This is a genomic window from Chryseobacterium herbae (assembly GCF_025154075.1).
GTDB lineage: Bacteria > Bacteroidota > Bacteroidia > Flavobacteriales > Weeksellaceae > Chryseobacterium > Chryseobacterium herbae.
On the sequence record NZ_JAOAMU010000002.1, the window covers coordinates 57,201 to 114,871 of the forward strand.

Here is a 57,671-nt window from a genome sequence, read left to right on the forward strand (position 1 = left end):
GTTTATAGCCGCTATTTTAATGTCAACAAAACTGAAAATATTGTTGATATCTGGGCACTTTATTTTAAAGCCATTGCTGAAGAAAATAAAGCTTTGGCCAATGTATACTTCGCGAAAGTATTTGTTAAGTGCCCTGAAAAACGTTTTGTTACATGGCAGTATTTCTATTCAAAAATATCGGAAAAGGAAGTGTTGAAATATGCTGGAAATGCTTCTGACAGGGCGGCAGTTCTGTTACTTTACGGAATCTATAATCCCGAGAGAAATCTTGAAAATCTCAAAAAGATTTATGCGGAAGACAAAAAAAACGAAGGTCTTGGGTTTCTGCTTTTAAGAGAGATGAGTAAGCTGGAAGACTGGATATTTACGCCGTATTATACACTATTTGATCCTTCCACAAGAGAATTGAGTTATTGGAATGGTGATGTTTCGGAAAGCAAGTCGGTACAACAGGTATTGGAGAGATCGGAAACGGACAGAGAATATGCACAAAAAGTCCTTGATTTCATTAAGACAGTTGATTTTTCAAAAGTGAAAACCCCTGAAGTATGGACGGTGGCAAAAGCGGAATTACTGTTGATGACGAGAAATTATTCCGGGAGTATAAATGAAATAGCCAAGCTAAAAAAAATACTGCCGTCAGAAAGCCCAATACATAATGATCTTGACAAGCTGAAAGTCCTTAATATCTTTGCTGCACAGGAATATGGAAATGCGGTGATCCCTGAAATGACGAAAGGGATTATCCTAAAAAACAAAACAGATAAGCAATTTATTTTTGCTTTGGGCAGAGAATTGGAATATCTGGGAAACACAGATGATGCAGCACTTTTATATGTTTCTCTCGAAGGTTCAAGTCGCGATTGGAGTAGTGTTTTCTATAAATCTGTTAAAAACAGAAACAAAACCTACGGAGATTTCTTCTCAGATTATTTCGATTACTTTGATGCGGTTTATACGCCGGCACAATTGAAAAGTTTTATCAATAAAGCTCAGAATTTAAGTACAACCGGGGATTCTTTTTACAGGAATTACCATCAGTTGAAACCTGCTCAGATCAATATGCTGTACGATCTTCTGGGAACCAAATATATAAGAGAAAATGAACTGCAGTCGGCGCTGGATATTTTCAGTCAGTTGGGTGAAGGTTATTTTGATGCGCAATACAATTTATGGCAGCGGGAAGGTAAAGAATACGATACTTGGGCAGGCAAGGTTTTTTACAGGAATCCTTTCTATCACCTGAAATATACCCCGGATTTTATGGAAGAAAAGGAGAAAATCAAATTGAGTAAAATTACCATTACGCAAAAACTGATCGAGTATATCAGAAGAGCAGATGATCCAAAGGAGAAAGACCAGGATTATTATTACTTTTTGGTGGCCAACTGCTATTACAATATGACCCAGTACGGCAATGCATGGATGATGAAGCGGTATGCGCTGAGTTCTTCCGGAAACTTTTCTATCCGTGATGATAATGAAGAATTCAATGCTGTAAATAAAGCTAAATTCTACTACGGAAAAGCATTGGCGAATGCCAAAACCCAGAAATTCAAAGCACTCTGTCTGAGAATGCAGGGGAGATGTGAAAATTACAGACTGGATTATGAGCAGGATAAAAATGTAGACTATTTAGTTCAGTCTGACAACTATGAAGAAGCCAGACTACAGAAAAACAGGTATTATAAAGACCTGGAACATCATTATAAAGATGAATATTCTGATCTCATGAGTGGATGTGATTTCTTTACCTCGTATTTTAAGGCAAGACGTTAAAACAAAATCAGGCCGCTTCGAAGAAGCGGCCTGATAAAAAACACAAATGATGAAAAAAAATAAAAATATTTTTAAACTTCAAAAATGAAGTTTTAATTATTGATTTGAGAATGTTCCGTTTGAACCTCTACCGGCTTTAAAAGAAACAAGCTTGCTTCCGTCTAAAGCAGAGTATACTGTGATTTCACTATCCTCAGTGAATCCTTTAATATCCGAAGTGAAAATCCTTCCGTCTATGACACTGAATCCATAAAGCGTATTATATGGCCCGCCATCTACTGCCGTAAGCAATGGTGTAGTAGGTACTGTAGAACTAGTCATGCTCATCGTGTACACTTTGTTGCCAGAGCTGAAATAAAATTTACCGTTATCGATCTGAAGATTTGTTGCATTAGGAATTCCCGTTAATGTTTTAGTTTCTGCAGGAATTAAGGCTCCGGTATTTGAAATCTTGTAGATGTAAGAATTCGTTGCTGTTCCTGCAATTGCATAAACATTAGAATTAAAAGAAATCGTTCTGTTGATATCTCCGTTTGGAACCGTGATCTCAGACTGAATTGAGTTGCTGGTTGTATTTACGTAAGTGATTTTATTTCCGTAACCTCCGGAAGCATTCTGAACAAAAACATTACCTCCCGCTTCCACGATCTTCTCTACCGGTTCCGTGAAATTGATTTTCTTTACGAATGAAAAATCAGACGCTTTGTAAACCGTTACATATTTGTTAGTATTGAAATCATGGTTGGTTACATACAGATTTCCGTTAGCAACAGTCATGCTTCTCGGCTGAAGAATCTGATTTGTAATTTCACCTACTTTTTTAAAGTTTTTACGGTTTACCACCACAATTTTGTTAGAATTATTCATCACAAGAAATGCATTGTCACCATTAAATGCAATCATCTGAAGAACATCCCCCAAAATCTCATTGTTGTTATTAACCGAATAAATATTATCCTGCTTAAAAGAAAGATTCTTTGTAACGAAAGTTACACTTGCATTTTTATCATTAAATTTCCCTTCATTAGAAATAAAATATCCGTTTTCATAAGTAATTGCAGGAATTATTACGTCATCATAATCATCATTGCTACAAGAAATATTAAACAGTAATGCAAAAGCAAAAATCAGAGTTAACAGTCTAGTTATTTTCATATATATAAAATTTTAATTTTAAAAATTTATTGAAGCATACACACTATAATTTCTTTTCGGAAGAGGGTAGAAAGATACCGTTCTATAATAGGTGTTCGTTACATTATTTACTTTAAATCCTAAAGTGTATTTTTTCAACACTGTTGCAGAAATACCTGTATTCAAAACAAAATAAGGATCAATAGCTTCAGTCCTTTTTTCATCGCTTGTTGTATAAGTGAGGCCATTAACAAGGCCCTGTGCAAATATTCTCAGGAAACGGTAACCATAATCGATATGAGCATTTCCCCTGTGCATAGGAACATAAGGTTGCTGTTTCTGAGTTTCCTTATTGATAGATTTACTGTAATAATATCCGGCACCCAGATTCAGAGCATGATTTCCCCATTTTTTGTCAAAGTTTAATTGACTTTCAAGACCGTAAAATTCCGCTTTGTTGATGTTAAATGCTTTCCAGTAAGAGGCCGTGGCAGGCATCCAAACGATAAGATCCACAACATCCATATAATACGGAGTAACCCTAAGTTTAAAGCCTCCAACACTGAATTCCTGAGTAAGATCCACCTGAATGGATGTCTCAGGTTTTAGATCACGGTTTCCTCCCGGTTCATAATAAATATCATTAAATGAAGGATATCTGAAGTTCTTTGATACATTAAAACTAGCATTATACCAATCGGTAGCCTTCCATTTTCCGGAAAGGGAAAAGAGAAGCGGAGAATTGATATCTTCTACGAAATCTTTTTTAATTCCACCTTCAAAACGCAGGTCTTTTGTAGCAAAATACCTCAGTAAACCTGAAAATGAACCTACATTCCTGCTTACATTACCGATTCCAGACAAATATCCCTCTCCTTTATTGACCTGGAACTCGGCGATTACATTAACGTTCAGCTTCGGAACAATGAAGTAGTTAAAATCATCCTTAAAAATGTAATTTTTTCCTGTTCCACCACTGGATTTTTGAGCCTTAATATTACCATAATACTCGAAATTTTCCTCCGTATAGGCAGCTTTTAAACTGTTTGAAAGTTTTAAAGTATTAATATCCCATGAGATAAGGCTTCTGGTGCTCTGTGTTCTGTATTTAGTCTTTGTTTCGGTTTCTTCATAAATGGGAAAATGCTGCGAAGAGTCGTAAAACTGACTTTGCCAGGAAATTTTCTGATTGGGAGCGACTTTATAAGAAATTCCCACATTAAATGTCGTATTATAATAATTCCCGTTGAGGTTCGTATAGCGAAGATCGCTCACCTTATAATCATTTTTGCTTACCGAATAATTCCCCGAAGCTTTAAAACTAAATTTTTCATTACTGTAGGATCCTTTGACGAAATTATTAGAAGTATCGAAAGAGGCCACTTCAGAAAATAAATTGGCATGAAATCCTTTGTTAAAGTCAAGTTCATTATTCAGGTGGATACTTCCCCCGATAGCACCACTACCGTAGATGACGCTGCCTCCTCCGGGTTTTATGCCAATCTGGTCATATCCGAATAAGGCCGTATTGTTAATATCTGCTTGTCCTAAAAAATTAGAATTGATGTTGATTCCATTCCAGACAAGAGCAGTCTGCTGTGCAGTTGTTCCCCTGAATGATGGTGAAGAGACACCTCCACGTCCGTTCTCTTTAATAAAAACCGGAGACTGGAATCTTAGCAGTTCAGAAAGATTAGAAGAGTTTTTTTCAGCATCCTGAGGAGTAATACTGTTTACATGATGAAAAAGTTTTACCTTACTCATCTGGCTGTCGAAAATATAAATAGTGTCAACGGCTTTCTCCTGTCCGAAAAGAAAGCTGCCATAAGACGAACAAAGCAGTAATAAAGATCTTTTTATATCCATACTATTTTACTTTTCCTCCGAAAGCAATGTGTTTTTTAGTTAGTATTTTGGCAGGTCTCCTGACTTTCGCTTTCTGCACCTTCCCGTATGAACAGTGGTTTTTTGCAGAAAATCTTATTGCGATTTACAGTTGCGGGGACAGCTTGGGAGTTCCACCCAATTCCCTATTATTTCCAATACGCTGGAAACCAAAATTTTTGCAAAGATAACTTTTTAAATCTATTGCACAAAAAGGCAGAAAAGTGAATGGTGAATCGTCAATTTTGCTTCGCAAGTGAATCGTTAATGATCAACCATACATAAATAGACAGCATTAAAATTCACTATTGACTTGCGAAGCAAAATTCACCATTGACAAAAATCTTCATTCACTTTTGTAGAACAGAAGTCTTTGTTCTTGTCTCTTTCTCCTCTACAAAAACGTAGAGTCAAAATAAAACGGCAATAAATCCTTAATCGAATGCACCTTCACTACTTCATCATTCATGCTTGAAAAATAAAGATCGATGTTTTCATTTTGTTTTGTTTCGTATTCTATTAAACTTTGTCGGCAAGCTCCGCAAGGTGGAATCGGAGGATTTTTCTCATGAAATTCCTTAGGACCACCTACCACGAAGATCTTCTTCACTTTCATATTTGGAAAGTTGGCGGCTACCCAAAAAAGGGTTGTTCTTTCTGCGCACAATCCCGATGGATAGGCTGCATTTTCCTGATTGTTTCCGGAATAAATTTCACCGTTTTCCAGTAAAACGGAACATCCTACCAGGAAGTTGGAATAAGGGGCGTAGGCATTTTCACGGGCCTGAATGGCTCTTTTAAAAAGAGTTTTTTCTATATCGTTCAGTTCACTGCTATTTTTAAAGTGCTCGTAACTGATCTGTATGTCTTTTTTCATATATTAGTCAGACTAAAAAGGGGGGCTAAATTTACTTCTTTTTCATCAGATGGACAATATTTTTTTTATCCATCATTAAATCGAAATTCAAAAAAATAAAATGCTATATACACCAATACAATTCAGAAATATAGAGCTAAAAAACAGATGGGTGATGTCTCCCATGTGTATGTACTCATGCGAAAATGGTCTAGCCAATGACTTCCATTTTGTGCACTACGGAAGCAGATCTCAGGGCGGAACAGGATTAATTATGGTTGAAGCCACTGGAATAGAGCCGCGAGGAAGAATTACCAATCACTGTATGGGAATCTGGAATGATCAGCAGGCAGAAGAACTTGGAAAAATCGTTGATTTTGTTCATTCTCGGTCAGAAAGTAAGATAGGAATCCAGCTGGCCCATGCCGGAAGAAAAGGATCCACCTGGAATAATCTGCAGATTCCGCTTGAAGAAGGTTGGGAAACCGTTGCGCCTAGTGCTATTCCATATCATCCTTCCGAAAGAATTCCACACGTTCTTAGCGTTGAAGAAATCAAAGAGCAGGTTACAAATTTTAAAGAAGCAGCTAAAAGAGCTGTAAAAGCAGGTTTTGACCTCATAGAAATTCACGGAGCACATGGCTATCTGATTCACCAGTTTCTATCGCCGCTTTCCAATATCAGAACCGATGAATATGGGGGGAGTTTTGAAAACAGGATCCGCTTTCTTTTGGAAATCGTAGATGCTGTGAATGAAGAACTCAACGATAATGTTGCTCTTTTTGTACGTATTTCCGGCACTGAATATGCTGAAAACGGATGGAATATTAATGACAGTGTTGAGCTGTCCAAAATTTTAAAAGAACATTCCGTAGACCTTATAGATGTTTCAAGTGGAGGAAATATTCACGGAGCGAAAATATCTGTATTCAACGGCTATCAGGTTCCTTTTTCATCCCAGGTCAGAAATGGAGCCGGAGTGAAAACCGGAGCTGTAGGATTAATCACCAAAGTGGAACAGGCTGAAGAGATTCTTCAGAAAGGAGAGGCAGATCTGATCTTTGTGGCAAGAGAGATTCTGAGAAATCCTTACATTGCTGTGCAGGGATCATTTGAGATGAAAGAAGACTGTTTCTTTCCGTATCAGTACACCAGAGCGAAAATTTCATCATAACAGTTCGGATGGAAATTGAAGACTTTATGCTGACATGCCCCAGCAAGAAATTTCTGGGAATAGAATGTTTGGGATGCGGTGCTCAGAGAGCTATCGTGCTCGTGTTTGAAGGGAGATTTTCAGAAGCTTTTCATCTGTATCCGGCTGTTTATACATTGCTCTTGTTTTTGTTTACATTAGGCCTGAGTTTTGTAGATAAAAAAAGAAAGTACGGAAATATTCTGATGACCATGGTCGTTATCAATCTGGTCATTATGATCGTATCGTATTATTATAAACACTTTTACCTGAACGCTCATTAATAAATGAAAGATCAGAATGAGACAATATTTTTTTATAAGCAATTAACGGCATTGAAAAAAAAGTCGTAGAATTACTACAAAATATAAATATCTTACATAAAAACTTTTTAAATTAGAGCTTGAGCTCTATCTTTGTTAGACTAACTTTATGAATAGTATAATCGTATATGATTAAAATATAAGAATATGGCAGGAAATTCAAGAGGAATCTTAAAATTCAATGGAGGTGAAGGACAAAAGTTGTTAAAGCTTAATTACAGTGTATCAAGATCTACTGATGTTTCAGGACGTGTAGCGTCTGATCCGTCAAATGCTTTGATCAAAGTAACGGTAGAAGCAACTGAAAAATCTGATATTCTGGAAAGCTTACTGAATGGTAAATACAAGCCTACAAGCGGTGAAATTACGTTAAATAAATCTCATGAAGAAGGAACTCTGATTGCCCTGAAGTGGGAAAACGGATACGTAATTCAGCATGAAATGGATTTTGATGCGATCGACACCAATAGTATGCTGGTAAGCTTTGTAATAAGTGCAGAAACTATTTCATACGGAAATTCACTTTATGAAGGATTCTGGCCATTAAGCTAGATCCCGAGTAGTAAAAAATATAAAGAGACTGTCCCTCAAGACGGTCTTTTTTTACCTGTTGTGAACGCTATTTTCTGGCTAGGAATCTTTGTTTATTTTCAAAAATTCCCGATTGGATGAATAATATACACATTTTAACACAAATCACTTTATAAAATATGTCTACTACACCAGAACAACCAAAGGGTGCAGCTTTTCGCCCGGCACAAAATGCAGATGGGGTATCCGAGAATCATCATACCGGCATCAACCGTCTGGTAAAGCTTTCCTTAGTCATAGAGGGGAAAATCATCAAATTTTATAAGCATTTTAAACTTAAGCAGAGTACCCAGCGTCACCACGAATTCACGCTGACTCTGGCTCATGATACTCTGGGAGACCGCCAGACCCATTCACTGGAAGATGCCAATAAATTTCTGGGGAAACGTCTTACGGCAGTTATTTCCTATAAAGATATAGACAACAGTCCGGAACGAACTTTTGTGGGAATCATCACCGGAGTGGCATTCAGCCAGGAAAAAATGAGTCTTGGAAACATTGTGCTTACCGGATGCAGCCCTACCATTCTGTTAGACGGAGCTTCTCACATCCAGAGTTTTGGTGGAAACCAGTCCGTTAATATGGGCATTATTGCAGAAGAAGTAATCAAACAGGGGATCGATAGAGGCCGTTTTGATATCAGAATCGACGCCAATAATTTTTCCCAGATCATCTACAGCAGTCAATACGACGAAACCCATTACAACTATCTGGCAAGAATGGCTGAAGCATATGGTGAACAGTTCTTTTATGATGGTGAAGTCCTGCATTTCGGGAAACTTCCACCTCAGAATAAACCTATTACGCTGACCTATGGAAGCAATGCCAATGATATCAAGGTTGAACTGAAAGCTATACACACGAAACCCCAGTATTACGGGTACAACAGCAACAAACATGAAAAACTTACTTCAGGCTCTACGCCTATCCAGCATGTAAGTGATATTGCAAAAACGGCTTACGATCACAATAACAGCATTTACAAAACACCTGCGCTTCAGATAGCGCCTATCAAAGCATCTACTCATCTTGACGTGGAATATTCACAGAAAAGTGCTTCAGGAAGTGAGGCGGTGAACGTTTTTTCTATTTCAGGGAATACTACGGTTCCATTCCTTCATCCGGGATGTGTGGCCGATGTTCAGATGCGTAAACAGGATTCCAATGAGACCTCCTATTTTACAAGAATTATGATCACGGAAACTGAACATGAAATTGATACCATAGGACATTACAAAGGTAGTTTTGCAGGAATAGCAGCGGATACAGGATTTCTTCCAAGACCGGAATATAAAATTCCTAAAGCTGAACCACAGACTGCCATGGTAATATCCAATACAGATCCGGAAGGACAGGGAAGAATACAGGTGCAATTTGACTGGCAGACCAGCGATACCACACATTTTATCAGAATGATGAGCCCTGATGCAGGAGGAACAGATCAGATCTCGCAGAACAGGGGCTATGTAGCCATTCCCGAAGTGGGAGATCAGGTGATGGTGAATTTTGTTCACAGCCATCCCGACAGACCTTTCGTCATGGGAGGAATGTTCCATGGTGGGATTGCTTTAGGAGGTGGAGTTAATAATCATTTGAAATCTATCCAGACCCGAAGCGGAATCAGAATTCTGATGAATGACGAAGAAGGAAGTGTAAAGATCATGGATCCCAGCGGAAACATCTATATTATGGATGGCGCAGGAAATATCAGCATGAAAGCTCCTAAAAACTTTACTTTGAATGCCGGAGATAATATCAATATCACCGCAGGAAAAGAAATTTCGATCAGTGCGGGAGAAGGCATCAACAGTTCAGCTAATAACAGCATTATTTCCACTGCCGGAAAAGATATCGTTCAGACTGCTACAGGTGATATCCGTGAATCTTCGGATACCAGAACAGAAATGGTAGAAAAAGAATTCAAAAGACAGTCTGAGACATCCAATGAAATAGCCGGAGAAATATCCATGTTCAGCGAACTGGAAAACATGACGATGCAAAGCGGCAAGATTGTAGAATTCAACAGTGCTGAAAAATCAAAACTTTTCTGATATGGCGATCATCAAAACAGCTAAAAATATACAGATCAAGGTGAATGACACTTACCATCTGAATGTAGGCAAAAAGGTTGAAAAAATTGCTAAAAAGATCAATGCAGAAGCTCGAACCGGGAACCTCGTTTTGGCAAGCAATAAAAAAATAATGTCTCAGGGGAATAAGTAAATTCAAAACCGCTTGTTAAACAGATAAAAAATAATCAATGTCAAATATAGTTTTTTCAGATTATTCGCCAACGCCACCACCAAAAGGACAAATAGATATCCGGATAGGGATTTTTTTTGATGGTACACAAAACAACAGAAGCAACACGCAGGCTGGTGGAAATGAACCGGGACGTAAACCTACTGTGGAACAGAAAGCAGCTTATGAAAAATATTCTAATAAAGAAGATGATAGTTATACCAATGACCTGTCTAATGTAGCAAGAAAAGAATACTGGTACAAAGAGGATAAAAGTAAATATATATCAAAAATCTACATTGAAGGGATTGGTACCGAGGATTCTTTGGGTGATAAAGATAAAAAACTGGATCATAAAGGAGTGGCTTATGGTTCCGGTTCTACAGGTGTAAGAGCTAAAGTGGAAAAAGGCTGTAGAGAAGCGCTCAGGGTAATTAAAAGTCTGATGGGGAATTTTGAAATAAGAAACATCATATTTGATGTTTACGGATTTAGCAGAGGTGCTGCAGCAGCAAGACATTTTGTTTATGAAGTCACTCAGACTAAGCCGAAAAACGGGTTGCTGGGTAGCCTTTTGGATACAGATAAAATAAAGTACGAATCCATTAAGACAAGATTTTTAGGGGTATACGACACCGTTTCTTCATACGATCCTGATGCCAGCGAAACGACAACCAGCCCGGATTTTACAAACGATGTAAGAGAACTGCATTTAAATACGCTTAAAGCACAAAAAATAGTTCACCTCGCAGCATCTGATGAGCATAGAGAAAATTTTATGCTTACAAGGGTGCAGCTTGGCGGAGGGACAGATTATTTCCTGCCTGGGGTGCATTCCGATGTTGGAGGCTGCTATACCCATAATATGTCAGAAGACAAACAAATCATGGATTTTGATAATACGGTTGGAGATGGATTGAGTGATGATGATTATAACACTATTTTAAATAATGATTTGAATAATCTGATTGAGCAGGGGTGGTTTAAGCGCGGCGAGGTGTCAGGCCCAAATTCCTGGCATGAAACCTATATTAAACGGGCTAAGATTAGTAACAGGTATAGTTTTATTCCTCTGCATATTATGAGTGAAATGACCAATAAAAGCTATAAGGATACCATTGATATAGATAATGTAAGGAAAGCCTATAAAATTCCTAACGGAACAGAGGATAAATATTACCCTCTTGATCTGACCAAAGTTAAAAAGAGACTGGACGCTTATATGGAAGGATCAGCACCTTATATGGCTTATCATACCAATAGACAAATTGATGAGCTGCGAAAACAATTAGCAGCAAAAAAAATAACGACAGAAGCTTTTAATATTATTGTAGGAGATCATAATCTATTAATTGATTTAAGGAACAGATACCTGCATTGGAATTCAAAATTTGGTGATATTGGTTATAAACCTAATTTTACACTTGATAAAGCCAATTTACAGGTAAAAAGATCACGTAGAATGGCTCCCAATTCATGAAAAAATTAATTAAGCATATCATTTTAAGGCTTGTTATCCTGCTTATTCCCTATCTCGCATTCTATTTTATGTATGCAGAAAGTGGTTTTAAGGGACAGACCTATGATTTGGATGAAATTCCGCTGTATTTATTTTTTATGCTGTCGGTATATGTTTTTCTGGAAGCTTTTTTTTGGCTGTATAAGAAAGATAAGACTAAACTTTTAGCCAATCTGTGCATACTGTTATTCATGGCTTTGCTGTATTTTATACTGCCCCATAGAATGTATTTTAAATAATAAATCAAAAAGAAAAGAAATGAACATGAAAACCGGTTTAATTTATTTTGTAATTTTTATAAGTTCATTAATCTCATGCCAAAATAAAATGGAAAAATACGAATGGCTTCCCACAGAAAGCTCACCCCTCCTGTATCCTATGAATATATATCAAGGTTATCTGTTTCTTGAAGATGGCAGCAAGGTATATGTTCCCTGTTCGGGAGTTTCGCATACCGGTTGGGGATATAGCGGATCTACACATACCCAGGGAGATGATATGAAAGCTCTGCCTGTAAAATTGGAAGTTACATGGGCATCTTTTTTAGAAAATAAATTCTATAAAGGAAGCTGGGAATTGCCTGTAGACAAAATAAAAAAACTGTTTAAAGAAGGAACGGTAAATTCTAAGACTAATGAAAAAGAAAGCTATTCCTCAGTTGTAGTCGGACTGGCTCCCGGTGGCGTTGCCGTAGTCTGGTTATATGGTAATGACCAACAGATAGAAATAGGAAGATACCAGGCTAAAGAAACTCAGGTTGCTATGGAAGACTATGTTCCGGGAAATCCTACGATTACACAGAAAGAGTATTTTGATATGAGTAAATCTGTTCCCGAAGCCTATGAAAATATGAAGAATAAAGGGATTCAGTTTGGAATTTGGGATACTTACCGGAAAAAATATAACTGGAAAACAACAATAGAAATTCCCAATCACACGCTCAAAAATGTGAATATGGAAATGTATAACGGAGAAGAGGAAACTTTGTTTAATGAAACTCTCAAAGAAAATCCGTTTAAACAAAGAGCAGTTCCGCGTTTGTTATCCTATGTATTCGAAGACAAAAATGGAGAACAAAACGTTTTTGAAGTAAGATATTTTGATGAAGGTGAGATCTTTGCGTTATTCAAAGAATTAGATGAAAATAAGCCTGTAGAAATTATACTTCGCATGACCGAAGATCTAAAAAACAGAAGATTGGTATTAAAACAGGAGAATAAAGAATTTCCGATACAAAAAATTGACACTGATAATATGTGGAAATTGAAAAAATGAGACTGTAATATATAGTTTCATGTTTATTTTTTGCCGACATATAAATAGAATAAATGAATAAACATTTAGTAATAAGAGTAGCAATTCTGATTGTAGGATTTATCCTGATCTATGTATATGACCACTGGGATTCATGGTTCAATCCTGTCCAATCAATAGGTGGAAACAGCGGGATGTCTATTCCTATGGATCTGGTTTTAAATGTCTGCTGGATTGTTTTATGGTGTTTATTACTTTTAATAGAGATTATAGCGGGCTTTTTTACCAAAAATAACAAAAACAGAAGTACAAATTTAATATTGATGGCATCGGGTATCGCGCTGCTGATCATTTATATACTGAGTATTAAGTAAGAAATACTGACAGAGAACAGGGATGCCGGATCATTTTATGCAGAAATTTAATATACATACCGTCCAGACAGGGGAGAGCCTGAAAAGTATAGCTTCACTGTACCATTTAGATGCAGATGCTTTAAAGTTATTTCACAATAACCACTGCGATGTCAAGGATATGATTCTGATTGAGCTTACAGGTCAGAAGAAACTTTTTCTTCCAAGAACAGCGGTGACGGATAAAAATAAACTGGTACCGTTCGGAAGAGGAAACAGTCTTGCTTTTCAACCTGACAATTCATTCTACAGATATGGAGTTTCAATCAATATTGAAAGCAACGACCATAATAATGAACTGAAATATGAAACTTCAGTACGCTGGCTGAAAACCGAGAACAGGCTGCATTTTTTTGAAATAGACAGAACGTCCAATCTTTTTCTGAACGAAGAAGAAGTAAATGAAATAGCCGATCTTCTGGCGTATAAAACATCTAAAGTTTTGTATCCCTTACAGATCAGTGTAGATGAGCAAGGGAAATTTAATACGGTGGAAAATCTTTCAGTGTTTAAAGAAAGATGGGCGGCGGTAAAAGAGGAGGTTTACAAAGAATTTGAAGGCGAAACAGTAGGTGAGTACTGCCTTAAGATCGAAAAAGTAATCTCTGAACCCGAGGTAATAAGTCTTTATCTGAAAAATGATTATTTCATCAGAACATTGTTTTTCGGGGTTTATCAGAGTTTCGGACAGGATTATGAAACAGAGATAGCGGAAAGTTTCCCTGTGGTAGATAATCCGGTAGAACCAAAATATGAAATAAAACTGGAAATTGATCCGCTGAAAGGAGAATCCGGCCTGGTTAATATAGAAGGCGAAGGGAAATTAAATGATGAAAGAAGTACTTATGATTTCATAAACAAAGCCCCCTTTTCAATGATCATTGAAGATCATCCGGAAATGAATCATGAAGGAAATTTCAGGATCGTATATTATCTGAACGGGCAAAATTTACTTGTAAAATCAATGTATTTAGAATGTGATATACAACTTGAGAAGAAAAAGAAAATAGCAGTAGCCATTGCGATGCTGACTGAATAATTGAAAAAAAACTAACAAAATGAAAATTAAACCAAATCATAAATTATCCATACTTGTTTTTATATTAAGCTTTAGCCTGTATTTTGGACAAAAAGTGGAATTTAATGTCCCGAAAGATATCGAGACTCTACAGAATTCCATTTTGGATTTTAAAAATGATTTCACACAGGACGAAGTGAAAGCTGCTGCTGCATCGGATACTGATTTCTCTACGACCGTTGATCTTTATCATTTGAAATATGAAGGCGACCAAAAAAATCCTTATCTGACCCTCGCCCTGAAAAATGGCGCTAAATCTAAACAGTTTATCCAGCAGGCGGTATGGAATGTCAGTATGAAAAAGGTCTCCACAAAAAGCACGAAAGTGACTGTTTTTCTTGAAAAAGTAATTCCGGACAGCTGGTCGAAGAAAGAGGTAGATACAAAATTGACCAAATCTACGGGTAAAGTGGAAAAAGAGATCAAAGAATTTCTTTTAACCTACAAACGCCCGGAACTTTCAAATGATGATGAATCACTAACTGACAGTACAGCCACTACCTATACTACCGCTGCCATGACAACGGATATGATCGCAGAAAATCCGAAGCAGAAAAAAGTTTCAAAAAAACTGCAGAGTCTGTTTGGGAAGAAGCAGTTTATTGCGCTACCGGCTACGTCTGATACCTTTACAAAACTTTTACAGGTACAGCCCACTCAACCGGAATGCAAAGACTGCAAAGGTGGAAAATACTCCAACTGGGATTTCGATGATTTTAATATGATCTACGCCAATATGAGCACCGGTCTGGAATATTATGCCATTCAGTATTACGGGGAAGATATGGTGTCAGGATTACCTCATGGGCTGGTATTTAACGACAGCTCACCATCAGAATGCAAGCAGAAATTTGCAAGATATAACGCACAGCTTTATCAGACCGTAGGAGATACGGAAGAAAATGAATCAAAAGCATTAACGGTGGTCACTTTTAAGATGAACTCCTCCTTCGTTCGTCTTGAATTCGGGAATGAATATTTAACCCGGCTAGTAATTTCAAATAAAGAATTTTAACCATGGCAGAAAAACATATTGTAGTACAGGGTGCTATGTGCAAATGCCAGTTCGGACAGCTTCCGGACAAACTCAAAGTGCTCTCACACGAAAAAGAATACGCGAATGATAAAAACGCTTCCAAAAAACTTATCGTCACCACGAAAGAAATAGGAGCGGCCACATTCGAGAAAAATACATTCGGGAACTGCATCAAAATGGGAGTTCCGCCACCGCCATGCAAAATCATGGTCACCGAATGGAAAGATTTCTATGAAAAAGTACAGCTTACTAACGGCGGCTATATTATCGTAGAAACCAGCAAAGCCATCTGTGCTATTGCCGGAACACCGTGTATCGAGATCATAGACCACGGACAGAGAACGGAAGGCAGTCCGCAGAATTTTAAAAATGCGGATAAGGATGTACAGCAGCAGATCAATCCATTGGTGGATTCAGAAGAAATGTATAATGAACAGCCTACCTACGGCGGGCAGGATGGTGTAATCTAAACGACAGAGAAATGGCTAAAGGTGTAAAAAAAATACAGATTACAAAAGGACTTTACTATCCCGATATGTCGGTGAAAGGCCAGAGAGTAACGCTAAAACCTGATCAGTGGGTTTATTTTGGCGTTGAAGAATGGCTGCCCGGAACTACTGCCGAAGATAAAAAGAAAGAAATTATCTGGATGAGGCAGACCAACAACCGGAAAATCATCATCAATCAGGCTCCCTCAAAAGGAGGCTATAAATTTCTGATCTCCAAACAGTTTTGCGGAAGCTATCATTATTATATTGAAGCAAGTCTGTCCGGAAAAAGAGACCCTAAAAATCCTGTAGGACTCTATGTAAAGGGCTGGTGTGATCCTAAAATTGTTACCAGCAAATGGACGACCCAAAGAGGAAGTAAAACCAGCATCAAAAACCAGAATAAGAGTAATTTCATTTCTTACGGACATGTGGTTTATCTTAATCTGATGACGGAAGGTCTTAACGGAAATACCGTAACGATAGAGCTCTGGAATCAGCAGACCGCAAAAAAAGACAAGCTGGTTCATGTCTATAATAATGTTCTGGTCATAGACGGAGAGATCAATGTAAAAATAGAAAATACCTACTCATGGATGGCTCATGTAGATAACATTCAGAATGTAGAAGAGTTTTATATCAAAGTAAAAGATACCGCTTCCAAACAGTACATTAAAGATAATCTGGGTGATGATCTTCACGCCATTTATCTGAATGTAAAAAATAAAGTGGTCACTACCAATGCCAATGTCAGTAAGAATCAGACCCCTACGAAAGTATACAAGCCGGATGTAAATTCCGTACGTCAGGAACCTTGCCGCTTTGAAATGATCAAAATCACCGAAAGCGAAGTGAAAGATGGAAAAGCCAGCAATACGACGGTAACTGTTTTTGATAATGGTAAAGGAATAAAAAAAATACAGTCTGCGGCCCTTCAGGAGCGTATCGAAAGGACAATCTATTATAAATTTGATTCTACGGTAATCGATAAAGATGGAGTAGCCATCCTCAATAATGTACTCAAGTTTCTTCTGGAACACAGAGATTCAACGATGAATCTGAGCGGTTATGCCTGCGTGATCGGAAAACAGAATTACAATAAAGGACTGTCCCAAAGAAGAGCCGATGTGGTTAAGAAATTTTTTGCAGACGGCGGCCTTGATCCAAGCAGAATCATTTCCGTTGGGAAAGGAGAAATAGATCCTACGGACGATAAAATGGGTAAGGATAATATCCGGTTCAAAAATGAAAAAGATTATGAGAGTAACCGAAGAGTAGATATTTCTTTTGTATTCAATGCTCACGATGCCCAGACCATTAATTATGAAGTCGTAGCTCCGACGGAGTCAACGAAAAAAGACCTCACGATCGACATTTCCGGATTTGATACCAATGAATGCTACCACGGAAGTAAAAACAAGCATAAAAAGCAGATCCTGATGATCGACGTAGGTCAGGCAGTAGATAAAGGAGATACCAAACAGACTTTTGCCCCACCTTCTTTTAATTATAAAGTCTACTCGAATATGTCAAGGTTCAATGCTGCTCCCATACAGTATATCTGGCCTATAGCAACCAATCCGAATCAGTTCCATATGAACATTCACAGTTGCAGATATTTCAGTAATGATAAAAGAACAACGGTTTTAATTAAAGCTTATCCGGATATTAAATGGGAACTCGCTCTGGAATTCCAGGTGAATGTTTCCAATTATAAAGCTGCCAATATGCCGCCGGGGAACATCTACGCCAAGCATCAGGAAAAATCCAGACAGGCAGGGTACAAAAGAATGCAGCTGAATAAAGACGGAAAAGTTCCGATCAATGTAGGCGTAGGACTGTCTGCAGAATGGGATGCCGGCCGGGAAAAAAGAAGCTTTACCAACGAGTTTGCAGATAAAATAGAGGTGGTCGCCAGAATGATCGCTACTGCTGTAGATATCGTTCAGAATGCCATCAATTATGCTCAGAGTGCTGCAAAAGAAACCGCTATTCCCGTTGGTTTTAATCTCAGATATCCCAAATTTACCGTTGTAGGAAAGTGGTATCTGGAGAGAGTCAATGAGAGAGCTGCATTGAGCGTTATCGGAGAAGTAGGTTTTGGTTTTAAACCTTTGATAGGTGCAGAAGTCGTTATTGATATCATAGGCGCCGCCATTGCGGTAGCTTCTTACGGAGCAACAGGAAACCCTGCTGCTGCGAAACTTATCAATAAATTCAGAGGCGGACTGGAAAAACTGGGCGCTTCGGTTACCTTTACCGCTACATTTTATGGTGAACTGGAAATCATGGTGGATGCCTTGAAAATTGACAGTATTAACGGGATCAATATGCAGGGTAAAACCACGATCGGAGGGAAAATGGGAGCTACCATAGAACTCAGTATCAGTATTGAAGTGGGAACTGTAAAAGGAACCAAAGCAAAACCTATTGCTACTTTTAAAGCGGCCGCCAAAGCAGATTCCTATTTTGGAGGTGATATTGTGATAGATTCTGATACGAAAGGATTATTTATCCAGCCTGTTCTGAAATTTTCAGGAGTTGTTCTTTCTGTAGAGATAGAAGGTGAAGTAGGCTGGTGGAAAAGTAATTTCAAAGTAGAAGAAAAGGTGATGAAAGAAGAAACTTACTATATGGATAAAAAATATTTAACTTAAATTCAGGTATGCATAATTTTAAAAAACCATTATATTCCGTTTATCCCAGAATGTATTGTTCGGGAACTATTTACGTAAATGATGTTCCTGTGATAGACTGGTACGGAGATGAGACCAAAGAAGGCGGATTCGGAGGAGATACCATGATCAATCAGGCACTGCTTCAGAGCGGGAAATATCAGGTCGTTGGAAAAATGTATCCGCGTTTGGGGAAAAATGTTTTGGATGAAGATGACACCCTGTCGGTAGATTTCTTTTGTGCAGATTTTGATAACTGGAAAGCATCCCGTGCTGAATTTCATCCTAAAATGGAATCTCCATGGGACGGACTGACAGAGAATGTCCAGCACCCGACTTTTAATGTGACCAGTGAAATAGAAGTGGAACTTCCTTTTGTATTGGACGGTTGGCAGCATTCGGTAGATTTTAAAGATGTGAAGAAAGAAGACCTCTTCAGTGATGTTTTCAAATATTATAAACAGATACGTGCAGTTTTAGTTGAGCACAATGCCGGAAAATATCTGGAAATGTCTCAGGACAAGATGCAGCTTCAGGAGCAGGCTTTATATTATACCGAAGACCGGAAAAAAAGATTTTTAGACAGTGCCGGCCAGTTGTTTGGTCAGAATTTAGCGGTGGAAGAGCTTAATGAGGCTGATTTGCACCTTGAAATTATGGGCTATGGTAAATTGGTAAGACTCATGAGAAAAGACGGGTCTCAGCCGCTCCAGTTCAAAAGCCCCGACCTTGAAAAGCAGGGAAATGTTGAAATGGAAATTAAGCTTCACATGAGAACGAAGGAAAAAGGATTTAGTATTATTTAAAATATCGGGTTAATGACTTTTTTTGGAGGTTTTGTAGCGGTAATTGTTCTGTTTTCCATATTCTTAGGATACGGGATTTTTTCAAAAATTTCGGGTAAAAAACAGGATTCCGGAAAAACAGGAGGTTTTCTTGAGAAGGCCTTTCTTTTGTTTTTTGTTTCGTTAATAATGGTTTCCATGAATGCTTTGACGTTCATTTTATCCTACTCATTTTTTTGGGAGAAAGCCTACAGAACTTTCGATGAACCTCAATATACAGCAACCGTGATCGGATATAAGAAAGAAATCACAAAAGGGAAAAACTTTTCCAACTCTTCCTACAGCGACAGAGTTATCTTTTTTCCGAGAGTAGAGTATACCGGTGCCAATGGCGAAAAAATTGTAAAAACACTCGATATCACCAGTAATGATCCGCCGGCTCTGGGAGAAAAAGTGAAAATTACAGATGCCGGGAATCAAGACAGCACCAATGCTGTAGAACTGGATTGGATCATGCTGGCCGCTGGAGGTGTCTTTACAGGAGTTGCTGCATTTTTTGCAACACTGCTTGCTACTTACGGGACATCTTCTGTTATGAAAAAAAGACTAAGATGGTCTTTGAGAGCAGGGCTGGTACTCATTTTGATCAACGTATTATGTATCGTATTTATCTATTTAAAACAGTAAAATAGTTTCTCTGCAAAGAACTTGTAAGCGACATTAATAAATCAAAATATAAACTATTATGAAAAAAGGAAAATTCCTGATATTAATTTTCGTGGTATTGATTAATATCTGCTGCGGAAATAAATCATTTGATCTTTCATCCGTCTCTTTGGGCGAGGAGGCAACGAAGTATGATTTTGAAAATAAAGATGTATTTCTGAAAGATAAAAGCAGCAAACCGGATGTCATTCAATATTATGCGGATGAAAATAAAGGTTTGACGTATGGAGGAATTCCTTTAGACATCACAATGGGGACAAGAATTACCGTATACAAAGGAAAAGTAGGGGCAATCGACACCAATGCCGCTGAAAAAAACTCTCTGGAATTTGTTGAGAAAATTGCAGGAAAACATGGAAAACCTACCGCTACCGTGACTGATAAGGCAACTGTAGATGCTAAAATAGTAAAGCAGATTTTTGAAAAGCTTAAGAAAGTCGCACCGGATAAAGTATCCTGGAATCAGGGTGAGAAAAACTCATTTACCTATCCTACATCTTTCTTCTGGGACGATGGGAAAAACTATTCCATCCTGAGTCTTTCTATTGAAGACGATGGAAGAATCAGAAATAAGTATGTGACCGTAACCAAAGATGCCTACAGAAACGATGCGGTTTTCGGATTAAAATATCCAACTCCACAAGGATCTCCGTGGTATCAGTACATGAAATAAGAGAAACACTGTTTTTAAGTAAAAAAAAGCCGGTTCAATGTTTTTGAACCGGCTATATTATTTTAGTCAACAGATTATTTCACAATAAACTTCAAAGTAGACTGATCAAGTTTTAAAATATAAACTCCCTGCTCAAGATTTTTGATCTTAATAGAATTTCCATTTTTAAAAGGACTGTTAATCGTCTGAAGTGTTTTCCCCTGAAGATTATAGATCTCTGCTTTTTTGATATTCTGAGTATCTCCTTTTACAAAGATTTCCTGTCCTGAGATCGGGTTAGGGTAGACCTGAAGCACCTGAACGGCAGTTTCGTCAGCGGCTATTTTCTGAGCCTGTTTTGCAGTTCCCGAATAGCACGTCCATTTAAGATCATCAATCGCTACTCTGTTGCTGGATGAGCTGTTCACAAGGCTTACCGTTACATTTCCTGAAATATTGATATTATTGATGGTAGTCGTCGTTGCAGTAGTGCTGTAAGGTACAGTTCCTACTGTTGTTCCGTTTACTTTCACATCAAAAGTTCCATCGCTTCCTGAAAATTTAAGCTGCGTAGTTACCGTCAGTGATCCGATACCATTGGCTGAACTTCCTGAAGTTAAAGATCCTGATCTTACCGTAATCGCTTTGCTGTTAATAGTCTGGTCTGTTCTGGCATCCGTTGCAGTCCATGAAATACCGCTTCCAGTCCATGTTCTTGTTGTATAAGAAGCATTCGCAGCCGGAATTGTTTCAAACGTTTCGTTCACGCAACCTGTTCCTGGGTTTGGTGTTCCCGGATCTGTAGGTCCAGGATTCGAAGAACCCCAGATTTGATTCACATAATTCGGATTGTCGATGAAAGGGTTTCTGTTCCCCTGATAAGTGTAAGAAGCATTATTTCTTCCAATTTCAGCTGCCGAAACAGGATCCTGATTGTGCCATGCCAGAAGAACATTCAGCTCCCAGGTCTGTAGTCCTGGAAATGTTGAATTACCTAACATATTGCCGGAAGAAAAAGTAGAAAGTTTGCTCTGATAACGGGTTACAAAATAGAAGATCATTCTGGCTACATCCCCTTTGAACTCGTCGATCGGTTCAAATACCGTTCCTGCATATCCTGAAGAAGAAGAGCTTCCCAATTTGGATCCGTTTTTAGAAGTAAATGTTGCCGAACCTACCTTTCCGAAAGGATAGTTGCTTCTCATTCCATTCACCTTTCCGTCTGTAGCTCTGATAAAGTGAATATCCGAAACCATCGGCGAAGATTCATTGAATAAACTTTGAGGAACAATATGCTCTCTGTTGTAGCAGTTTCCTTCTACAGAATACGTTCCACACTGATTGGTTCCCGGAGTATATTTGTAAGGATCGGCTCCTGAAGGTTTTTCTGAATAAATATCCATGATGGAACCGTCATTTTCGTAGTTTTTGTCAATGTCAGTTGTTTTATAGCCTGTCCAAAGCCCACCATATCCTTTGTCCTGATGTCCGCTTGTAATGATAGAACTTAACGCCGTTTTCAGCGCGGCACCGCTTAATCCATTGGCTGAATTGTAATACCCTGCAGGAGCCTGAGCATTGGCAAACCCAGCTATTACAGTACATAAGATCAATTTTTTCATATCAATAAAATTTCTGTAAGAATACTATATTTTCACGAAAAAGAAATTACATAATTGTTAATTTTAAAATGTACCGCATGCAGTTTGTGAAGCTCCGAATTAACTTCAAATGATTGTAGACTCATTTCAATGGCAGACGATTTCTCCAGAGGGGAATTTAACCGACCTATGAAGATGGAGCGTTAAGAAAATTAAAACTTAATCCGTTAAAAAATTTCCACTGTCTGAGTGCGGGATAAAATATTGAAATGGAACTGTAATATTTAATCCGCACGAGTTTTGGAAATTTTAGGATTAATTTTTAATTTTTAGCGGAAGATTTCAGTCTTGAATTTTTCGTTCTTTTGTTTCAAGACAAAAGGACAGGTAAAAGAAATTCCTGAAAGTTTAATGTCTAAAAAAATATTTGAAGCTTTCAATTCTTTTGAACGAAAAAAATCCGGCACAGAAAAACTGCACCGGATGATATATAAAATTGATTTAAAATAAATCTTACTTTCTCTGAGGAGGATAATTTTTCATGATCTCAGCCATAATCTCAGGAATCTGTCTCTGTTTGGATTTTGGAGAATCCACGGAAATTCCGCTTCCGATTCCCTGCCAAACCAGTTTGTTCGTTTTAGAATCGATCAGATCAACGATTATTGCGCCTTCATTATAGTTGCTGGTCCATGTTCTGCTCATACCAACGCCCCATCCGAAAGAACCGCCCCATCCCCACATTCCGTAAGGAGAGCTGTTGTTGGTGATGTCCGTTACTTTTTTATGATTTGCTTTTACATTAACGATCAGATCAGGATTCTCGCCGGACTGAAGTCCTTTGGTTTGAAGCTGTCTCGATAACTCGTTTAAAACTCTGTCTTTATCAATATCATTCAGTTTCAGATCGTCAATTCTGATCTTATAGGTTTTATAAGTCGTAAAATTGGCCGTTTCCGCATAATCTGAACGTACCTGGAAAGGACTGCACGATGTAAGGCCTAATGCAGCCGTGGCTAACAAAATAAAAATATATTTTTTCATTTTATTTATTTTTTTTATCGTTTTTAATGAATGTATCCGTCTTTTTATCGTACCCGTAAGGACAGTGTCTGCAGCCGCTTTTACAGCAATATCCCCTTTTCAGATGGAATTTTTCCGTAAAAACCTTGTACCCCTGTTCATTGTAGTAGAAGTCTTCACCTTCTTTGATGTCATAATGGGCCATAAGTTAAATCTCTAAGTCAAAAAACTTTATATTTGTGAGTATGATAATTATATGCCAAAAGCCATTAAAAAAATTAAAAATTAACGGCATTGCTCTCTTTCCCTTTATCTTCATTAGGAAACCCGAAGATAAGGAAAATAATGTACTTATCAATCACGAAAAAATCCATCTGAGACAGCAGCTGGAAATGCTTATTATTTTCTTTTACATTGTTTATGTTATCGAATATTACTACTGGTTTTTCAAACTCAAAGACGGTTTCCTGGCCTATAAAAGGATCTCATTTGAACGGGAAGCCTACGCCAATGAACATGATCTGGATTATCTGAAAAAAAGGAAGTTCTGGAATTTCAGGAAGTATTTGTAATAAATGTATAATGTATAATGTATAATGTATAATGTATAATGTATAATGTATAATGTATAATGGTTACCTTAAAATTCAATAGGGGTGGGCTTTAGCCCGCCTTCAAAAAATAACCCGTCTTCTGCGGCTTTAGCCAAAACATAAAAATTAAAACACAAATTGCACAAATATTATTACGAATGATCACAAATGCATTTAGTATCATCATCTGTGAAAATCTGCGTCCTCCGTGGTTAAAAAAATAATCAACCTTAAATTTTTCTCTATTTTCTATCGTAATAAATCAAAATAATTCACGCAATTTATATAAATCCACAGAAACACAAATCTTTTACTAATTTTGCAGATAATAGTTAAACCGCTAAAATGCTATTAAAAGCCCCGGCAGAACCCATTCCCATTCAGGAAATACCTATTCAAAACAATATAAAACTCTTTATCAAAAGAGAAGACCTCGTTCATCCCCAAATCTCAGGAAACAAATACTGGAAACTCTTTTACAATATCAACAACTATCTGGAGAAAAATCCGGAAACCCCCTATCTGATTACATTTGGCGGGGCCTACTCCAATCATATTGCCGCAGTATCTGCAGCAGGAAGCTTGTCGGGTATTCAGACATTGGGAATCATCAGAGGTGAAGAACTCGAACATAAATGGCGTGATAATCCTACACTTCTTTTTGCGAAAAGAAACGGAATGAATCTGAAATTTGTCACCCGTGAGGAATACCGCCACAAAGAAAAATTAACCGAATTTTTACAAAACGAATTCCCGGATGCCCTGATCATTCCTGAAGGAGGCACCAATGAAGAGGCTGTAGCAGGCGTAAAAATGATGCTGAATGACCAAACAAAAGATTTTGATTATCTTTGCACCGCAGTCGGAACCGGAGGAACGGTTGCTGGAATTGCGAAATTTTGTGAAGAAAATCAGAAAGTTATAGGATTTAAGGTCGTTGACGATACTTCACTGGAGAATAAAATCTTAGAATTAACTTCAGGACGGAATTTTAATCTAATAGATTCATGTTTTGGAGGTTATGGTAAAATAAAAGATGAAAACATCCGTTTTATCAATGATTTTAAAGAGAAATACGGGATCCCTTTGGAACCGGTATATACGGGAAAAATGATGCAGAAAGTTTTCGAACTGATAGATGAAGGATATTTTCCTGAGAACAGCAGGGTTTTGTGCTTTCATACCGGCGGATTGCAGGGTATTGAAGGAGCCAACTTGCTTTTGGAAAAACAGAATAGAAATTTAATTATATAAGTAAAAATTGAAAAACATGAAAAGACTTTTCTTACTCATAAGCCTTTTAGTTTTATCAAAATTCTCAGCTCAGGCTTGGGCTACTGAAGACCAGTACATTCAGAAATTCGCTAAATATGCGGTAGAGGAGATGGAAAAATACAAAATTCCTGCTTCTATCACATTGGCCCAGGGACTCTTGGAGACCGGAGGAGGGCAAAGCAGACTGGCTCAGGAAGGCAAAAATCACTTCGGAATAAAATGTAAAGAAGACTGGACCGGAAAAACCATGAAGCATACGGATGACGCTCCCAATGAATGTTTCCGTGTCTATGACGATCCAAGACAGTCGTACGAAGATCACTCGGTATTTTTATCCACAAGAAAATATTACGCGAATCTTTTCAATCTTGATATGAAAGATTACAAAGCGTGGGCACACGGTCTTAAAAAAGCGGGTTACGCAACCAATCCCCGTTACGCTTCCATCCTCATCACCAAAATCGAAAAATACAGATTGTATGAGTTTGATGATACAAGTTCAAGAGAAGTTCTCTATGCCGTTCTTAAAATGTATCCGGATCTGAAAGATGACCGCACATTTATGGCTCAGCTGGAACCTGCAAAAATGGTCACCAAAAAAGCTAAAGATCAGGTTACCGTAGAAGTTCCTTACAAGCAGACCTCTTACGCGCAGCAACAGAAAAGAGTGGAGCGGATCAAAACAAAAGCTGAAATTCTTAATTCAATTCTTATCAAAACACATCCGAACGAAGGTTTAAGATATATCGTCATTCCTGAAGATACCAACGTTAAATTTATTGCAGATAAATTCAGAGTGAGCGAAAGCAGACTGATCAAATGGAATGAATTGGATAGTGATGTATTAAAGAAAAATGATATCGTTTTCCTTGAATCTAAAAATTCTGCCGGAAATACAGCCATCTACAAAGCCGAATCCGGTGAAGATATGCACGATATCGCTCAGAAATTCGGAATCAAATTGAATAAATTATACGCAAAAAACAGAATGGATGAAGGACAAAAACCGTCTGCAGGCCAGCTGATTTATTTGATTGATAAAAAACCCAGAAACTAATTTTTTGTTGTTTAATTTATGGCTGCCAGTTCTGAGTTAACGGTCAAACCATAAACGCTCAACGTTCAACTAAAATATGAAATACCAAAGAAGTTCGGCTTTATTTGATGAAGCCTACAAATACATTCCAGGAGGAGTTAATTCTCCGGTTCGAGCATTCAAATCAGTAGGAGGAGTTCCTGTATTCATGAAATCGGCAAAAGGAGCCTATCTTACCGATGCAGATGACAATACCTATATCGACTATATCAATTCATGGGGACCGGCTATTTTAGGCCACACCCATCCCGAAGTACTGGAAGAGCTGAAATTACAGGCTGAAAAAGGCTTTTCTTTCGGAGCACCTACAGAACTGGAAACAGAAATTGCAAAATTCATCGTAGAAAATGTCCCGAATATTGACCAGATCAGAATGGTTTCTTCAGGTACAGAAGCATGTATGAGTGCTGTAAGACTGGCCAGAGGTTTTACAAAAAGAGATAAGATCGTTAAATTTGAAGGCTGTTATCATGGTCACTCAGATTCATTCCTGATCAAGGCAGGAAGCGGTGCAGCAACTTTCGGAAACCCGAATTCTCCTGGAGTAACAGAAGGAACAGCCAAAGACACTCTTTTAGCCCGTTATAACGATTTCGAGCAGGTAGAAGATCTGTTTCGTCACAATCAGGGACAAATAGCAGCCGTGATCATTGAGCCGGTTGCTGGAAATATGGGCTGTGTACTTCCTGAAAACAATTTCCTTCAAAACTTAAGAAAAATCTGCGATGAAAACGGAGCTTTATTGATTTTTGATGAGGTGATGACCGGTTTCAGACTGGCTTTCGGAGGGGCACAGGAATTATATAACGTGAAAGCTGACCTTGTTACTTACGGAAAAGTGATCGGTGGAGGACTTCCGGTAGGAGCATTTGCAGGAAGAAACGAAATCATGGATCATCTGGCGCCTAAAGGAGGGGTTTATCAGGCCGGAACCTTAAGTGGAAATCCATTGGCTATGAGAGCAGGATTAAAAACATTACAGCTCATCAAAAATGATCCGGAATTTTTTAACAGAATCAATAAAACCGCAGAAACACTGGATTTTGGAATAGGAAAAATTCTGAATGAAAAAGGAATTGCCCACAAAATCAACAGAAAGGGATCAATGATGTCTGTATTTTTTCATATCAACAGCGTTTCCAATTTTGATGAAGCAGCGGCTTCCAACCATTCGCTGTTCAATAATTTCTTTCACCAGATGCTTCAGAATGGAGTATATCTTCCGCCAAGTGGATATGAAACCTATTTCATAAGTGATGCCATCAAGGATAGAGAAATCGATAGGACGCTTGAAGCAGTAAGAAAATTTGAATATTCTTAAGATTTAAACAGATCAATTATAATGGAACCGGGTTTTAAAATCCGGTTCTTTTTTTATTATAAGATTGATATTTGAATAGTTTTTGAAACATGAAGATGAATGAAGGAGGTAAGAAAAGTTAAGAAAAAATCAAATGACTTTTTTTACTGATTCTACTTAAAACGAAGCTCAAACTTAATATTCTTAAAAACTGAATGAATCTTAATGGTTTAACATTTTCAGCACAAAACAAATTAAGTCATCCAATAAATCATACAGATATTGTAATAAACCATACACCTTCATCCTGCCCGTTCTTTCTATTTTTGTAATAAATAGATTGGAAATGAAGACCTCTGACAATACGATATCCCGTAAAGATTTTATAAGAAATTCAGCGCTGGCCGCAGCCGGACTTAGCTTAATGCCCAATATCATGGTAGCATCTCCTTTTTTTGGAGAACATACTGTTTCGGCAAAAGGAAAATTAAGCCTTAAGAATGTCCGTCTGGAAACCGGTTTTGAGTATGAAGAAGGAGAAGTTATTGCTACCAAAACCGATCTGTTTTGTATTGAAATTGAAAACGGGAAAATCAAAAGTATAGCCCCAAATCAACCGAATGCAAAAGCCACTGATGCCAAAGGAATGCTTATGCTTCCTGCATTTAAAGATATGCATATTCATTTGGATAAAACGTTTTACGGCGATAAATGGCAGGCGGTCAGAAAAAGAACGGGTGGTGTAAAAGGAATGATTACGCTTGAGCAGAAAATGCTTCCCGAAATGCTGAAAAACTCAACATTCAAAGCAGAAAAAATGATTGAACTGTTGCAGTCAAAAGGAACATCTTTTGCGAGAAGTCATGTCAATATTGAACCCACCTCAAAACTGGACTCATTAAAAAACCTTCAGAAGGCTTTAGAAAATAAAAAGAAAGGTTTCGGAGCCGAACTGGTTGCTTTTCCACAACATGGCGTTTTTTATACAGATTCGGTGCCTTATCTGAAAGAGGCAGCTCAGATGGACATTGATTTTATCGGTGGAGTAGACCCGTTTAACATTGACGGAAATATTGAAAAAACAGCTGATTTTTCGGTTCAGCTGGCTTTAGATCACAAAAAAGGAATTGATATTCACCTTCATGAAACCGGCGAATCAGGGTTGAATACCGTGGAATATCTCATCAAAAAAGTCAATGAAAATCCTTCACTGAAAGGAAAAACATACCTGAGTCATTGTTTTATTTTAGCCAAATTAGACAAAACGAAACAGGAAGAAATGGCTGAAAAGCTATCGGAAGCTCAGATCGGAATTGTTTCTACCATCCCGTTTGGAAACCTCATCATGCCGATTCCTGTGCTGTATAAGCATAATGTAACGGTTTTGACCGGGAATGACAGCATTGTAGATCACTGGAATACTTTCGGGACAGGAAGTGTGCTTCAGAAAGCAAATCAGATGGCGCAATTGTATGGATATTCCACAGAGTTTTTATTATCCAGAAGTCTGAAACTGGCAACGGCGAATGTTCTTCCATTGGATGACAAAGGAAACCAACAATGGCCAAAAGCCGGAGATCAGGCAGATTTTGTGCTGATGAATGCAAGCTGCTCGGCAGAAGCGGTATCAAGAATTTCAAATGTGGAATCACTAGTTCATCAGGGAAATGTGGTTTATTAAAAACAAGAGGATGAAAGTTGTACTCCTACTTTTGAAAATCAAAGATTTTCAAAGAACTTAAGTGATCTTCTTTTCCCAATATTTTCAACTTAAAATAACTTAAGTGTTTAAAAACTTTTGTGGCTAAGAAATAATTTTGTGCAGATTGATCAGATCTTTTTCTGAAAATATTGAACCATTAAGATTCATTCAGTTTTTAAGAATATTAAGTTTGAGCTCCGCTGTGAAGTAGAATCACTTAAAAAATCATTTGATTTTTTCTTAACTAACCTTATCTCCTTTATTCATCTTAATGTTTCAAAATTACTCCTATGATCAGTGCGTTTTATTGTTAAAAGCAATCAATCTTGTTTAAAAATGAAAATATCTCCATCCGTTCAGATTTCTCGCATAAATTTTACTAATTTTAAGAGAAAATCAGATCAAGTGGGTCATCATACAGATCATTTTCCAATCTTAGGCATTCAGGAGTTCAGCGAAAACCAGCTTCAGGGCTGTCATCTGCTGTTTAATGAATTGCATGGCGAACGTTCCATTGATGAACCCCATAAACATGATTTTTTTATCATCAACCTTTTTGAACACGGAAAAGGCAGTCACACCATTGATTTCACGGAATATGAAGTGGGAAACAGCCAGATTCATCTTGTTTTTCCGGATCAGGTTCATCAATGGGTGATTGAAAAGGAAACGGTAGGTTATCAGTTGATGATCAGCAGAGACTGGTTTGAAAGTTTTCTGCCTTCGCTGAGGTTTTCAGCTTCGTATTATCAGAGTCATCCCGTTATTAATCTTTCCAAAGAAACTTTTGGGACTTTCCTGTATGAATTTCAGGCCATTCAGAAAGAGGTGGGTGAGGAGCATGTATTTTGGGAAGTCATCCAGAAGCGGAGTGAGCTGATTGGGTTGCTGGTCAGTAAATCAGTGGAGGGCACTTTCAAAGATTTTGAAATGTATCATTCCAATCCTATTATTTCTAAATTTTTACAGCTTATCGATGAGCATTTCAGAACAGAAAGATCGGTGTCTTTCTATGCGGAGAAGCTTAATATTTCTGCGAATTATTTAAATATTGTCTGTAAAAAAAATCTGAATGCTTCGGCTTCTTCTCTTGTTCAGGACAGGATTCTGCTGGAGGCAAAACGACTTTTAAAAGTCTCCGAAATGTCTGTAAAGGATATTGTTTATGATCTTGGGTTCTATGATCATGCGAGTTTTTCCAAATTTTTCAAAGCACAGACGGGGATGACACCTTCCCAGTTTAAATAATAATCCATACAAAACAAAGCATAATTGATACACCGGCTCTGAGACAAAGCCGGCGTAACTTTGTCCTGTTAAAAGATAAGTTATGCAGTTTCCGTATCAATTGGTTGCAAAAGGAACATATTCGCTCAAAAATGTCCGTCTGGAAATGGGATTTGAATATGATGAAGGAGAAGTGATCAGGACAAAAACTGATCTTTTCAGTATTGACATAGAAGGTGGAAAGATCAAAGCTGTAAAGCCGAATAATCCAGCTTCTGATGCGTTGGATGCCAAAGGTTTTCTGATGCTTCCTGCCTTTAAGGATATGCACATCCATCTGGATAAGACATTATATGGACTTCCGTGGCAGGCACTTTCGCCCAAACGGAGAACAGTAAAGGACATGATCGCTTATGAGCAGGAAATCATCCCTGAACTTTTAAAAACCTCCGTGGAAAGGGCAGAGCAGCTGATCAGTTTGTTACAGCATTACGGAACTCATTTTGCGAGAACACACTTTAATATTGATCCTACCTCAGGTTTAAAATCTTTGGAGAATCTGGAAAAATCTTTGGAACATAAAAAAGATTCTTTCAAAGGTGAACTTGTGGCTTTTCCGCAGCATGGCTTGTATTATACAGATACGGCTCCTTTGCTGAAAGAAGCAGCCCAACTGAAAAGTGTAGGTTTTATCGGAGGTCTTGATCCATTAAGTATCGACGGTCATATTGAAAAGGTGCTTGATTTTACGATACAGCTGGCTTTAGACCATCAAAAAGGAATAGATATTCATCTTCATGAAGCAGGAGAATCTGGGATGAAAACAATCAATTATCTGATTGATAAAACGATTGAGAATCCGCAGTTGCAGGGAAAAACATTTGTAAGTCATGCTTTTGCTTTGGGACATCTTTCTCCAAAAGAAACGGAAAAGATCGCAGAAAGACTGGCAGAAGGAAAAGTGGGAATTGCCTCTTCTATCCCCTTCAGAGGAACGGTAATGCCTATTCCTGTCCTGAAAAAGTATGGAGTGAATGTTCTGATTGGAAATGATAATGTCCAGGATTACTGGAGTACCTTCGGTTCAGGAAATATGCTTCAGAAAGCGAATCTGATTGCCGAGCTTTACGGATATGCAACTGAATTTGAACTGTCCAGAACGCTTCAGTTTGCCACTCAAAGTATTCTTCCGCTGGATGACAAAGGAAAGCAGCAATGGCCAAAGCCGGGGGACGAAGCCTCTATTGTGCTGGCCGATGCTTCATGTTCTGCAGAAGCAGTTTCCAGAATATCCAAAACTGAAGCCTTCATGAACGAAGGGAATCTTTTCTGGAGACCTTAATTGAAATATATATTTTTTAATATACTTGTTTTTTGTGAATAAAGCCATTGGATTTTCTGATGGCTTTTTCGATGTCTTGTAAGAATGATTATTTTTTTTGCAGATGAGAATTAAGAATCACGTGCGAAACATCAGAAGAGATAAAAGACCTATATAAAGATGTCGATTGGAGAAGCTAATTAATCAAAAGCCATCAGAAAAAATTCCTGATGGCTTTTAAAATTTGATATGAAGAAACTAGTTACTTATTGTAATCCCGCTAAAAGATTTACTCCGTCTACTGTAGTCCATGCTCCAGGAGTTAGAGATACTTTGGTAACGGTAGCAGCATTGGTGAACGTTTTAGCACCATTTGGAGTGAATGCATATCCCCAAACTCCTGCGTTGTCAGAGGCTAAGTAAGTAAGAGGTGCTACAACTACTTTCCCTGTATTTACCTGGCTTGTTTCTGTAGCTGCATCTTGAATCAGTACAGCATACCCTTTTTGAGTTCCGATATTTTTATAACCGCTGATATAAACGTTTGAGAAAATTCCTGTTCCGTGTTTTTTGAACTGGATAGCAGAAATTTCAGGAGAGTTTGCAGATTCCGGGTTAGTATTCGTGTCTCTGATTAAAGTAATGTTGGATACTTTTGGTGCTACGTTATCAGCATTACCGGAAGCTTCGATTTCCATTCCGAAGTTACCTGTTCCTGTCTGGAAAGCATACCAGTTGGTATTGTTCTGTCCGCTCCATGCATCCTGCCAGTCGAAAGAGTCATCGAAGTTACCGTAAGAAACAATATTTTTAGCACTTACAGTTCCACCGAAGAATTCGTATCCGTCGTCAGTTCCTTTGTAGGTTACAAGGTTCTCTAAAGTAGTTCCTGCTCCTACAGCGTAGAATGTCATAGAGTTGGTTTCAGAAGTACCGTCACCAATCTTTTTACCTGCATATTCCACTCTTACAAACTTCATGGTTCCTGAGTTTGAATTGGCATCAGTTCCTCCGTAGTACACGTTATTTCCGTCTTCAGAAAGAGCCTGTGCATTTCCGTTCACAGCTTTGATAGGAGCGCTTCCGTAGATGGTAATTCCACCCCAGTCTCCAGGAGTTTTAGTAGAAGTTGTGAATACAATTGGCTCAGCAGCTGTACCTACAGCGTTGATCTTCCCGTCCTGAAGAATCACTAAACCACTTGTTTTAGAAGTTACTACATTGAAAGTAGCTCCTGCTTCAATAGTGATGGTAGCGTTATTTGTAATTTTTACGATTCCGTCTAATGTATAACTTCCTTTTTTGATAAGGATATCTTTTGAAATAGTTCCTGATAATGTTCCGCTTCCGCTTAATACACTTTCAGTAGTTCCAGGAGTAGTAACTGTAGTACCGTCTCCTAAGCCATCATTTACCTCGATAGTACATGAATTTAAGGCTAATGTTAACACGGCTGTTAACGATAATAATGATAAAACTCTTCTTTTCATTTTTATACTTTATTTTTATTTTTTATTAATTTATTTTAGAATGTGTAGCCAACAGTGAAGTTGAATGTGATACCTCTGTAATAGTTGACCAATGTATTATTTCCTTCCTCTATATTAAGCGGGAGATAATTTTTGTCACCCAATAAGATTTTATATTTGCTGTCTAAGATATTCTGCACTCCCAGTTTTACATTCCAGTTTTTGGATAGTTGCCCCTGGTATACAAAATCGATCTGGCTAAATGGCTTTTCGTAGTAGTTATCTGTACCTGCACCTCCTGTTGCATATATTTTGCTTCCTGATACGTTATACACAAGAGAGAAAGTATGGGCTAAGTTGTTACGGTTTTTAAGCTCATACTTTAAATCAGCATTGATGGTATAAGGAGCAGCTCCCTGAAGACCTCTTTTACGTAATGTTTCCCCAGTTGTTTTGAACCACTCAGGCTCTTCCATTTTCAGTTGATCTGCACTTCTTTCAACATCAGAGTACATGATGGTTGCATTAGCTCCCAAAGTGAAATTATGAAGAGATTCTGATATTCTGCTTAAACTGAAAATCCCTTCCAATTCTACCCCAAATAAATCAGCTTTCTTAGCATTGAAGAATGTGATCGTAGAACCTGTCGCATTTCCTGAAGCTACTAATGAGCGTTCAATGGCGTTGTCGATTCTTTTAGCGAATAGGTTAACAGCAAACATTTCCTTGTTGGTAGGGAAATATTCCCATTTCAAATCGAAATTGTAGTTTTCACTGTTTTTAATTTCAGGGTTACCTACAATGTTTACGTTATCCGGGTTAATATAAGTAATTGGCATAGTCTCGATCAGGATAGGACGTGTAACCGTTTTGCTGAAAGAGAATCTTAAATTATTTTTACTATTAATTGCTTTTTTAATGGATAATGAAGGCAGGAAGAAATCTTTATTTTTTTCTAAATTTTGCTTGTTATCGTCACTTTGTTTTGAATAACGGATCAAAGTCATATCATTTTCATACCTCGCTCCCAATAAGATATCCCAAGAATCGTTGGGCTTAAGGTTGATATTAGCATAACCTCCATTAATGATCTGATAAAAACTGGAATAGAACTGAGAAGTATCAGAACCCTCCTGATAAAATAAGCTTCCATCATTTATCGATGCATTAAAGACATCCTGCGGACTGTCAATATTAACTACATGAGCTTGGTTTGACGATCCTGAAGTACGCCCGAAGATAAATCGGTAAGAAGTTTTTCTGAAATCAGAGAAACCGTTGTAACCCACAGCAATCTGAATAGGATAGTCTTTTTTATCTCCTTTTTCACCCAGTGATAACTGATATTCTGCGAACGCTGAACCGTAGAATCTTGAATCTACATCCAGGTACTGACGAATAAGGTTATTTCCTCCATAACGCATCTGGACATATCCGTCAGGAAGCATTTGATTCGTTACAGGATCAATACGGTTAGCTTCTATAATCTTTCTGTCAGGCTGCTGATAATTATTCATTACATAACTCGCTCCGGCCTTTACCTGATGTCTGTCCGCAATTTTCTGAGAAGCTGTTAGCTGCAAGTCTAAAAATCTTGAAACATCTAACTGATTGGTTCTGAAAAATCCGCTGTCTTTGTTACGAACCTGGCCATCTTTATATCCGAAGTTATCTTCTATGATATTATTTGTATTCTGTAAATAAATAGCATTTAAGTTAACATTTGTTCCCTTATTCTTATAACCTAACCCTAATAAAACGGAAGATTCTGTTTCATAAGTATATTGTTTACGGTTAAGAAAATTCATATTATCAATGAATGACTCTTTACCAAGCGATCTGAACTGATTGTTGTCTCCATTCTTATATTCAAACTTACTCCCTTGGTTTAAAGAGAATAAAACACCTAGGTTCCCTGATCCCATTTTCACTTTCTGTGCAGTAGTAAATCCAATACTTGTATTAGGCATTGATTTTACATTGTCTACATTCCAGGAGTCTTTGAATGAATTTGTCGATTCGCTTGCTGTAAATCTATAGTTGCTTGGTCTTGAGTTTCTGATCTCATCCGGAAGTCTTCTGTCTTTAGAGTTTAATCCTAAATATCCATTCATTCCGTCTGCCCCTTCAGCTATTTTGAAATTGTTTCTGAATGTACTCAAAGTATTCACACCCACACTGAACTCCACTTTTGTAAAAGGCTTATCAATCGTAAGCGTTTCGATATCAAAAGTAGCTCCTGCAAAATCTCCGTAAAGGTTGGAGTTGAAGGTTTTGTAGATATTTAGTTTTCCTACCACATCCGTTGGGAACTGCTTCAGCGCAATGATCTTCTGGAATGGGTTGTTGGAAGGAGATCCAAGACCGTTGATCAATAAATAATTGTATCGTTCTTCAAGACCTCTTACGAAAAGTCCTCTTCCTTCTACCGTAGTGATTCCCGTTACTTTCGTAAGTCCCTGTTCTACGTTAGAGATTCCTTTTCTGGATATCTCTTCAGCACTTACAGCCTGTTTTTGAATGACCGCTTTTTTTTGTTCTCCTAATACCGCAGTTTCAGTTTTCTTGTTACTGCTTCCCTGGATTACTACGCCATCAATTTTTTTCTCCTTTATAATCGTGTCCTGCTTCGTTTCCTGAGCGTAAAACATTGATCCGGATAAAAATACGACTGCAATGCTAAGTTTATTAATTTTCATTATTTTACTTACTTTATTTACTAGATTCTTTCGGTGCAAAGGAATAAAAGATTAATGGGGTAAATGGTTTAGGGTGTTTTAATTTTTTTTTAACTAAACATTAATAAAAGGGAGTTATTGTTAACTTTATGTGAACGATAATAGATTTGTTCATCTGTGCTTTAAAATTTATTAACTTTGACTCTGTAAAAATTTAAAATGAACCAAAAGAAAATACTCTTAATAGACGACGAACTGGATATTTTAGAGATTCTGTCTTACAACCTGGAAAAAGAAGGTTACGATATCTATACAGCCACAAACGGTAACGAAGGTATAGATAAAGCCAAGGAGATCATCCCGGACCTTATCCTATTAGATGTTATGATGCCCGAAAAAGACGGTATCGAGACATGTCAGGAACTTCGCAAAGTAAAAGAACTGCAGAAAACACTGATCGTTTTCCTTTCGGCAAGAAGCGAAGAGTTCTCACAGCTTGCAGGATTTCAGGCCGGAGCCAATGATTATATTGTAAAACTGATCAAACCGAAAATTCTGATCTCTAAAGTAAACGCTTTACTACAGTTGACTTCTCAGGTGTCTGATAATGCGAAACTGATCGAAATCGGTGATCTGATTATCGACAAAGACAATTTCAGAGTTTCCAAAAGCGGACAGCAGTTCCTTCTTCCTAAAAAAGAATTCGACTTGTTGTATCTTCTGGCTTCAAACACTGAAAAAGTATTTAAAAGAGAAGAAATTCTTGAAAAAGTATGGGGAAATGACGTGATCGTGGGAGAAAGAACAATCGACGTTCACATCAGAAGATTAAGAGAAAAACTGGGAATCAATACCATCCAGACATTAAAGGGAATCGGTTATAAGCTTATCGTTTAATAACTTAAATTCCTACCTTTACATAACCTATAAAAACTTGTAAAATTGAAATTTTACAGACTTACACTCGTCGCCTCGTGTCTTCTGACACTGGTGATGTTTCTTTTAGTGATCATCTTTGATTCGCTGAAGGATATCTATTACCGGACGCCTTTCTTTAAAATCGGCCTTTTTATCTGTCTGATCCTTATTTTCATCATCAATTACGTTGTTCTTGAACTTCTTTTCAACTACTACGGAAAAAAGCAGGTTCGTGGACTTTCACAGATGCTTCCGCAGGAAATTGTGCATGACAATAACGAAAACATTACCATTAAAGAACTGGGTGAAAGATTTTCCGATCTTAACCAGCAGCAGGTAACGGAGATCGATATGATGAAAGAAATGGAAAGCTACCGTAAAGAATACATCGGAAACGTTTCGCATGAACTTAAAACCCCTTTGTTTTCTATTCAGGGATACGTAGAAACCCTTAGAGACGGCGGTGTGGACAATCTAACCATTCGTGATAAATATCTGGAAAGAATCGATAAATCAGTAGAAAGGCTGATCGCTATTGTGACCGATCTGGATATGATCAACCGTCTGGAAGCCGGCGAGATCAGTATCACCAACTCAAAATTTGATGTCAATCTTTTAATCAAAGAAATTTTTGAACTTCTCGAGTTTGAAGCGGAAAAACATAATACAACGCTGCAGATTCAGACCCTTCATCCGCAAATCTTTGTAGATGCCGACAAACAGAAGATTTCACAGGTTTTTATTAATTTAATTTCCAATGCTATCCATTATGCCAACAGGCAGGAAGCAAGAGTGGTGGTCAAAACCAGTGTTCTTAAAAATAAAGTGCTGATTGAAGTCATCGACAACGGAATGGGAATTAAAGCCGAAATTCTTCCAAGAATCTTCGAAAGATTCTACCGCGTGGAAACCAGCAGAAGCAGAAGGGAAGGGGGTTCAGGACTTGGACTCGCTATTGTAAAGCATATCCTGGAAGCCCATAACGAAAATATAACCGTAGAAAGTGTTTATCTTGAAGGAACCAAATTCAGTTTTATGCTTGAAAAAAGCAAATAATTCTGGTAGAATGTAAGAAAAAAAAATATTTTAAAAAATCCTGAAATATTTTTTTGTCACATGTCATTTATTATATATTTGCAACAGAGATTTATCATAATAATTAAGGCAAAAAAGTAATTTAAGAAACTGATATGGTTTACAAGATCCGCGTAATATTAGATGCGAAAGAGGATATTTTCCGTGATATTGAAGTAAAAGGAAAACAATCACTATGGAACTTACATTTGGGAATTAAAAGTGCGTTCAGTCTGCAGGGAGACGAACTTTCCACTTTTAATATGTTGGAAGATGACGGAACAATTGTTAAAAGTGTTCCCCTGGAAGATATGAGTGACGATGGTGATGGCGAAATTATGTCAGATGTGTACATTGATGAAGCTTTTGAAAGTGTGGGCGACAAAGCTCAGTTTCAGTACGGGCTTCTTGACCTTTGGGAATTCTTCTGCGAGCTTGTAGAAGTAATCGACGAGACAAAAGGGGTTATTTACCCAATCACAGTATACAGATTCGGAAATGTTCCGTTAAAAGCACCAAGCAAAAGCGGTTCAGGAGGATCCAAAAAGAGATCAGCAATGCCTTTGATGGATGATGATTTCAACTTTGAGGATGACTTTGGTGGAAACAGCAGTTTTGAAGATGAAGATGACGACAACTTCGATGACGAGGAAGAAGAAAACTACAATGATGATGTTTTCGAAGATGAAGAAGATAACGAGGATGAAAAATAACATCTGAATACAATATATGGCCCTGGATTTTTGTCCGGGGCTTTTTTTTGTGAAAAGTGAATTTTGCTTCGCAAGTCAATAGTGAATTTTATAACACTATATTTATTATTGACCATTGACCATTCACTTGCGAAGCAAAATTCACGCTTCACAACTCACAATTCACCTTCACACACTTCATTTTTCCTTACTTTTGTTAAAAATAGATGAATGAAGGAATTAATTCTGCTAGCAATAATTGGTCTGGGAATTGTTTCCTGTACCACTCAAAATACAACACACACTATGGATTCTCCGAAAGAATGGAAGCACACCACCAATATATATGAAGTAAATGTCAGACAATATACACCCGAAGGAACGTTCAGGGCATTTGAAAAAGAAATGCCACGCCTGAAAAAAATGGGGGTCAAAACACTTTGGTTTATGCCGATAACTCCGATCGCTCAGCAGAACAAAAAAGGAAGCCTCGGAAGTCCTTACGCTGCTTCTGATTACACTTCCATTAACCCGGAGTTCGGGACCATGAATGATTTCATGCATATGGTGAATGAAGCCCACAGACTGGGATTCAAAGTCATCATAGACTGGGTAGCCAACCACACAGGCTGGGATCATATCTGGACAAAAACGCATCCTGAATTCTATCTGAAAGATGCCGACGGAAAATTCCATATCGCTTCCGGAATGGACGATATCATTGAACTGGATTATAAAAACAAGGAAATGAGACTTGCCATGATTGATGCCATGAAATTCTGGGTAAAAGAAACTGGCATTGATGGTTTCAGATGTGATCTTGCTTCATGGGTAGAAGTGGATTTCTGGCAGCAGGCGCGTCCGGAAGTGGAAAAAATAAAACCTCTTTTCTGGCTAGGTGAATTTGATGAACTGGAAAGTCCTGAATACGGAAAAGTATTTGACGCCAGTTATTCATGGAAATGGATGCATAAATCTGCAGACTATTTCAAGAAAAATGAACCGCTTCAGGAACTTAAAGACCTGTTGCAGCAGTATTCCAATATCGGAGATGTTTCTATGAGAGCATGGTTTACGTCCAATCACGACGAAAATTCCTGGAACGGAACAGAATACGAAAAATATGGAGTAATTACCAAACCGATGGCAATTTTTTCAGCTACATGGAACGGCATTCCTCTATTGTATTCAGGGCAGGAACTTCCCAATATGAAAAGGCTTGAATTCTTTGAAAAAGATGCCATCAAATGGACCACTAATTACCAGATGGCCGAATTCTATAGAATATTACTGGACCTAAAAGCTTCTAACCCTGCATTAAGAGGAGGAGATGCAAGTGTGTCGACTTATCTGTTGAATACAACAGCCAACGACAAAATTCTGGCTTACGTAAGAAAAAATGGAAAAGATGAGGTTCTGGTTGTACTGAATATGTCAAAGGAACCTGTAAACTTTACCATCAAAGACCAAAACCTGTCGGGAACTTTTCGCAATATTTTCGACAGAACAAAAAGAGATTTTGACAGTGGAAAAGATTTCGTTTTCAAAGTTTCGGATTACGCAGTTTTTGAAAAATAAATAGCTTATCAGGAATATTATATTCAATAGGGGCGGGCTTTAGCCCGCTTATTTTATGCATATTTGCAGAAGGCTTTAGCCAAAATGTATTTTTTTTACGCCATCCTCCTCTTGGAAGATTAATTAAGAGATGTCCACACGAAAACATTCATGACATGAACAAACAGGAATTATTAAATATCATAAAAACCAAAATTACCACCAAGATCCAAAACTTTGAAGATTTGATTGCTGAAACCCGTGCTTCGAGCAACGATACCAAAAGTTCAATGGGTGATAAGTACGAAACCGGCCGCGAAATGCTTCAACAGGAAATTAATAATCTCCAGCGCCAGCTTAATGAATCTTTGAATCAGCTGGCGGTTATCCAAAAAATTTCAACCGAGCCTTCCGATAAGGTACAGACCGGAGCTTTGGTCAAAACAGATAAGGGTTTGTTTTATATTACGGTATCTGTAGGTGAAATTATTTCAGACACACAAAAGATTATGACGGTATCTGCAGAATCCCCACTGGTGAAAGCAATGTTAGGTAAAAAATCTACAGAAGGATTCGTTATAAATAATATTCACCAAAAGATTGTAGATATCTGGTAGATTATAAGGGTGAAAACAAGAAATCTAAGTGAAAATTTTCCAATCAAATCATGAAATATTAATTTTTACTCCTTTTGTGATCAATTATCGTTAAAAAATTAAGAGAATTTTTGAGTCAATAGGATAAATTGATGGTCAGATTTAAAGAAATAAAGGAAATTTAAGCTTAAATATTAATAAATTTTTATTGTTAAAAATTTAAATTAATCTCAGAATTTTGATGGATCATTTTTTCTTAATTTGAAATCTTTTAGTTAATTTTTTTTATATTAATTATAAATTTTGATTAATTATTTTTCAAATAATTTTGGTTAAAAATGTGAATTTCGTAATTATATTTTATTTTTTTTGTTGATTGTATTTGTTCAATTATTATATTTGGGTTGATAACACACCAAAATAATATTGTTTATGAAAAACAAATTGACACTTATGGTTTTTGTTCCGCTTTTAGTAAGCGGAATTAGCCTGCAGGCTCAAAGATATGTTGAGCAAAGAATTGATGAGGGCAATTCATCAATGATCACATTCAAACCAGGAACTAATGCAAGGGATCTTACATTATCCGACAACGGAAAATTCTTCTCCGAGATCTTAAATCTTCCCGCAGGATCTAAAATGGTTAAAATTAATTCGGCAAAACTCTTCAGCGATTTTTCTGATGAAAAATACCAGCTTTATCATGATGGGATTAAGGTTGAATTTGCCAATTATATGCTGCACTACGTAAAAGGTAATCTGGTCAGCATGAATGGAGAATTCTATGATACCAACGATCTGAATACCCAGCCTGATGTTTCAGAATCTATCGCACTTAAAACTGCCGTGAAATATATCGGCGCGAAAGCTTTAATGACCAACACGGAATACGGCAGAGAGATTAATTATCAGCCTAAAGGAGAGCTTGTATTATTACCGGTTGAAGCTGCCAATGGTAAATACAGACTTTTACTGTCCTATAAGTTTGATATCTTCTCCGCCGAACCTTTTCTGAGATCTAACGTATATGTGGATGCCAAATCAGGAGCCGTACTGCTCAATGACCAGATCATGAAGCATACCGGAGAGCATTCTCACGGCAAGGGAATGAATGGTATTTCCCCTGCAGGACCTGAAAATCAATCAAAAAAGGATTTTGCATCAATTTTTGTTGCCGGAACCGCCCAGACAAAATACAGTGGAACAAAATCAATTGAAACCACTCTTGTGAGCGGGAAATATGCATTAAAAGACAACACAAGAGGAGGAGGAGTCAATACCTACAATAACAATAATGCAAACTATACCAGTCTTACAAAAAATAATATTACGGATACGGACAACAACTGGACAACGGCAGAACATTCTTCCACAGGGAATGATGTAGCACTGGATGTTCATTGGGGAGTAGAAAAAACATACGATTATTTCAAAGATACATTCAATAGAAATAGTTATGACAATCAGGGAGCTGTACTTGACAGTTATGTTCATGTAAGAAGCTCATGGGAAAATGCAGCCTGGACCGGAAGTGCAATGGTGTACGGCGATGGAGCTAGTACATTTAAACCTCTTGGGGCATTTGACGTAACCGCTCACGAATTAGGACATGCTGTATGTCAGGAAACGGCTAATCTGGTGTATCAAAGAGAATCAGGAGCGTTGAATGAAGGACTTTCCGATATCTGGGGAACTGTGATTGAAAATGCTTATGCACCTGAAAAACAGAACTTTTTAATCGGGGAGGATATTACCAAAGTAGCCCCTAATTATTTAAGATCTATGAGCAATCCCAATTCAGGATTGTCTAAACAGCCGGATACTTACAAAGGAACGTATTGGAAAGATGCCAGCAATTCCTGTATTCCCAATCCTGACACCAATGATAACTGTGGGGTTCACTACAATAGCGGTGTGCTGAATTATTGGTTCTATCTTCTGGTACAGGGAGGTTCCGGAACCAATGATATTGGAAACAGCTTCACTGTGGCAGGAATCGGATTTGAAAAAGCAGCAAAAATTGTCTACAGATTAGAAACCTCTTATCTTACAGCGAATTCTAATTATAACAATGCTTTAACTTACGGAATTCAATCTGCAAAAGATCTTTTCGGCGCAGATTCTGCGGAACATCAAGCAACTCAGAATGCATTTTATGCGGTAGGATTAGGAACAGCTTATTCCGGTGGAACCACAACAGATACTCAGGCTCCTACTGCACCTCAATTGACTGCTTCAGGCACTACACAAACCTCCACAACACTTTCATGGAGCGGATCTACTGATAACGTGGCAGTAACAGGATACGATGTTTACAGAGGAACAAGTCTTCTGGGATCTACGGCTTCCGCAACGTATTCCGTAACAGGATTAACACCGGCTACTGCCTACAGCTTCACCGTGAAAGCAAAAGACGCAGCAGGAAATATTTCAGCAGCAAGTAATGCAGTGAGCGTAACCACACAATCTGGCGGAGGTACTGTCACCTATTGCTCATCTTCTGGCAACTCCACGGCCGATGAACGTATCAGCAATGTGAAATTTGCGGATATTAATCAAACATCAACAGGTACGGCAGGATATGAGAACTTCACTTCTGTTACTGGAAATGTTACGAAAGGAACTTCTTATACCGTTTCCATCACACCATCATGGACTTCTATAAAATATAGTGAAGGATACGCAGTTTATATTGATTATAACGGCGATGGAGACTTTACAGATAGCGGTGAATTAGCATGGTCTAAAACAGCAAGCACAACATCTCCTGTGTCCGGAAGTATCACCATTCCAAGTACTGCTCTTACTGGAAATACAAGATTGAGAGTGATCATGAGATACAATGCAGTGCCTTCTTCATCATGTGGAACATTTAACTATGGACAGGTTGAAGATTATACATTAAAAATAAACTCTGCAGGAGCTGTCTCTTCATTGATTGCTGAAACGTCAGGCGATAATAATACAATCAGTGTTTATCCGAATCCGGTAAAAGATATCATTAAGATTAAATCTCAATCCGGTTCTGATTTCAGATATCAGCTTGTTGATGCCCGTGGAAGCGTAGTTCAGTCTGGCGAAACAAAATCCCAGTCTATCAACGTTGAAGCATTGCTTCAGGGAGTATATATCCTTTCATTGGATAACGGAAAAGAGAAAATTACTCAGAAGATTATTAAAAATTAATCCCTGATTATTGCCGGATCCTTCGGGATTCAACAAGTAAAAAATAATAGTAAACAGTTGTGAAAATAATTTCACAGCTGTTTTTTTATGATCTATGATAACTCAAAATCGGTTAGTTTTTTCTAAATTTGAACCATAAAAACCCGCTTTCAAAAATGCAGAACTACCTAGACCTTTTACAGCATATTTTAGACAATGGAACAGATAAAACCGACAGAACAGGTACCGGAACGAGAAGTGTTTTCGGGTACCAGCTAAGATATGATCTGTCAAAAGGTTTTCCTATGGTAACGACTAAAAAAGTACACCTGAAATCCATTATCTATGAGCTGCTTTGGTTTTTGAAAGGGGATACCAATGTTAAATATCTCAATGACAACGGAGTAAGCATCTGGGATGAATGGGCAGATGAAAATGGTGACTTAGGTCCTGTTTACGGCGCGCAGTGGAGAAGCTGGCAGGGAGCTGACGGAAAAATTGTAGATCAGATCACAGAAGTAATCGATCAGATCAAGAAAAATCCGGATTCCAGAAGGCTGATCGTTTCTGCATGGAACGCTGCCGAGATTCCCAATATGGCGCTGGCACCTTGTCACGCTTTATTCCAGTTTTATGTAGCAGATGGAAAACTGTCGCTACAACTGTACCAGAGAAGTGCTGATGTATTTCTTGGAGTTCCTTTCAATATTGCGAGTTATGCATTATTACTGATGATGGTGGCGCAGGTATGTGACCTGGAAGTTGGAGATTATGTGCACAGCTTCGGGGATGTGCATATTTACAACAATCATTTTGAGCAGGTAAATAAGCAGCTTTCCAGAGATCCAAGGCCACTTCCTGTGATGAAACTGAATCCTGAGATCAAAGATATTTTCGGATTTACTTTTGAAGATTTCACCCTTGAAAACTATGATCCGCATCCGGGAATTAAAGCTCCTGTAGCGGTATAATGAAAGTTTCGGGAATTTTTGCTGTTATTCTTACCATTGCTCTCTTTAGCTGTCATAAAAAAGAAGAGAAAAAACCGGTCATTACAGACCTGTTGATGGACGATTTTGATTTTACAAAAGATGCCATCTTCGATACTTTGAATGTTCCTCAGCATTTAAGAAAGATAATTAAAGATATTTCGTCTTTAAACATCTATGAAACAGAACAGGGAGGAAAAGGTGCCACAGACACACCTGCTAATTTCAAGAATTTCAAAAAATTATATAAAGCCGCTTCAGAACAGGAATTGCTGTCGCTTACTGACAATAAAAATAGTGTTGTGGCGGTTTACGCTGCCATCGCATTGTCAGAAAAAGATAATAAATATACAGTTCCGGTTTTCCAGAAAATGCTTTCCAGAAAAGGGATCGTACACATTCAGAATGGATGTATTCTTAGTGATGATCATCCCGCAGAACCGGTTTACTGGACACAGTATTACAAACTGAAACCTGAAGAACTAAACTCCGACCCAGGTTTGAAACAGCTCGACAGCATGATTCTTTTTATGCCGAATTCTTCAGAACTTATCCTCACAACTGCATTGAGAAACAGAACCTATTCCGACGGACTGAAAAACCAGATCGCAAAACAGGCCTTTGAAAATCATAGACAACCTGCCTTGCAATACCTTAACTCATGGCACAAAAAGGAATATGCTGAATTGCTGCAGAAGGAGTTTGGAGATCTTATCAAAAATGATTCTGTAGAAAAAGGAACAGCAGATCCTGTCCCCGCTGGAAAATAGCGGGATTTCTTCTGAAGATTACAATTAATATTCCTACACCCCTTGCTGTAACAGAATCCTTAATTTTACTACTGATTGGAAAATTAATAATATGATTCTGAAAAAACTGTTTTTTGTAGCGACAGCAAGTATTTCGTGTATGGCATTTTCTCAAAGTGCAAACAAACAGAAATTAATGAATTATCTCGATTCACTTTCTGTTCATCATAAAGTAATGGGAAGCTTTGCCATCGCAGAGAACGGCCAGCCTACTTTTCTGAAAACGACGGGATTCTCCGATGCTTCAAAACAGCAGAAAGCCAATATCAATACCCAATACCGCATAGGTTCTATTTCCAAAACATTCACGGCAGTACTTGTGATGAAGGCTGTTGAAGAAAAAAAGCTATCCCTTGATGCCAAGCTTTCTACATGGTATCCGGAAATAGAAAATGCAGATAAAATTACCATCGAAAACCTTTTACAGCACAGAACCGGAATTCATAATCTGACGGATGAACAGGAGTACTGGACCTACAATACAACGGCTCAGACAGAACAATCCCTGATGTCGATCATCAAAAAATATAAAAGCGACTTTTCTCCTGGAACCAAATATGAATACAGCAATTCAAACTATATTCTCCTGGCCTTTATACTGGAAAAGGTCTATAAAAAAACTTATGCGCAACTGCTTAAGGCCAAAATTACAAATCCTCTGAAGTTAACACTGACAGAAGTGGGTGGAAAAATTGATCCTTCTAAAAATCAGGCACTTTCCTATATCTATTCCAATGGAAGCTATCAGCCGTGGCAGGAAACGGACATGAGCATCCCTGTGGGCGCAGGAAATATCATTTCTACCCCTACAGAACTGCTGAAGTTTATCATTGCCCTGGAAAACGGAAAACTCATCAGTAAAACCAGTCTTTCCGGGATGAAAAACTTTATAGATGGCTATGGCTACGGAATTGCACAGGTGCCTTTTGAAAAATATTTGGGGTATGGACATAACGGCGGAATTGATCATTTTCGCTCAGTAGTATATTATTTTCCTGAACTGAAAGTAGCAGTGAGCGCCATCACCAATCAATCAGATTACGATAATAATGATATTTCGATCAAAATGATCCAGACAGCTGTTGGAAAAGATTTTAAAATGCCTAATTTTAAGGAAGTTTCTGTAGCGGCTGAAATTCTGAAAAAATATGAAGGACTTTACAAGACAGAAGGCTTTCCGCTGGATATAAAAATATTCCAGGAAGAAGGAAAACTGATGGGGCAGGCTACAGGACAGGGCGCATTTCCGCTGGAAGCGGTCTCTGAAACCGAATTTAAGTTTGAAATGGGAGGTGTCAAAATGAAGTTCAATGCTGAGAAAGGAACCATGGACTTTTCACAGGGTGCCAATAATTTTACCTTTAAGAAACAATAAAATGAAATATTTAAAAATCAATACAGAAGACAATGCAGATCTTGCAGCACTTCAAAATGCAGTTTTACAGCTGAAAGGAGTAGCCTCGGTAGAGATCATTGATGATGAAAACCCGGAAAGTGAACTGAAAAAAGCTTTTGCTAAAACCAAAGAACAGCTGAAAACAGGTGACTACGAAACCCTGGTTAATGATATTTTTGATATAATAACAAAAAATAATTCTAAAAAATAATAAAGTAACAAATGAAAAAGGCGATTTTGTCCATTGCTATACTCGGAATTTTCTTTTCCGCAAACGTATCAGCACAGACCGAAACTTCAGGAAGGGAAAAGGCTTACAGAGCCACAAACACCAAAGTAACGGAACTTAAACATACCAAGCTTAAAGTCAATTTCGATTATCAGAAAGAACAGATGGGCGGAGAAGAATGGTTGACAGCCACTCCGTATTTCTATCCGACCAACGAACTGACACTTGATGCAAAAGGTATGCTGATTCACGAAGTAGCTCTTGATAACAACGGAAAAAAATCACCTTTAAAATATGAATATAAGGACGAGATTCTGAAGATCAGTCTGGATAAAACCTATCAGAAAAATCAGGAATATACAGTATATATCAAGTATACGGCACGCCCGAATGAGGTAAAACAGAAGGGAAGCATGGCTATCAATGATGCCAAAGGTCTTTATTTTGTCAATGCACAGGGACAGGATCCGGATATGCCGACTCAGATCTGGACACAAGGGGAAACGGAATCTTCTTCCGCGTGGTTCCCAACCATCGATAAACCGAATCAGAAGACTACGCAGGAGATCTACATGACCGTTCCTGATAAATATGTCACCCTTTCCAATGGAATTCTGAAAGATTCACAGAAAGAAGGAAGCTTAAGAACAGACCATTGGGTAATGGATAAAAGGCACTCTACCTACCTGTTCTTTATGGGCGTAGGTGAATATGCCATCGTTAAAGACAAATGGAAAAATATTCCGGTAGATTATTATATCGAAAAAGAATACGAACCTTACGCAAAACAGATCTATGGAAATACGCCGGAAATGATCGAGTTTTTCTCCAAAAAAATGGGGTATGATTATCCGTGGGCAAAATATGCGCAGATCTCAGGAAGAGACTATGTGAGCGGGGCTATGGAAAATACAACGGCAACCCTTCATGGAAGCGATATCCTTCAGAAACCAGGACAGTTGATCGATGAAAACAAATGGGAAGATACGATCGCTCATGAATTATTCCACCACTGGTTCGGAGATCTTGTGACGGCAGAAAGCTGGAGCAACCTTACCGTGAACGAATCATTCGCCAATTATTCCGAATACTTATGGAACGAATATAAATACGGAAAAGACCAGGCAGACTATCACCAGATGACCGATGTGAATATGTACATCCACAATCCTGCTGATTTCAAGAAAAACCTCGTGAGATTCAACTATGATTCCCGCGAAGACGTTTTTGACCTGGTGACCTATCAGAAAGGAGGTGGTATCCTTCATATGTTGAGAAATTATCTGGGTGATGATGCTTTCTTTGCGGGGATGAATGATTATCTGAAAACCAATGAATATCAAAGCGGCGAAGCTCATCAATTAAGACTTTCTTTCGAAAAAGTTTCAGGAAAAGATCTGAATTGGTTCTTCAATCAGTGGTATTTCGGAAGCGGAAATCCAAAGCTGAACTACTCGTTTACATTTGAACCTGTAAAAAAGCAAGTAACTGTAACAATTAATCAAACTCAGGATCAGCCGTTCGAGTTTCCACTTGCCATCGATGTTTACGACAATGGAAAACCGAAAAGATATAATGTATGGGTCAATGCTGAGGCGAAGAATACATTCAATTTTGATGCGTCTAAAACTCCGGATCTGATCAATATCAATGCAGACGGAATTTTAGTTTCAGAAATTACCGATACCAAGACTCCGGAACAAAACCTGATGCAGTTCACCAACTCCAAGGAATTTAAGAGCAGATACAAAGCTTTAGCCGCTATAAAAGATCAGGTCGGGAAAAGTCCGGCTGCGACGAAATTATTGGCTGCAGCAATAAAAGACCCTTATTTCAGAACAAGAATCAAGGCACTTCAATTGATGGATCTTTCAAATGCTGAACAGATGAAAGCGTTAGGTGCCGATGTAGAGAAATTAGCATCCAATGATCCGAAAACCTTAGTACAGGCCGCTGCGATCACGGCTTTGGCTAAAACTAAAGATAAAAAATACCTTCCGATTTTTGAAAAAGGGGTGAATGCGGTGTCCAATGCGGTAAAAGCAACGTCATTAAGTGCTGTTTTGAGCATAGATCCGTCAAAAGCGAGTACACTGGCTGACAAGATCGACCTGGAAGGAGCTTCAGAGACGTTACTTGGACAGCTGCTACCAGTGATTGTAAAGAATAAAGTGACTTCCCAGATGTCTAATATCACACCTCTTGTGGCCTTTTATCCTTTCATTAAATTACAAAACCCAGAATTGGGGAAATCTGCTGAAGAAGGATACAACTGGATCATGAGCTCAGATAACCTGAAAGCTACTGAAAATATTACAAAAATCATCAGCCATGCAAAAGGCGAGATGGGAGATAATCCTCAGGTTAAAATGATGATTTCCCAGATGCTGAAAGATGGATTAAGTAAAAAAATGGAACTGCTGAGACAGAATCCTCAGAACGCAGGAAGTATCAACAAACAGATCGATGCGATCAATAAAGCCATTGAAGATTTTAAGTAAGAAACCTCTTAAAATTTAGAATATAAACCACTGTGAAAATCAGTGGTTTTTTTATGATTTTAATTTAAAAAGCAAAATTAAGCTTAGGAACTGAAGGCGATTCAAACATGATTTTAGGGGATTTTATCCTGTCTTTTTATCTCCAAAAACCGTTATTCTTCATCCAGGTTTTGAAAAGCTCAGGCCATGCAGCTGCAGGACTTCCTTTTTTACCTAATCCCCAGCCGTGACCACCGGTTTGAAAAAGATGCATTTCAGCTTTTACATTCACTTGCCTCAGAGCCGAATATAACAGTAAACTATTATCAACAGAAGAAATAGGATCATCCATAGCCTGTGCTAAAAACGTAACCGGCATATTGGAATCTACCAGTTTTTCTACTGAAAATGCGGTTTCTTCAGCAACAGACGGATCTTTCCCAAGAATACTTTTCCTTGAATGGGTCTTATTATTGGGAGGAAGCATAGAAATAACAGGATAAATCAGTCCGGTAAAATCTGGTCTTGCCGATAAAGAATCTATTTCATCAATTGGCTTGTAGCGTTTTGTGTCAGGTTGTGCCGAGGTCAATCCTGCTAAATGACCGCCTGCAGAAAATCCCAGAATTCCGACCTTATTGACATCAATCTTATACTTTTCCGCAAGGCTTCGGATGATTCGCATGGCCCGTTGAGCATCTTCAAAAGGAACTTTGTTGCTATTCAGGTTTTCTGGAGGAAGTCTGTAGATAAGTTCGAAGGCAGTTATACCTTCGGATTCAAGCCAGTTGGCCGTTGGACTACTTTCTTTACCCATTTCGATATGGGCATATCCGCCGCCGCCGATCACTAAAATAGCGGTTCCGTTAGGATTGGAAGGACGGTGAACAATCAATCTTGGTTTTGAGATGTTTGTAACAGAGCCTTTGGCGGTTATTATTTCCGCTCCTTGTGGTCCGGGTCCGTCAGGCATATGATTAGTCCACAAAGGGATTTGCTCCAAAGCAGGTGATATCTGAATTTTTTTTTCCTGAATCTGTGCTTCATATCCCGTGCTGCCGGTAAACAAGATGATGGTAAGGGCAATAAAGGTTCTCATAGATGTATTTGCAAATAAAATTAATACAATCTTCCGGTTATACCAAGTGTATTCTATGATCAAGGAGGTTTTAAGCTAAGCAGGTCTTTCTGGCTTTTTGGACAAGTCGGCCTTATTTCTTAATATATCATAAAAAATAATTTTGTGCTCGGGATGCTTTTTCTTTTTAGGTGTTTTAATGTTTATTTTTTGATGATTTTAATGCTTAAATCTTGATTTTGTTTTTAAATCGATGATGATGGATCTTTATTTTATTTATTGATAGTTTGAGTTAGTATGGATTTTATTTGCCATTTTATTGATTTTGTTTAAGTCTGATAGATTTTTTTTCTGTGACTAAAATTTCATTGAAATCATATTTCTAAGAATTTTTTGTGCTGTTTTATCGAATTCAATTTTTTATTAAATATAATTTCTCGATTTCTAATTAAATTAATACCTATTAAGTGTTTGTTTTACAGGGTTTTAAATTTTGACATTGTTAAGCTTTATTAACATATTTGCTATCTACAATGCTAAAATTATAAACATGAATGTAAAATTACGTGTGTTAAGTGCAGGAGTTTTGTTCTTTATAGGACATACTGTGTCTGCGCAGAAAGTTAAGAATGATACGATTCGGGGGGAGATTGATGAGGTGGTACTGACGGGATCTTATGGAATCAGACAGACACCTGAGCAGGTGACGGGATCAAGTGTTAAAATCGGAGCAGATAAACTCGTTAGGCCTTCGGCAATTTCTATAGAAAATGCATTACAAGGGCAGGTTGCAGGGTTGATGTCCACAGCAAGCAGCGGGCAACCCGGGGCAAATAGTATTACCCTGATCAGAGGGCTTGGCTCATTAACATCCGGGAATAATCCTTTGTATATTTTAGATGGAGTTCCTATTCCATCAGGAGATGTTTCCGGGCTGCTTACGTCACAAAACTCATTATCACTGATTAATCCGGCAGATATTGAAAATATTGAAGTATTAAAAGATGGAGTAGCCACTGCTGTTTACGGTTCCAGAGGTGCCAATGGAGTTATTGTGATAACGACCAAAACAGGTAAAAAAGGGCGATCGGATCTTAATTTTACCAGTGAAATAGGAGCAGGTGAGGTCGCTTTTGAAAAGTTTAAAATGCTTAATGCGGAGGAGTCAACAAAATTATATGGACTTAGTTTATTTAATGCCGGACAAGCTTCTACGCTTCAGAACGGCTATAATTTAGCAAAATCCGAATATGACTGGGATGGCGTTTCAGATTATGATTGGAATCGCGCGGTAAGAAGAGCAAATCCGGCATTCAGCAGATATAATTTTAATTACAGTGGGGGAGTAGAAAATCTTTTAATTTTCGCGTCATTAGGATATCTCCAGCAGGAAGGAGTTTCCAGAGATTCTAAATTTGACAGGTATAATGCCGCTTTAAGAGCAGATTGGAAAGCAAGTGATAAATTAAAGATGAATATGTCCGTTAATTTATCAAGATCAGTTCAGACGGGTGCTACAGATGGCTCTTCATTTAGTAACCCAGTATTTACAGGTAGACTGCTATCACCTACCCAGTCATTTTATAATCCAACCGGAACTTATAATACTAAGCTTTATTATATTAATGAAGAATTCAATCCTATTGGAATTCAGAATGAAAGTTTAGAAAAAGGGACTTTTAATAAAGTTATAACCAGTGTTGGTGCTGATTATCAGTTTCTTCCTGATTTTAGATACACTTCCAATTTTGGATTGGATTATACATCAGGAAATGAACTGATTTACTGGAATCCTGATTTTGGAGACGGAACATTTGATGGTGATACCAATGGTAACGGATATCTTGCAAAACAATTCAATAGTTATCTAACCTGGAACTGGTATAATTTTGTGCATTATAACAAAGTTTTTGCAGATAAACATGATGTCTCTATTTCGGTAGGTCTGGAAGCTACAAGAACTGAACGGGAATTTAATTTTCTATCCAAACAGGGATTTCCCGCCGGAACAAGGTTAAAATATGCTGATGTCGGCGCGAATCCAACCGGAGCCGGCGGAAGTGCTGATTTTAGAAGTTTAGTAGGCTACGTAACGAGAGCTTCCTATACATTCAATAAATTTTTGACGTTTACAGGATCCTTCAGAAGAGATGGTTATTCTGGATTTACAGGGTATAACGGTAATTTTTGGGGTGCAGGGCTCAGTTTCGATTTTGGTAAAGCAAATATTCTTCCCGGCTTTTTTAAAAGCTTAAAGCTAAGAGCCAGCTATGGAGAAAATGGAAACCAGGCAGTGGGTCCTTATGCAAAATATGATCAGTATTCTTACAAAGCTGCATATATTTCTTCTAATGCAGGGTATGTTTCTAATGTGGCACCTAGTGATGGTTTATATTGGGAGAAATCTGATAAATCTAATATTGGTCTGGATTTTACATTTGGTAAAAATGGCTTAATATATGGTACTCTGGAGGTGTATAAAAATAATAATACTGACCAAATTTTTAGTGTACCTAATCCTCCATCTACCGGTTTTAATTCTATTACAAAAAATATCGCCGATTCTTATTCGAAAGGGCTGGAAGCTACCCTGGGATTTAAAGTTGGAAATAATGAGGGTTTCAATTGGAATACAAGATTTAATTATGCTTATAATGACAGCAGAATTAAAAATTTAAATGGAGAGACCAATCCAACTACTATTGATGGTTTTAAAGCCTTTTTTCCAGGTCATAATCCAACTGAATTTTACACAAGACTTTGGGCTGGCGTTGATCCCAAAAATGGAGACCCTTTATGGTACACTGATGATTCAAAAACCGCGACAACAAATAATTCAGGCTTAGCTAAACTTTCTTTTACAGGTAAGCATGCACTGCCTACACATATTGGAAGTTGGTATAACGAATTGAATTATAAAAATTTCAAATTATCATTTCTGATTAATTATCAGGGAAATTATTCAGTATTTGACAGATGGGCATTTGTTTATGATTCCAGTGGTCAGTATGGATATCTCAACCAATTATCTCCGGCTTTATATGATTCGTGGACACCTGATAATCCAAACGCTTCTCAACCAAAATTTGTGTCCGGTGGAAATAAGAATGCCAATTCAGCTTCTACAAGATACTTGTTTGATGGAGACCATATCCGGTTAAGGAATGTCGAATTTGGATATAGATTTACAAAGGATGTTTTAAAAATAGATAGAGTTAAAGGGATTTATGTATATGCAAGGGGAGTTAATTTATTCACTTATGCATTTGATAAAAGTCTTTATTTCGATCCGGAATCCAATTCAAACTCATTTACCTATACTGCTTCTAATTTAGGTGTTTATGATCAGACACAACCCAATCTTAGACAGTATATGCTTGGAATTAGTATTGATTTTTAATTTAATTAAGAAAAAATGAAAAACATAAAATATATTATAACATCATTGTTAATAATGGCTTCAGCCACTTCTTGCAGTAATGAATTTTTAGAAGAAAAACCACAAGTTGATGTGGAATTAAAAGAGGGTATTACCAATGAAAAAAACCTTGCTGTTGCCATCCTCGGATTACATCATTCACTACAAAGTACAGATTCTTATGGAGCTATGATTCCTACTCTGAATGAACTTTTAGCAGATAACAGTTTTGTCAGTTTAAGAAATTCAAACAGATTTTCAGGTACCCGTCAGACGGATTTATCATATTATGTACCACAGCAGATAGGTTTTGTTAGTTTATGGGCTAGCTTGTATACTATTATAGCCAATGCAAACTTTGTCTTGAGCTATGAAGGAAAAATTCAGGATGATATCACTACATCTGAAACTCCAGACAGTCTTTTTGCGCAAGCACATGCTATCAGAGCAATGGCTTTTTACGATCTTGCTACTCACTTCTCTGAAATTTCAGGGAATGGAAATCAAGACATGGGCGTTCCCCTTCCTTTGGTTTTGGATGTAAATACAAGACTTTCAAGGTCTACAGTCGCTCAGGTTTATAATCAAATTCTATCTGATCTTACGGCTGCAGAAGGGAAAATTTTGAATACCAATAAAAAACAAATGAATAATTCAGCGGTAGATATGTTGTTTAGCAGGTATTATTTAGCAATTAAGAATTATTCTCAAGCGGATACTTATTCTCAAAAAATATTAAACAGTAATTTCTCCAGCCTTGCTACTGCTGCACAGGCTCCAACGATATTCAGTGCTACAGAGGAAGGAGGAAGTGAAGCCATTTTTAAGCTTGAATTTAATGATAAAGATCTTCCGGGAGCTAATGATGGTATTACAGCGACCTGGTATTCAGGAGGCAGATACAGACAAAATTTTGCAACCAGGGCATTTTATAACAAGCTTTCAACTGCAGATGTCAGAAAGGACAGTTGGTTTACTTTAACAAGTGTGGGTTCTCCTGCAATATCTGCTTTTCCTGATAACCCTAAACCTGTTGATGTTGCTAAATATAAGACTCCTGCCACGGATGTTATTTTAATGAGAGAATCGGAAGCTGTATTCAACCAATTGGAAGCATTGTACTATACAAATCCTTCATCGGCTCTGGCAAAGCTTAACACTTATGTTTCAACGTACAGAGTGCCGGGATACGCTTTTGCAGGGAGTGGACAGAATTTGCTGGAAGAGATCTTGTTTCAGAAGAATATTGAATTATTTTTAGAAGGTTTCAGATACCGAGATCTTAAAAGGAATGGTATAGGATTTACGAATCCCCAGACTGGAGTTGTATTAAATTCGTCTAAATATCAGTTTAAAGCATTTCCTATCCCATTGGGAGAAATTTTAAGTAATCCTAATATTAAACAATTTCCAGGATACTAAACAAAACTATGATTAAATCAATGAAAGCTCTGCCATGTAGGGCTTTTTTTCTATTATAAGACATTATTTAGAGAAAACTACGCTTGTCTGATAACTCTTCGGCGTAACACCCACCAGCTGCTTAAACACCCTAGTAAAATAATTTGTATCTGAAAACCCCGTTTGATAGGCAGTTTCCTTAATGCTGTTCTGACCTGCTAATAATTCCTTCGCCTTATTAATTCTTTCCTGCAGGATAAAGTCATTGGGTGATGTTCCCAATTCATCTTTGAACATTTTAAAAAAATTAGACTTGCTCACGTAAGCCAATTTTGCCATACTTTCAATAGACAGCTTCTGATGAAGATTTTTTCTGATATAATCTACCGCGAAACCTATTCTGGATTTATTCTTAGCAATATTCTTTTCTACCATACTTCTTGCCTGGGTTTGCATAAGTCTGATTAGTAATTCTTTCAAAGCGAAATCTGCCATGATATCCTTTTGGGAATTATCATCCATGGCAATTCTCATGATATTGTTGGTGGCAGAGGCCAAAGACTTGTTGTTAAAAAGGAAAAATTCGTCCAGCTGGATGTTCCATTGTGAAGTTTCATCCACTTTGGGAAGACTGTAGTTTAAATAATTAAGGGAATCCTCTATAAATTCGGGATTAAGACTTAAAGAAATACATTGGGTAGGGGCTTCATCTGCTTCAGGAAAATCGATGACCATGGTTTCACCGGGCGCTACCAGAACACTTTCACCTGGAAAATAATCAAAATAATTCGTTTTATTATCCAGTTTCATATGCTTTTTACCTCTCAGCATCGCGGTAAAAGCAATATTTTCAAAATGAAGTTTTACACCAAAAGCAGCTTTATGAGTTTCGTATATGCTGAACTCACAGTTGTTTAGATTGAATTTTGTCTGGTTTTCAACAAGGTTCAATAACTGGCTCTCCTTCTTTAATTCAGGAGTATTTAATAAAAATTTATTATCGTTATTCATTTCTAAACATTTTGTCAAACCCAATCACTCAAATATATAAATTTTAGCCCTACACTGTTGTTAATAAAATTATAAAATTGAACATCTGCACTATTGTGATGTTTTTTTATACGATTGTGCTATCGCTTTTTCATAGGTAAATGTAACTTGGCATTACGAAAAAATTAAAATTATATTAATATGAGCACAATTACAGAACCGAAATCAGAAACTGCATTACAGTGGCCTGAATTCAAAAACAAATATGATAATTATATTGACGGTAAATTTACACCGCCGGTTAACGGACAGTATTTCAATGTAGTTTCACCGGTTAACGGGAAAAATTTCACCCAGGTCGCACATTCTTCAAAAGAAGATTTGGAGCTGGCTGTGAATGCCGCACACAAGGCATTTCAAACCTGGAAAAATACATCCTCTACAGAAAGAAGTATCATCCTGAATAAAATTGCAGACAGAATCGAGCAGAATCTAGAACAACTTGCCATCGTTGAAACCATCGATAACGGAAAGGCTGTAAGAGAAACATTAGCTGCCGATTTACCCCTTGCCATAGACCATTTCAGGTATTTTGCTTCCGTAGTGCGTGCAGAAGAAGGTTCTCACAACGAGCTCGATAAAGATACCGTTTCCCTTATTGTTCACGAACCGCTTGGAGTAATTGCACAGATCATCCCTTGGAATTTTCCAATTTTGATGGCGGTATGGAAGTTGGCTCCGGCTTTAGCAGCAGGAAATTGCGTAGTACTGAAACCTGCAGAAAGTACTCCGGTTTCTATCATGGTTTTAATGGAAATCATCGGAGATCTTTTACCTGCTGGTGTTATTAATATCGTTAATGGCTTCGGAGCAGAACTGGGAAGAGCTTTGGTAACCAATCCTAAAGTATCAAAAGCAGCATTCACAGGTTCTACCGCTACAGGACGCCTTGTGATGCAGTATGCTAC

At 37.8% G+C, this 57,671-nt stretch carries 48 protein-coding genes and 1 riboswitch (2 of these 49 cut by a window edge); of the genes, 38 read left to right on the forward strand and 10 right to left on the reverse strand.

Going from position 1 to position 57,671, the window contains the following annotated elements; translation table 11 throughout:
* Positions 1 to 1,779, forward strand: the 3' portion of a protein-coding gene (locus N0B48_RS06470) for a hypothetical protein (RefSeq protein ID WP_259837660.1). The gene continues 567 nt to the left of window position 1, outside the view; only the last 1,779 of its 2,346 coding nucleotides appear in the window; its start codon lies off the left edge, out of view; it ends in the stop codon at positions 1,777 to 1,779.
* Between the two features lie 96 nt (positions 1,780 to 1,875).
* On the opposite strand, the gene N0B48_RS06475 is transcribed toward N0B48_RS06470, so the two are convergent.
* The 3 genes from N0B48_RS06475 to N0B48_RS06485 form a co-directional block, all read right to left on the reverse strand.
* Positions 1,876 to 2,934, reverse strand: coding sequence for a YncE family protein (locus N0B48_RS06475; RefSeq protein ID WP_259837661.1), 1,059 nt, complete (start codon positions 2,932 to 2,934; stop codon positions 1,876 to 1,878).
* An 18-nt stretch (positions 2,935 to 2,952) separates the two neighbouring features.
* Entirely contained in the window at positions 2,953 to 4,779 is a 1,827-nt protein-coding gene (locus N0B48_RS06480) for a TonB-dependent receptor plug domain-containing protein (protein ID WP_259837662.1), read from the reverse strand.
* A 32-nt stretch (positions 4,780 to 4,811) separates the two neighbouring features.
* A riboswitch (cobalamin riboswitch) is annotated at positions 4,812 to 4,987 on the reverse strand.
* Positions 4,988 to 5,191: 204 nt separating this feature from the next.
* Complete coding sequence (locus N0B48_RS06485) at positions 5,192 to 5,674, reverse strand: cytidine deaminase (RefSeq protein WP_259837663.1); 483 nt, start codon at positions 5,672 to 5,674, stop codon at positions 5,192 to 5,194.
* Between the two features lie 100 nt (positions 5,675 to 5,774).
* Between N0B48_RS06485 and namA the strand changes: the two genes are divergently transcribed.
* From namA to N0B48_RS06565, 16 genes are all read left to right on the forward strand, one after another.
* Entirely contained in the window at positions 5,775 to 6,827 is a 1,053-nt protein-coding gene (namA, locus tag N0B48_RS06490) for an NADPH dehydrogenase NamA (RefSeq protein WP_259837664.1), read from the forward strand.
* A gap of 8 nt (positions 6,828 to 6,835) precedes the next feature.
* A complete protein-coding gene (locus tag N0B48_RS06495; RefSeq protein ID WP_259837665.1) occupies positions 6,836 to 7,129 on the forward strand; it encodes a DUF2752 domain-containing protein in 294 nt (97 codons plus the stop codon).
* A gap of 186 nt (positions 7,130 to 7,315) precedes the next feature.
* Entirely contained in the window at positions 7,316 to 7,720 is a 405-nt protein-coding gene (tssD, locus tag N0B48_RS06500) for a type VI secretion system tube protein TssD (RefSeq protein ID WP_259837666.1), read from the forward strand.
* 158 nt (positions 7,721 to 7,878) lie between these two features.
* Positions 7,879 to 9,810, forward strand: a complete 1,932-nt coding sequence (locus tag N0B48_RS06505; RefSeq protein ID WP_259837667.1) for a type VI secretion system Vgr family protein — start codon at positions 7,879 to 7,881, stop codon at positions 9,808 to 9,810.
* A 1-nt stretch (position 9,811) separates the two neighbouring features.
* Complete coding sequence (locus tag N0B48_RS06510) at positions 9,812 to 9,982, forward strand: hypothetical protein (RefSeq protein ID WP_259837669.1); 171 nt, start codon at positions 9,812 to 9,814, stop codon at positions 9,980 to 9,982.
* Between the two features lie 37 nt (positions 9,983 to 10,019).
* Positions 10,020 to 11,480, forward strand: a complete 1,461-nt coding sequence (locus N0B48_RS06515) for a phospholipase effector Tle1 domain-containing protein (protein WP_259837671.1) — start codon at positions 10,020 to 10,022, stop codon at positions 11,478 to 11,480.
* Positions 11,477 to 11,758 (forward strand): hypothetical protein, encoded by a 282-nt coding sequence (locus tag N0B48_RS06520; protein WP_259837673.1) that lies wholly within the window; start codon positions 11,477 to 11,479, stop codon positions 11,756 to 11,758. The genes N0B48_RS06515 and N0B48_RS06520 overlap by 4 nt, the downstream gene beginning before the upstream one ends.
* Before the next feature lie 88 nt (positions 11,759 to 11,846).
* Positions 11,847 to 12,794, forward strand: coding sequence for a DUF2931 family protein (locus N0B48_RS06525; protein WP_259837675.1), 948 nt, complete (start codon positions 11,847 to 11,849; stop codon positions 12,792 to 12,794).
* 53 nt (positions 12,795 to 12,847) lie between these two features.
* A complete protein-coding gene (locus tag N0B48_RS06530; RefSeq protein ID WP_259837676.1) occupies positions 12,848 to 13,147 on the forward strand; it encodes a hypothetical protein in 300 nt (99 codons plus the stop codon).
* A gap of 37 nt (positions 13,148 to 13,184) precedes the next feature.
* Complete coding sequence (locus tag N0B48_RS06535) at positions 13,185 to 14,225, forward strand: hypothetical protein (RefSeq protein ID WP_259837678.1); 1,041 nt, start codon at positions 13,185 to 13,187, stop codon at positions 14,223 to 14,225.
* Positions 14,226 to 14,244: 19 nt separating this feature from the next.
* Positions 14,245 to 15,279, forward strand: a complete 1,035-nt coding sequence (locus N0B48_RS06540) for a hypothetical protein (protein WP_259837680.1) — start codon at positions 14,245 to 14,247, stop codon at positions 15,277 to 15,279.
* Between the two features lie 2 nt (positions 15,280 to 15,281).
* Entirely contained in the window at positions 15,282 to 15,770 is a 489-nt protein-coding gene (locus N0B48_RS06545) for a DUF4280 domain-containing protein (RefSeq protein WP_259837681.1), read from the forward strand.
* An 11-nt stretch (positions 15,771 to 15,781) separates the two neighbouring features.
* Positions 15,782 to 18,445, forward strand: coding sequence for an OmpA family protein (locus N0B48_RS06550; RefSeq protein ID WP_259837683.1), 2,664 nt, complete (start codon positions 15,782 to 15,784; stop codon positions 18,443 to 18,445).
* Between the two features lie 8 nt (positions 18,446 to 18,453).
* On the forward strand, positions 18,454 to 19,269 hold the full coding sequence (locus N0B48_RS06555) for a hypothetical protein (RefSeq protein ID WP_259837684.1): 816 nt from the start codon (positions 18,454 to 18,456) through the stop codon (positions 19,267 to 19,269).
* 12 nt (positions 19,270 to 19,281) lie between these two features.
* Positions 19,282 to 19,935, forward strand: coding sequence for a hypothetical protein (locus N0B48_RS06560; RefSeq protein ID WP_259837686.1), 654 nt, complete (start codon positions 19,282 to 19,284; stop codon positions 19,933 to 19,935).
* A 58-nt stretch (positions 19,936 to 19,993) separates the two neighbouring features.
* Positions 19,994 to 20,647 (forward strand): hypothetical protein, encoded by a 654-nt coding sequence (locus N0B48_RS06565; RefSeq protein ID WP_259837688.1) that lies wholly within the window; start codon positions 19,994 to 19,996, stop codon positions 20,645 to 20,647.
* A gap of 74 nt (positions 20,648 to 20,721) precedes the next feature.
* Here N0B48_RS06565 and N0B48_RS06570 read toward each other — a convergent pair whose 3' ends face one another.
* From N0B48_RS06570 to N0B48_RS06580, 3 genes are all read right to left on the reverse strand, one after another.
* Entirely contained in the window at positions 20,722 to 22,248 is a 1,527-nt protein-coding gene (locus tag N0B48_RS06570; RefSeq protein ID WP_259837689.1) for an endonuclease, read from the reverse strand.
* A 492-nt stretch (positions 22,249 to 22,740) separates the two neighbouring features.
* Entirely contained in the window at positions 22,741 to 23,271 is a 531-nt protein-coding gene (locus N0B48_RS06575; RefSeq protein ID WP_259837690.1) for a DUF4136 domain-containing protein, read from the reverse strand.
* 1 nt (position 23,272) lies between these two features.
* Complete coding sequence (locus N0B48_RS06580; protein ID WP_007842321.1) at positions 23,273 to 23,455, reverse strand: C1orf53 family protein; 183 nt, start codon at positions 23,453 to 23,455, stop codon at positions 23,273 to 23,275.
* 40 nt (positions 23,456 to 23,495) lie between these two features.
* Between N0B48_RS06580 and N0B48_RS06585 the strand changes: the two genes are divergently transcribed.
* The 7 genes from N0B48_RS06585 (at position 23,496) to N0B48_RS06615 (ending at position 31,785) form a co-directional block, all read left to right on the forward strand.
* Positions 23,496 to 23,822, forward strand: coding sequence for a hypothetical protein (locus tag N0B48_RS06585; protein WP_259837698.1), 327 nt, complete (start codon positions 23,496 to 23,498; stop codon positions 23,820 to 23,822).
* A gap of 366 nt (positions 23,823 to 24,188) precedes the next feature.
* Entirely contained in the window at positions 24,189 to 25,097 is a 909-nt protein-coding gene (locus N0B48_RS06590) for a 1-aminocyclopropane-1-carboxylate deaminase/D-cysteine desulfhydrase (protein ID WP_259837700.1), read from the forward strand.
* Between the two features lie 16 nt (positions 25,098 to 25,113).
* Positions 25,114 to 26,175 (forward strand): glucosaminidase domain-containing protein, encoded by a 1,062-nt coding sequence (locus tag N0B48_RS06595; RefSeq protein WP_259837702.1) that lies wholly within the window; start codon positions 25,114 to 25,116, stop codon positions 26,173 to 26,175.
* Positions 26,176 to 26,251: 76 nt separating this feature from the next.
* Positions 26,252 to 27,535, forward strand: a complete 1,284-nt coding sequence (gene hemL, locus N0B48_RS06600; RefSeq protein ID WP_259837704.1) for a glutamate-1-semialdehyde 2,1-aminomutase — start codon at positions 26,252 to 26,254, stop codon at positions 27,533 to 27,535.
* Positions 27,536 to 27,860: 325 nt separating this feature from the next.
* Positions 27,861 to 29,195, forward strand: coding sequence for an amidohydrolase (locus tag N0B48_RS06605; protein WP_259837707.1), 1,335 nt, complete (start codon positions 27,861 to 27,863; stop codon positions 29,193 to 29,195).
* A gap of 426 nt (positions 29,196 to 29,621) precedes the next feature.
* Entirely contained in the window at positions 29,622 to 30,464 is an 843-nt protein-coding gene (locus N0B48_RS06610) for an AraC family transcriptional regulator (protein WP_259837709.1), read from the forward strand.
* Between the two features lie 82 nt (positions 30,465 to 30,546).
* On the forward strand, positions 30,547 to 31,785 hold the full coding sequence (locus N0B48_RS06615; RefSeq protein WP_259837711.1) for an amidohydrolase: 1,239 nt from the start codon (positions 30,547 to 30,549) through the stop codon (positions 31,783 to 31,785).
* Positions 31,786 to 32,030: 245 nt separating this feature from the next.
* Here the strand turns inward: N0B48_RS06615 and N0B48_RS06620 are convergent, their stop codons facing one another.
* Together N0B48_RS06620 and N0B48_RS06625 are read right to left on the reverse strand one after the other, a co-directional pair.
* Positions 32,031 to 33,254, reverse strand: a complete 1,224-nt coding sequence (locus N0B48_RS06620) for a beta-helix domain-containing protein (protein WP_259837713.1) — start codon at positions 33,252 to 33,254, stop codon at positions 32,031 to 32,033.
* A gap of 35 nt (positions 33,255 to 33,289) precedes the next feature.
* Positions 33,290 to 35,932 carry a TonB-dependent receptor plug domain-containing protein gene (locus N0B48_RS06625; protein WP_259837715.1) on the reverse strand — a complete coding sequence of 881 codons (2,643 nt, stop codon included), beginning with the start codon at positions 35,930 to 35,932 and terminating at the stop codon, positions 33,290 to 33,292.
* A 198-nt stretch (positions 35,933 to 36,130) separates the two neighbouring features.
* On the opposite strand from N0B48_RS06625, the gene N0B48_RS06630 reads away from it, so the two are divergent.
* The 11 genes from N0B48_RS06630 to N0B48_RS06680 all read left to right on the forward strand — a co-directional run bounded on the left by N0B48_RS06630 (position 36,131) and on the right by N0B48_RS06680 (position 49,837).
* Positions 36,131 to 36,808: a response regulator gene (locus N0B48_RS06630; RefSeq protein WP_034728755.1), complete on the forward strand. Its 678-nt coding sequence runs from the start codon at positions 36,131 to 36,133 to the stop codon at positions 36,806 to 36,808.
* 45 nt (positions 36,809 to 36,853) lie between these two features.
* On the forward strand, positions 36,854 to 37,885 hold the full coding sequence (locus N0B48_RS06635; protein ID WP_259837719.1) for a sensor histidine kinase: 1,032 nt from the start codon (positions 36,854 to 36,856) through the stop codon (positions 37,883 to 37,885).
* A gap of 134 nt (positions 37,886 to 38,019) precedes the next feature.
* Positions 38,020 to 38,616: an IS1096 element passenger TnpR family protein gene (locus tag N0B48_RS06640; protein WP_259837722.1), complete on the forward strand. Its 597-nt coding sequence runs from the start codon at positions 38,020 to 38,022 to the stop codon at positions 38,614 to 38,616.
* Between the two features lie 210 nt (positions 38,617 to 38,826).
* Positions 38,827 to 40,173 carry an alpha-amylase family glycosyl hydrolase gene (locus N0B48_RS06645; RefSeq protein WP_259837723.1) on the forward strand — a complete coding sequence of 449 codons (1,347 nt, stop codon included), beginning with the start codon at positions 38,827 to 38,829 and terminating at the stop codon, positions 40,171 to 40,173.
* A gap of 155 nt (positions 40,174 to 40,328) precedes the next feature.
* Positions 40,329 to 40,769, forward strand: a complete 441-nt coding sequence (locus tag N0B48_RS06650; protein WP_259837724.1) for a GreA/GreB family elongation factor — start codon at positions 40,329 to 40,331, stop codon at positions 40,767 to 40,769.
* 411 nt (positions 40,770 to 41,180) lie between these two features.
* Positions 41,181 to 43,934, forward strand: coding sequence for a M4 family metallopeptidase (locus N0B48_RS06655; protein ID WP_259837725.1), 2,754 nt, complete (start codon positions 41,181 to 41,183; stop codon positions 43,932 to 43,934).
* Positions 43,935 to 44,089: 155 nt separating this feature from the next.
* A complete protein-coding gene (locus N0B48_RS06660) occupies positions 44,090 to 44,884 on the forward strand; it encodes a thymidylate synthase (RefSeq protein ID WP_034728766.1) in 795 nt (264 codons plus the stop codon).
* A complete protein-coding gene (locus N0B48_RS06665) occupies positions 44,884 to 45,672 on the forward strand; it encodes a hypothetical protein (protein ID WP_259837726.1) in 789 nt (262 codons plus the stop codon). Before N0B48_RS06660 ends, N0B48_RS06665 begins: the two co-directional genes overlap by 1 nt.
* A gap of 91 nt (positions 45,673 to 45,763) precedes the next feature.
* Positions 45,764 to 47,086, forward strand: coding sequence for a serine hydrolase domain-containing protein (locus N0B48_RS06670; protein WP_259837727.1), 1,323 nt, complete (start codon positions 45,764 to 45,766; stop codon positions 47,084 to 47,086).
* 1 nt (position 47,087) lies between these two features.
* Entirely contained in the window at positions 47,088 to 47,318 is a 231-nt protein-coding gene (locus N0B48_RS06675; RefSeq protein WP_034728770.1) for a hypothetical protein, read from the forward strand.
* 11 nt (positions 47,319 to 47,329) lie between these two features.
* On the forward strand, positions 47,330 to 49,837 hold the full coding sequence (locus N0B48_RS06680) for a M1 family metallopeptidase (protein WP_259837728.1): 2,508 nt from the start codon (positions 47,330 to 47,332) through the stop codon (positions 49,835 to 49,837).
* 136 nt (positions 49,838 to 49,973) lie between these two features.
* On the opposite strand, the gene N0B48_RS06685 is transcribed toward N0B48_RS06680, so the two are convergent.
* Positions 49,974 to 50,915 carry an alpha/beta hydrolase gene (locus N0B48_RS06685; protein WP_259837729.1) on the reverse strand — a complete coding sequence of 314 codons (942 nt, stop codon included), beginning with the start codon at positions 50,913 to 50,915 and terminating at the stop codon, positions 49,974 to 49,976.
* Between the two features lie 529 nt (positions 50,916 to 51,444).
* Here N0B48_RS06685 and N0B48_RS06690 point away from each other — a divergent pair.
* Together N0B48_RS06690 and N0B48_RS06695 are read left to right on the forward strand one after the other, a co-directional pair.
* Complete coding sequence (locus N0B48_RS06690) at positions 51,445 to 54,294, forward strand: SusC/RagA family TonB-linked outer membrane protein (protein WP_259837730.1); 2,850 nt, start codon at positions 51,445 to 51,447, stop codon at positions 54,292 to 54,294.
* A gap of 15 nt (positions 54,295 to 54,309) precedes the next feature.
* A complete protein-coding gene (locus tag N0B48_RS06695; protein ID WP_259837731.1) occupies positions 54,310 to 55,734 on the forward strand; it encodes a RagB/SusD family nutrient uptake outer membrane protein in 1,425 nt (474 codons plus the stop codon).
* Between the two features lie 63 nt (positions 55,735 to 55,797).
* On the opposite strand, the gene N0B48_RS06700 is transcribed toward N0B48_RS06695, so the two are convergent.
* On the reverse strand, positions 55,798 to 56,724 hold the full coding sequence (locus tag N0B48_RS06700; RefSeq protein WP_259837732.1) for an AraC family transcriptional regulator: 927 nt from the start codon (positions 56,722 to 56,724) through the stop codon (positions 55,798 to 55,800).
* Positions 56,725 to 56,904: 180 nt separating this feature from the next.
* On the opposite strand from N0B48_RS06700, the gene N0B48_RS06705 reads away from it, so the two are divergent.
* Positions 56,905 to 57,671, forward strand: the 5' portion of a protein-coding gene (locus N0B48_RS06705) for an aldehyde dehydrogenase family protein (protein WP_259837733.1). It continues 763 nt past the right edge of the window; only the first 767 of its 1,530 coding nucleotides appear in the window; its start codon is at positions 56,905 to 56,907; its stop codon lies off the right edge, out of view.

Excerpts from the sequence above, each read along its gene's own strand:
- N0B48_RS06495 (WP_259837665.1), top strand. The coding sequence starts at position 6,836 with ATGGAAATTGAAGACTTTATGCTGACATGCCCCAGCAAGAAATTTCTG.
- N0B48_RS06665 (WP_259837726.1), top strand. The coding sequence starts at position 44,884 with ATGAAAGTTTCGGGAATTTTTGCTGTTATTCTTACCATTGCTCTCTTT.
- N0B48_RS06565 (WP_259837688.1), top strand. The coding sequence starts at position 19,994 with ATGAAAAAAGGAAAATTCCTGATATTAATTTTCGTGGTATTGATTAAT.
- N0B48_RS06555 (WP_259837684.1), top strand. The coding sequence starts at position 18,454 with ATGCATAATTTTAAAAAACCATTATATTCCGTTTATCCCAGAATGTAT.
- N0B48_RS06690 (WP_259837730.1), top strand. The coding sequence starts at position 51,445 with ATGAATGTAAAATTACGTGTGTTAAGTGCAGGAGTTTTGTTCTTTATA.
- N0B48_RS06640 (WP_259837722.1), top strand. The coding sequence starts at position 38,020 with ATGGTTTACAAGATCCGCGTAATATTAGATGCGAAAGAGGATATTTTC.
- N0B48_RS06605 (WP_259837707.1), top strand. The coding sequence starts at position 27,861 with ATGAAGACCTCTGACAATACGATATCCCGTAAAGATTTTATAAGAAAT.
- N0B48_RS06485 (WP_259837663.1), bottom strand. The coding sequence starts at position 5,674 with ATGAAAAAAGACATACAGATCAGTTACGAGCACTTTAAAAATAGCAGT.
- N0B48_RS06535 (WP_259837678.1), top strand. The coding sequence starts at position 13,185 with ATGCAGAAATTTAATATACATACCGTCCAGACAGGGGAGAGCCTGAAA.
- N0B48_RS06645 (WP_259837723.1), top strand. The coding sequence starts at position 38,827 with ATGAAGGAATTAATTCTGCTAGCAATAATTGGTCTGGGAATTGTTTCC.
- N0B48_RS06595 (WP_259837702.1), top strand. The coding sequence starts at position 25,114 with ATGAAAAGACTTTTCTTACTCATAAGCCTTTTAGTTTTATCAAAATTC.
- N0B48_RS06510 (WP_259837669.1), top strand. The coding sequence starts at position 9,812 with ATGGCGATCATCAAAACAGCTAAAAATATACAGATCAAGGTGAATGAC.
- N0B48_RS06630 (WP_034728755.1), top strand. The coding sequence starts at position 36,131 with ATGAACCAAAAGAAAATACTCTTAATAGACGACGAACTGGATATTTTA.
- N0B48_RS06580 (WP_007842321.1), bottom strand. The coding sequence starts at position 23,455 with ATGGCCCATTATGACATCAAAGAAGGTGAAGACTTCTACTACAATGAA.
- N0B48_RS06695 (WP_259837731.1), top strand. The coding sequence starts at position 54,310 with ATGAAAAACATAAAATATATTATAACATCATTGTTAATAATGGCTTCA.
- N0B48_RS06530 (WP_259837676.1), top strand. The coding sequence starts at position 12,848 with ATGAATAAACATTTAGTAATAAGAGTAGCAATTCTGATTGTAGGATTT.
- N0B48_RS06505 (WP_259837667.1), top strand. The coding sequence starts at position 7,879 with ATGTCTACTACACCAGAACAACCAAAGGGTGCAGCTTTTCGCCCGGCA.
- N0B48_RS06540 (WP_259837680.1), top strand. The coding sequence starts at position 14,245 with ATGAAAATTAAACCAAATCATAAATTATCCATACTTGTTTTTATATTA.
- N0B48_RS06620 (WP_259837713.1), bottom strand. The coding sequence starts at position 33,254 with ATGAAAAGAAGAGTTTTATCATTATTATCGTTAACAGCCGTGTTAACA.
- N0B48_RS06685 (WP_259837729.1), bottom strand. The coding sequence starts at position 50,915 with ATGAGAACCTTTATTGCCCTTACCATCATCTTGTTTACCGGCAGCACG.
- N0B48_RS06520 (WP_259837673.1), top strand. The coding sequence starts at position 11,477 with ATGAAAAAATTAATTAAGCATATCATTTTAAGGCTTGTTATCCTGCTT.
- N0B48_RS06575 (WP_259837690.1), bottom strand. The coding sequence starts at position 23,271 with ATGAAAAAATATATTTTTATTTTGTTAGCCACGGCTGCATTAGGCCTT.
- N0B48_RS06615 (WP_259837711.1), top strand. The coding sequence starts at position 30,547 with ATGCAGTTTCCGTATCAATTGGTTGCAAAAGGAACATATTCGCTCAAA.
- N0B48_RS06585 (WP_259837698.1), top strand. The coding sequence starts at position 23,496 with ATGATAATTATATGCCAAAAGCCATTAAAAAAATTAAAAATTAACGGC.
- N0B48_RS06660 (WP_034728766.1), top strand. The coding sequence starts at position 44,090 with ATGCAGAACTACCTAGACCTTTTACAGCATATTTTAGACAATGGAACA.
- N0B48_RS06570 (WP_259837689.1), bottom strand. The coding sequence starts at position 22,248 with ATGAAAAAATTGATCTTATGTACTGTAATAGCTGGGTTTGCCAATGCT.
- N0B48_RS06655 (WP_259837725.1), top strand. The coding sequence starts at position 41,181 with ATGAAAAACAAATTGACACTTATGGTTTTTGTTCCGCTTTTAGTAAGC.
- N0B48_RS06475 (WP_259837661.1), bottom strand. The coding sequence starts at position 2,934 with ATGAAAATAACTAGACTGTTAACTCTGATTTTTGCTTTTGCATTACTG.
- N0B48_RS06550 (WP_259837683.1), top strand. The coding sequence starts at position 15,782 with ATGGCTAAAGGTGTAAAAAAAATACAGATTACAAAAGGACTTTACTAT.
- N0B48_RS06625 (WP_259837715.1), bottom strand. The coding sequence starts at position 35,932 with ATGAAAATTAATAAACTTAGCATTGCAGTCGTATTTTTATCCGGATCA.
- N0B48_RS06545 (WP_259837681.1), top strand. The coding sequence starts at position 15,282 with ATGGCAGAAAAACATATTGTAGTACAGGGTGCTATGTGCAAATGCCAG.
- N0B48_RS06560 (WP_259837686.1), top strand. The coding sequence starts at position 19,282 with ATGACTTTTTTTGGAGGTTTTGTAGCGGTAATTGTTCTGTTTTCCATA.
- hemL (WP_259837704.1), top strand. The coding sequence starts at position 26,252 with ATGAAATACCAAAGAAGTTCGGCTTTATTTGATGAAGCCTACAAATAC.
- N0B48_RS06525 (WP_259837675.1), top strand. The coding sequence starts at position 11,847 with ATGGAAAAATACGAATGGCTTCCCACAGAAAGCTCACCCCTCCTGTAT.
- N0B48_RS06515 (WP_259837671.1), top strand. The coding sequence starts at position 10,020 with ATGTCAAATATAGTTTTTTCAGATTATTCGCCAACGCCACCACCAAAA.
- N0B48_RS06675 (WP_034728770.1), top strand. The coding sequence starts at position 47,088 with ATGAAATATTTAAAAATCAATACAGAAGACAATGCAGATCTTGCAGCA.
- N0B48_RS06670 (WP_259837727.1), top strand. The coding sequence starts at position 45,764 with ATGATTCTGAAAAAACTGTTTTTTGTAGCGACAGCAAGTATTTCGTGT.
- N0B48_RS06680 (WP_259837728.1), top strand. The coding sequence starts at position 47,330 with ATGAAAAAGGCGATTTTGTCCATTGCTATACTCGGAATTTTCTTTTCC.
- N0B48_RS06650 (WP_259837724.1), top strand. The coding sequence starts at position 40,329 with ATGAACAAACAGGAATTATTAAATATCATAAAAACCAAAATTACCACC.
- N0B48_RS06590 (WP_259837700.1), top strand. The coding sequence starts at position 24,189 with ATGCTATTAAAAGCCCCGGCAGAACCCATTCCCATTCAGGAAATACCT.
- tssD (WP_259837666.1), top strand. The coding sequence starts at position 7,316 with ATGGCAGGAAATTCAAGAGGAATCTTAAAATTCAATGGAGGTGAAGGA.
- N0B48_RS06700 (WP_259837732.1), bottom strand. The coding sequence starts at position 56,724 with ATGAATAACGATAATAAATTTTTATTAAATACTCCTGAATTAAAGAAG.
- N0B48_RS06480 (WP_259837662.1), bottom strand. The coding sequence starts at position 4,779 with ATGGATATAAAAAGATCTTTATTACTGCTTTGTTCGTCTTATGGCAGC.
- namA (WP_259837664.1), top strand. The coding sequence starts at position 5,775 with ATGCTATATACACCAATACAATTCAGAAATATAGAGCTAAAAAACAGA.